Annotated in this window: 50 protein-coding genes (2 of these 50 cut by a window edge); 27 read left to right on the top strand and 23 right to left on the bottom strand. The window is 50.8% G+C overall.

Annotated features, from left to right (window positions below; genetic code table 11):
• The 8 genes from AC1DWB_RS04655 to AC1DWB_RS04620 form a co-directional block, all read right to left on the bottom strand.
• Positions 1-700 carry the beginning of a glycoside hydrolase family 88 protein gene (locus AC1DWB_RS04655; RefSeq protein WP_477539865.1) on the bottom strand. It extends 755 nt beyond the left edge of the window, so 700 of the gene's 1,455 nt are visible here — the first part of the coding sequence; its start codon is at positions 698-700; its stop codon lies beyond the left edge, outside the window.
• A gap of 18 nt (positions 701-718) precedes the next feature.
• Complete coding sequence (locus AC1DWB_RS04650) at positions 719-3,025, bottom strand: helix-turn-helix transcriptional regulator (RefSeq protein ID WP_477539864.1); 2,307 nt, start codon at positions 3,023-3,025, stop codon at positions 719-721.
• A gap of 109 nt (positions 3,026-3,134) precedes the next feature.
• On the bottom strand, positions 3,135-4,619 hold the full coding sequence (locus AC1DWB_RS04645; protein ID WP_477539863.1) for an extracellular solute-binding protein: 1,485 nt from the start codon (positions 4,617-4,619) through the stop codon (positions 3,135-3,137).
• 82 nt (positions 4,620-4,701) lie between these two features.
• The gene (locus AC1DWB_RS04640; protein ID WP_477539862.1) at positions 4,702-5,097 is read right to left on the bottom strand and encodes a Rieske (2Fe-2S) protein; all 396 of its coding nucleotides are present in this window, start codon (positions 5,095-5,097) and stop codon (positions 4,702-4,704) included.
• A 20-nt stretch (positions 5,098-5,117) separates the two neighbouring features.
• Positions 5,118-5,993, bottom strand: a complete 876-nt coding sequence (locus AC1DWB_RS04635; protein WP_477539861.1) for a carbohydrate ABC transporter permease — start codon at positions 5,991-5,993, stop codon at positions 5,118-5,120.
• Entirely contained in the window at positions 5,993-6,877 is an 885-nt protein-coding gene (locus AC1DWB_RS04630; RefSeq protein WP_477539882.1) for an ABC transporter permease, read from the bottom strand. Before AC1DWB_RS04630 ends, AC1DWB_RS04635 begins: the two co-directional genes overlap by 1 nt.
• A 45-nt stretch (positions 6,878-6,922) precedes the next feature.
• Complete coding sequence (locus AC1DWB_RS04625) at positions 6,923-8,023, bottom strand: amidohydrolase family protein (protein ID WP_477539860.1); 1,101 nt, start codon at positions 8,021-8,023, stop codon at positions 6,923-6,925.
• Between the two features lie 385 nt (positions 8,024-8,408).
• Positions 8,409-9,203, bottom strand: a complete 795-nt coding sequence (locus AC1DWB_RS04620; protein WP_477539859.1) for a hypothetical protein — start codon at positions 9,201-9,203, stop codon at positions 8,409-8,411.
• Positions 9,204-9,337: 134 nt separating this feature from the next.
• On the opposite strand from AC1DWB_RS04620, the gene AC1DWB_RS04615 reads away from it, so the two are divergent.
• On the top strand, positions 9,338-10,012 hold the full coding sequence (locus tag AC1DWB_RS04615; protein ID WP_477539858.1) for a response regulator transcription factor: 675 nt from the start codon (positions 9,338-9,340) through the stop codon (positions 10,010-10,012).
• A complete protein-coding gene (locus tag AC1DWB_RS04610; RefSeq protein WP_477539857.1) occupies positions 10,002-11,390 on the top strand; it encodes a sensor histidine kinase in 1,389 nt (462 codons plus the stop codon). Before AC1DWB_RS04615 ends, AC1DWB_RS04610 begins: the two co-directional genes overlap by 11 nt.
• 560 nt (positions 11,391-11,950) lie before the next feature.
• On the opposite strand, the gene AC1DWB_RS04605 is transcribed toward AC1DWB_RS04610, so the two are convergent.
• Positions 11,951-14,032: an ABC transporter transmembrane domain-containing protein gene (locus AC1DWB_RS04605; RefSeq protein WP_477539856.1), complete on the bottom strand. Its 2,082-nt coding sequence runs from the start codon at positions 14,030-14,032 to the stop codon at positions 11,951-11,953.
• A gap of 213 nt (positions 14,033-14,245) precedes the next feature.
• Between AC1DWB_RS04605 and AC1DWB_RS04600 the strand changes: the two genes are divergently transcribed.
• Positions 14,246-14,809 (top strand): beta-class carbonic anhydrase, encoded by a 564-nt coding sequence (locus AC1DWB_RS04600; RefSeq protein WP_477539855.1) that lies wholly within the window; start codon positions 14,246-14,248, stop codon positions 14,807-14,809.
• A gap of 79 nt (positions 14,810-14,888) precedes the next feature.
• Here the strand turns inward: AC1DWB_RS04600 and hflX are convergent, their stop codons facing one another.
• Together hflX and AC1DWB_RS04590 are read right to left on the bottom strand one after the other, a co-directional pair.
• Entirely contained in the window at positions 14,889-16,154 is a 1,266-nt protein-coding gene (gene hflX / locus AC1DWB_RS04595) for a GTPase HflX (RefSeq protein ID WP_477539854.1), read from the bottom strand.
• Positions 16,155-16,601: 447 nt separating this feature from the next.
• Positions 16,602-17,438: a CPBP family glutamic-type intramembrane protease gene (locus tag AC1DWB_RS04590; RefSeq protein ID WP_477539853.1), complete on the bottom strand. Its 837-nt coding sequence runs from the start codon at positions 17,436-17,438 to the stop codon at positions 16,602-16,604.
• A gap of 343 nt (positions 17,439-17,781) precedes the next feature.
• Here AC1DWB_RS04590 and AC1DWB_RS04585 point away from each other — a divergent pair, with 343 nt between their 5' ends.
• From AC1DWB_RS04585 to AC1DWB_RS04560, 6 genes are all read left to right on the top strand, one after another.
• A complete protein-coding gene (locus tag AC1DWB_RS04585) occupies positions 17,782-18,864 on the top strand; it encodes a sensor histidine kinase (protein ID WP_477539852.1) in 1,083 nt (360 codons plus the stop codon).
• A gap of 2 nt (positions 18,865-18,866) precedes the next feature.
• Positions 18,867-19,526, top strand: a complete 660-nt coding sequence (locus tag AC1DWB_RS04580; protein WP_477539851.1) for a response regulator — start codon at positions 18,867-18,869, stop codon at positions 19,524-19,526.
• Between the two features lie 58 nt (positions 19,527-19,584).
• Positions 19,585-21,294 carry an SWIM zinc finger family protein gene (locus AC1DWB_RS04575; RefSeq protein WP_477539850.1) on the top strand — a complete coding sequence of 570 codons (1,710 nt, stop codon included), beginning with the start codon at positions 19,585-19,587 and terminating at the stop codon, positions 21,292-21,294.
• A gap of 257 nt (positions 21,295-21,551) precedes the next feature.
• Positions 21,552-21,977, top strand: coding sequence for a YkvA family protein (locus AC1DWB_RS04570; protein WP_477539849.1), 426 nt, complete (start codon positions 21,552-21,554; stop codon positions 21,975-21,977).
• A 259-nt stretch (positions 21,978-22,236) separates the two neighbouring features.
• On the top strand, positions 22,237-22,674 hold the full coding sequence (locus AC1DWB_RS04565) for a DUF1641 domain-containing protein (protein ID WP_477539848.1): 438 nt from the start codon (positions 22,237-22,239) through the stop codon (positions 22,672-22,674).
• 31 nt (positions 22,675-22,705) lie between these two features.
• Positions 22,706-23,884 carry an NAD(P)/FAD-dependent oxidoreductase gene (locus tag AC1DWB_RS04560; RefSeq protein ID WP_477539847.1) on the top strand — a complete coding sequence of 393 codons (1,179 nt, stop codon included), beginning with the start codon at positions 22,706-22,708 and terminating at the stop codon, positions 23,882-23,884.
• A gap of 357 nt (positions 23,885-24,241) precedes the next feature.
• Here AC1DWB_RS04560 and solA read toward each other — a convergent pair whose 3' ends face one another.
• The 4 genes from solA to AC1DWB_RS04540 all read right to left on the bottom strand — a co-directional run bounded on the left by solA (position 24,242) and on the right by AC1DWB_RS04540 (position 29,580).
• Positions 24,242-25,372 (bottom strand): N-methyl-L-tryptophan oxidase, encoded by a 1,131-nt coding sequence (gene solA, locus AC1DWB_RS04555; RefSeq protein ID WP_477539846.1) that lies wholly within the window; start codon positions 25,370-25,372, stop codon positions 24,242-24,244.
• Positions 25,373-25,406: 34 nt separating this feature from the next.
• On the bottom strand, positions 25,407-26,327 hold the full coding sequence (locus tag AC1DWB_RS04550) for an aldo/keto reductase (RefSeq protein WP_477539845.1): 921 nt from the start codon (positions 26,325-26,327) through the stop codon (positions 25,407-25,409).
• Positions 26,328-27,002: 675 nt separating this feature from the next.
• Positions 27,003-27,143 carry a YjcZ family sporulation protein gene (locus AC1DWB_RS04545; RefSeq protein WP_477539844.1) on the bottom strand — a complete coding sequence of 47 codons (141 nt, stop codon included), beginning with the start codon at positions 27,141-27,143 and terminating at the stop codon, positions 27,003-27,005.
• A 184-nt stretch (positions 27,144-27,327) separates the two neighbouring features.
• A complete protein-coding gene (locus AC1DWB_RS04540; RefSeq protein WP_477539843.1) occupies positions 27,328-29,580 on the bottom strand; it encodes an FAD-dependent oxidoreductase in 2,253 nt (750 codons plus the stop codon).
• A 206-nt stretch (positions 29,581-29,786) separates the two neighbouring features.
• On the opposite strand from AC1DWB_RS04540, the gene AC1DWB_RS04535 reads away from it, so the two are divergent.
• From AC1DWB_RS04535 to AC1DWB_RS04520, 4 genes are read left to right on the top strand one after another with little or no spacing between them, the layout of a single operon-like run.
• A complete protein-coding gene (locus tag AC1DWB_RS04535) occupies positions 29,787-30,737 on the top strand; it encodes an ABC transporter ATP-binding protein (protein WP_477539842.1) in 951 nt (316 codons plus the stop codon).
• Entirely contained in the window at positions 30,734-31,537 is an 804-nt protein-coding gene (locus AC1DWB_RS04530) for an ABC transporter permease (RefSeq protein WP_477539841.1), read from the top strand. The genes AC1DWB_RS04535 and AC1DWB_RS04530 overlap by 4 nt, the downstream gene beginning before the upstream one ends.
• A gap of 49 nt (positions 31,538-31,586) precedes the next feature.
• Positions 31,587-32,267, top strand: coding sequence for a response regulator transcription factor (locus AC1DWB_RS04525; RefSeq protein ID WP_477539840.1), 681 nt, complete (start codon positions 31,587-31,589; stop codon positions 32,265-32,267).
• Positions 32,264-33,370, top strand: coding sequence for a HAMP domain-containing sensor histidine kinase (locus AC1DWB_RS04520; protein WP_477539839.1), 1,107 nt, complete (start codon positions 32,264-32,266; stop codon positions 33,368-33,370). Before AC1DWB_RS04525 ends, AC1DWB_RS04520 begins: the two co-directional genes overlap by 4 nt.
• A gap of 1 nt (position 33,371) precedes the next feature.
• Here the strand turns inward: AC1DWB_RS04520 and AC1DWB_RS04515 are convergent, their stop codons facing one another.
• Positions 33,372-33,728 (bottom strand): DUF1304 domain-containing protein, encoded by a 357-nt coding sequence (locus AC1DWB_RS04515; protein ID WP_477539838.1) that lies wholly within the window; start codon positions 33,726-33,728, stop codon positions 33,372-33,374.
• Between the two features lie 76 nt (positions 33,729-33,804).
• On the opposite strand from AC1DWB_RS04515, the gene AC1DWB_RS04510 reads away from it, so the two are divergent.
• The 7 genes from AC1DWB_RS04510 to AC1DWB_RS04480 all read left to right on the top strand — a co-directional run bounded on the left by AC1DWB_RS04510 (position 33,805) and on the right by AC1DWB_RS04480 (position 39,622).
• Complete coding sequence (locus AC1DWB_RS04510; RefSeq protein WP_477539837.1) at positions 33,805-34,293, top strand: imine reductase family protein; 489 nt, start codon at positions 33,805-33,807, stop codon at positions 34,291-34,293.
• A 146-nt stretch (positions 34,294-34,439) separates the two neighbouring features.
• Entirely contained in the window at positions 34,440-34,655 is a 216-nt protein-coding gene (locus AC1DWB_RS04505) for a hypothetical protein (RefSeq protein WP_477539836.1), read from the top strand.
• Between the two features lie 70 nt (positions 34,656-34,725).
• A complete protein-coding gene (locus tag AC1DWB_RS04500) occupies positions 34,726-34,917 on the top strand; it encodes a hypothetical protein (protein WP_477539835.1) in 192 nt (63 codons plus the stop codon).
• 452 nt (positions 34,918-35,369) lie between these two features.
• Positions 35,370-35,813, top strand: coding sequence for a Fur family transcriptional regulator (locus AC1DWB_RS04495; protein ID WP_477539834.1), 444 nt, complete (start codon positions 35,370-35,372; stop codon positions 35,811-35,813).
• A gap of 227 nt (positions 35,814-36,040) precedes the next feature.
• Positions 36,041-37,135: an aldo/keto reductase gene (locus tag AC1DWB_RS04490; RefSeq protein ID WP_477539833.1), complete on the top strand. Its 1,095-nt coding sequence runs from the start codon at positions 36,041-36,043 to the stop codon at positions 37,133-37,135.
• Positions 37,122-38,519, top strand: coding sequence for an MATE family efflux transporter (locus AC1DWB_RS04485; RefSeq protein ID WP_477539832.1), 1,398 nt, complete (start codon positions 37,122-37,124; stop codon positions 38,517-38,519). The genes AC1DWB_RS04490 and AC1DWB_RS04485 overlap by 14 nt, the downstream gene beginning before the upstream one ends.
• Entirely contained in the window at positions 38,519-39,622 is a 1,104-nt protein-coding gene (locus AC1DWB_RS04480; RefSeq protein ID WP_477539831.1) for an AbrB family transcriptional regulator, read from the top strand. Before AC1DWB_RS04485 ends, AC1DWB_RS04480 begins: the two co-directional genes overlap by 1 nt.
• Before the next feature lie 71 nt (positions 39,623-39,693).
• On the opposite strand, the gene AC1DWB_RS04475 is transcribed toward AC1DWB_RS04480, so the two are convergent.
• On the bottom strand, positions 39,694-40,290 hold the full coding sequence (locus AC1DWB_RS04475; protein ID WP_477539830.1) for a TetR/AcrR family transcriptional regulator: 597 nt from the start codon (positions 40,288-40,290) through the stop codon (positions 39,694-39,696).
• Positions 40,291-40,522: 232 nt separating this feature from the next.
• On the opposite strand from AC1DWB_RS04475, the gene AC1DWB_RS04470 reads away from it, so the two are divergent.
• Positions 40,523-42,019, top strand: a complete 1,497-nt coding sequence (locus tag AC1DWB_RS04470) for a DHA2 family efflux MFS transporter permease subunit (protein WP_477539829.1) — start codon at positions 40,523-40,525, stop codon at positions 42,017-42,019.
• A 120-nt stretch (positions 42,020-42,139) separates the two neighbouring features.
• Positions 42,140-42,778 (top strand): hypothetical protein, encoded by a 639-nt coding sequence (locus AC1DWB_RS04465; protein WP_477539828.1) that lies wholly within the window; start codon positions 42,140-42,142, stop codon positions 42,776-42,778.
• Between the two features lie 163 nt (positions 42,779-42,941).
• Here the strand turns inward: AC1DWB_RS04465 and AC1DWB_RS04460 are convergent, their stop codons facing one another.
• Complete coding sequence (locus AC1DWB_RS04460) at positions 42,942-43,376, bottom strand: hypothetical protein (RefSeq protein ID WP_477539827.1); 435 nt, start codon at positions 43,374-43,376, stop codon at positions 42,942-42,944.
• 158 nt (positions 43,377-43,534) lie between these two features.
• Here AC1DWB_RS04460 and AC1DWB_RS04455 point away from each other — a divergent pair, with 158 nt between their 5' ends.
• Complete coding sequence (locus AC1DWB_RS04455; RefSeq protein WP_477539826.1) at positions 43,535-43,891, top strand: hypothetical protein; 357 nt, start codon at positions 43,535-43,537, stop codon at positions 43,889-43,891.
• Positions 43,892-44,399: 508 nt separating this feature from the next.
• On the opposite strand, the gene AC1DWB_RS04450 is transcribed toward AC1DWB_RS04455, so the two are convergent.
• From AC1DWB_RS04450 to AC1DWB_RS04435, 4 genes are all read right to left on the bottom strand, one after another.
• Entirely contained in the window at positions 44,400-45,560 is a 1,161-nt protein-coding gene (locus AC1DWB_RS04450; RefSeq protein WP_477539825.1) for a response regulator, read from the bottom strand.
• Positions 45,541-48,600: a hybrid sensor histidine kinase/response regulator gene (locus AC1DWB_RS04445; RefSeq protein ID WP_477539824.1), complete on the bottom strand. Its 3,060-nt coding sequence runs from the start codon at positions 48,598-48,600 to the stop codon at positions 45,541-45,543. Before AC1DWB_RS04445 ends, AC1DWB_RS04450 begins: the two co-directional genes overlap by 20 nt.
• Before the next feature lie 104 nt (positions 48,601-48,704).
• Positions 48,705-49,118, bottom strand: coding sequence for an NINE protein (locus AC1DWB_RS04440; protein ID WP_477539823.1), 414 nt, complete (start codon positions 49,116-49,118; stop codon positions 48,705-48,707).
• A gap of 1 nt (position 49,119) precedes the next feature.
• A complete protein-coding gene (locus AC1DWB_RS04435; protein WP_477539822.1) occupies positions 49,120-49,464 on the bottom strand; it encodes a TM2 domain-containing protein in 345 nt (114 codons plus the stop codon).
• A 173-nt stretch (positions 49,465-49,637) separates the two neighbouring features.
• Between AC1DWB_RS04435 and AC1DWB_RS04430 the strand changes: the two genes are divergently transcribed.
• The 3 genes from AC1DWB_RS04430 to AC1DWB_RS04420 all read left to right on the top strand — a co-directional run bounded on the left by AC1DWB_RS04430 (position 49,638) and on the right by AC1DWB_RS04420 (position 52,812).
• Entirely contained in the window at positions 49,638-50,339 is a 702-nt protein-coding gene (locus AC1DWB_RS04430; protein WP_477539821.1) for a class I SAM-dependent methyltransferase, read from the top strand.
• A gap of 128 nt (positions 50,340-50,467) precedes the next feature.
• Complete coding sequence (locus tag AC1DWB_RS04425; protein ID WP_477539820.1) at positions 50,468-51,820, top strand: protoglobin domain-containing protein; 1,353 nt, start codon at positions 50,468-50,470, stop codon at positions 51,818-51,820.
• Between the two features lie 215 nt (positions 51,821-52,035).
• Entirely contained in the window at positions 52,036-52,812 is a 777-nt protein-coding gene (locus AC1DWB_RS04420) for a helix-turn-helix domain-containing protein (protein ID WP_477539819.1), read from the top strand.
• 10 nt (positions 52,813-52,822) lie between these two features.
• On the opposite strand, the gene AC1DWB_RS04415 is transcribed toward AC1DWB_RS04420, so the two are convergent.
• Positions 52,823-54,160 carry an ABC transporter substrate-binding protein gene (locus tag AC1DWB_RS04415; protein ID WP_477539818.1) on the bottom strand — a complete coding sequence of 446 codons (1,338 nt, stop codon included), beginning with the start codon at positions 54,158-54,160 and terminating at the stop codon, positions 52,823-52,825.
• A 605-nt stretch (positions 54,161-54,765) separates the two neighbouring features.
• Here AC1DWB_RS04415 and AC1DWB_RS04410 point away from each other — a divergent pair.
• Positions 54,766-57,671 carry the 5' portion of an Ig-like domain-containing protein gene (locus AC1DWB_RS04410; protein ID WP_477539817.1) on the top strand. It continues 328 nt past the right edge of the window, so the window shows 2,906 of its 3,234 coding nt (coding positions 1-2,906); its start codon is at positions 54,766-54,768; its stop codon lies beyond the right edge, outside the window.

The raw sequence follows: 57,671 nt of genomic DNA, 5'->3' as shown, positions 1-57,671 counted from the left end.
TAGCTTCTATTGTAGTAAACGTACCGTCTGCCTTGTGACCGTGTAGATCCTCATAGAGCAAATCACCCTGATCACTGAAAAACTGACGAAAATGCAAATCCAAGATCGGATCGACACGATCCGCCCCTAGAAGCGAGCGCAAGCTATGCAACCCGTCCAGGACACAGCCCTCCATCCAGCCAAAAGGCTGCAGGGAATGCAGCGAGAGCATCGTATGCAAGGCTTGCTCTGCTCGTGAATCCGGCTCCCCCATAACCAGATGGGGGGTGAACCGCACGCGCTCCATCTCTTCGCCAAGTGTATCAAACACCCAGAGCGGCTGCTTGCCGCCTCTGAGCTCAAGACGAACACCCTCATTCCGTACTGCGGCGGTCTGCTCAGCCGTAAGGTGGAGCTCGAACGGTTGAAAGACATAAGCGTAACGAATGTCTATGGCACCGATAAGTTCATTAGACTGAAGGAGAAACACTTCCACCTGTTGGGCATCTCGGTAGTCTAAGGCAACCGTGATCCGCAAACGACTGGATTGGCCAGCTATCTGCTGGAGATGCTCGACATTCGTCGTCCACTTCAACTCCATCTGGTCCTGGCCTTCTCCTAGGTATACAGCACTCCAGCCTCTGGATATGCTCTTACCTGCAGGCAACGCAGTCGTAGAAGCCTTCACGACTTGGGCGGGCATATACTGGATCGAACTCATCCTAAGTGGCATCTCCTCTTATTTGAATTGCTCCCGATATTGACTCGGTGTAACCTGCACGATCTTTTTGAAGTTTCGATTGAAATTCGAGGCCGTGCTGTATTGAAGGCGTTCCGCGATATCCGAAATCCTCATGTCTGTTTCCACGAGCCAGCGCTTCGCGATTTCGATGCGATAATTCGACAAATATTCGGAGAAATTAACGCCGGTGTCTTTTTTGAACACACGACTGATGTAGCTCGGATGGTAATGAAGCCGTGAGGCAAACATCTCAATACTTAAATCCTGATCGTAATATTGCTCAATCTCCGAAATAATCAACATCGAGATGTTAACCTGCTGCTTGCGCTGACGCTCTTCCATCCAAGTGAGCAGGGGTTGGACGATCATCTTCCACAGCCAAGCTTCGATCTGCTCGGGTGTATGCATACGTACTAAGATGTCCGAAGAGAACGTCTCCTTCTCGAATACCTCCTGTACGGACTCCCCTGCATCCTGAACAAGACCGGTTAAGTTATTAAATAATCGTCCAATAAAATGCTGATAGTCATGATGATTAATGGGATTCTCAAAAAAATAGACGATGCTGGCATGCAGCCGTTCTTGGGCCTGCTCCTGATTTGACTGCTTGATGGCCTCCATAATCTGAAATTCCAGTTCCTTGGGATAACGGAACGTCTGCTCCGAGCTTGGTTCTACCTCATCGATGAACAGAATCGACTCTGAGCCGAGCCTCACGCGATAAGCCAGGGCATCCAAGCTTTCTTGATGGGCGAGTGGGGCATAGATGAAGTTCGAGTAGCTTCTGCTAATGCCAATACTCATTTTGAGGTTCAAATAAGATTTGACGTTCGTTCGGATTTCCTCGGCCTTGTTGAACACCTGCACCTTGAATGGCGTATCCTCATCCAGGCCGCCGCCAAGGATCAGAACGAGTCCTTGATTCTGGATAACGGGACTTAGACGCATGGAGGGAGAGACGAGTTCTTCGATCATATTGTGAATGGCAAAACGCATGAGATCCATGTCCTGGTCTCTGTAGCGCGTCCCCTCCAAAGTATCGATTTGAACCGCCAGCACACACCATTGATCCCAACTCGTGGGGAAGTCATGGTGCGCGAGTTGATCGTCAATCGAATCCAGCCTCACATCGCCCAGCAACAGCTTGAATACAAAAAACTCACGAGTCTGATTGTGCAGAAGCTCAATCTGGTCTTTCAGCCTCGTACTGGACTGTGCCAGCTTGACCAAATGGTCACTTATATAGGCCAACTCATTATTTTGCTTCTGCTTGCTATCCGGCTGGATCGAGTGATAGATCCGATTAATCGGCAAGTAAAGCTGATGAGAAACGATGATGGAGGTTGTAATGACAAGTCCGATCAGAATAGCTGCGAAAACAATCGTATAGAGCTTGATTCCATCGGACTTCCTCATCAAATCTTCTAATGGTGTAATCGAGACATACATCCAGTCGTTGTATAAGGCGTGACTATAATGAACGACAACCTTCTGATGGTGCTGCTCATAGAAAAAAAAGCCTTCTTGCTCGGGGCTGTTCTTGATCTGCTGATAATAGGCCTCAGCCTGCACGTTATTCCCAATATCCCCAGGGTTCAAGCTGGCGAGTACCGCTCCCGAATCGTCCAGTATCAGCGTGTTGACTTGCCCGGCCTCGCCGGTCAGGCGCTTGCCCAGCTCCTGCATGGGGATATTCACCGTAATGATGCCCACCGGATTGATCGCATTCAAGGGAATATGCTTAATCAGCTTCAGGACAAACCCGGACTTCTCATCCTGAGTGAGCTTCCAATACGAGCGCCGGGAATCATCCCGATAATCTTGGAGCATCTTCTGCAGCGTATATAACACCTTATCATGCGTCTCGATGATCGGACGATCCTTCATCGAATATATCGCTCCGCCCTCGAACATCCAATTTTGACGGTAGCTCATCAGGTGGATATTCTGGATGCCCAGCTCGAACACTTGGATTTGAACGAGCTCGTAGATCAGCTTCTCAAAGACATCCTGATACTCGTACACATAAGGAAGATCAAGCGCGGTCTGCATCGAGACTGCATTCGTCGTGACAGGTCGGCTAATCGTTTGGGTTGTTAGGGTATCGATGGTCTTGAGCAAGTATTCTACTTTTTCTTTGTTCTGCTTTAGGATCAGCCGTTGGCTGGATTTGACCTCTTCTTGCACAATGGCAGACGATTTTTGATAAGACAAATAACCTAATAAGATGATAGGCAAGATCCCAATAATGCAGCTGAGCAGAACTAAATTTTTGAAAAAGCTGGACGTCTRTAATCTTCTCATGTTGACCCTCGCTCGTGTCATAATACCGATCACAATCCATCATAGCATACTGTAGAATAGAGGGTAGCAAGGGATTGCATCCATAGATGCAATCCCCGCCGAGTCGAGCTTATTTTTTCTTGTATAGCTCAGACAACTCTTTCGCGACTTGATCGCCGCCGATTTTTTTCCATTGGGCAATCGCCGTGTCATAACCTGCGTCATCGATTTTACCCATGATGTACTGCGCGCGAGCATCCAGCAGAATCGTCTTCAACTGCTCATTTTTCTCCGTTTGGGTAGGAGAGATTAAGCCGTTGGACGGATCGGGAATGCTCACGGCAGCATGCTCCGCCATTCGTTTCTTCAGCATCATGTCCGTTTCTGTCGTGCCTACCGGATAGACTACGGCGTCGGTCGTAATCAAATTCTTGAGATCGTCCACATTGAACTGCTCGGCTGCCGGTTTCTTCTCATTCTCCTGGGCGATGCGGACGAACTCCGCCTTAGCCGCATCACTGTTTACGGCGTTGAAGTAACGAAGCACCTCGCGCAGCTCTTTCTCGGTTTTCACACTTGTTTTTGGAATGATCGCCCCACCGAAATGTCCGGGAGCAGCGTACGATTTCCCATTGATCGGCGGACTTACCGTCATTTTATAATGATTTTTCGTATCTTCCATTTGGAAGTAGTAGAACGGGACCACCGCATCGATCGGTTCAATACTTACGCCGACCTTGTTGTTATATAGATCTTTTCTCGCCTCATTGCGAACGACGATCGCGAAGTTCTTATTGATCAGATCTTCTTGATACAGTTTGCGAACGAAGCGCAGCCCTTCCCGAAATTCCTTGGTTTCTATGTCTTTGACGAAGTTCCCGCTCTTATCGACCATCCAGTTGTTAGGGGCACCGAACCATGCGAATATTTCTGATGGTATGAAGTTCTCATAGATCATAAGGCCGTACGTATCATTGACGCCGTTCTTGTCCGGATCTTTCTCCTTGAACGCCTTCAGCACATTATAGAATTCATCGGTGGTCGTGGGCTCCTTCAGCCCTACATTATCGAGCCAATCCTTGCGTATAATTGTAGCTAGTCGAACAAGCGGACGGGGACGCGGAATCACGTAATTTTTACCGTCAATAGCGAGATTGTTCATGATTTGCTTGTCATAGTTTTTGAGATTGGGGAACTCGTTGAAGTAGGGGGTCAAGTCCCAGAACATCCCGGATCGTACACCGTTCAGAATCGAAGTAATGAATGGATTATCGATCATAATCGCCTGCGGCATGTCGCCGGAGGTCATCGTGACATTAAGTTTCTCATTGTACACGTTAGAGGGTACGTAAGTAATATCCAGCTTGCCATTGGCGATCCGCTCGGTTTCTTTAACGATCGGTCCGTCTAGCTTAGGTGCCGTGTTGGACAAATACACGTTCAGCATCGATACCTTGGCAGGTCCTGTTGGCGCTGCAGGGCTCCCGGAAGGACTTGTTGTACTGGTTGTGGCGGATGTGTTGTTGGATGTTCCGCAGCCCGAGAGCATGGCCGTTGCGGTAAGAACAACAATACCGAGTGGTAACCCCCATGATTTGAACACTTTTCGGTTCATTGTGACTCCTCCTTAGTAGTTGTGCTTTGTATATTTAAAGGCAGCCAGTATGGATTATACTAGCAGCATTGAAGCCAAGCCATTACAACCAAATGTAAATATCATTCGCCTGCATTTCCAATTCCGCTTTCTCGAGACTTTCCTGTTCGGTCCCCGCATAGTCCAGCTTGCCTTGACGAAGCTTGGTTGCTGGGTCTACCAGATGCTCCCCGGTTATCAGATCGAATTCCCACCCATGCCAGGGGCATCGGACAATCTCGTTGTCACGCCCAAGCTTATACTCATACACATCAGAGGGCAGGCGCGTTCCGGTAATGACGCCCTTACATACAGGGGCTCCGAAATGCGGGCAAGCGTTGCGCCAAGCGTAATAGTCGCCCCTAACTTTGTAAATGCCGTACTCGGCATTTTTGACTTTGACGATTTTGCACGTACCTTCTACAATTTCCTCTTTATGAGCTACCCAATATTTCTCCATGGATGTGCTCCTCCTGTCCATTAGCCTTTCACGGAGCCGACCAGGGCACCTTTAGCAAAATATTTTTGTAAAAACGGATAGACAAACAAGATCGGTACGGTCGCAACTGTGATTACAGCCATCTTCACGGTATCTGGTGGGATCGAGGACTCCCCTTCAACAGAGCCCTGCTCGACGAAGCCGGCCTGAGAGACCATCACAATTTGTCGGAGCAACACCTGAATCGGCCATTTCGCGGTATCGTTGATATACAAGATGGCATGCATGTACGTATTCCATTGGAACACGGCATAAAACAAAGTTAAAGTGGCAATCGCTGGCAGGGAAAGGGGGATCATAATGCGGAAAAACATACGCAAGTCCCCGCAACCATCCATCTTAGCCGATTCCTCCAGTTCCTCCGGAATGTTCTTGAAGAAGTTGATCATGATGATGAGATAGAAGGCAATAATCGCCCGTGGTAAGATGAGCGACCAGTACGAATTCAGCAGCCCAAGCTCCTTTACGACCAGATAATCCGGAATCATGCCCCCATGGAAAATCATCGTGAACACAATGAGGAACATCATCGCACGACGGAAGTGAAAGCGTCGACGGGATAACGGATAAGCGAATAAGGTTGTGAATAGCAGGCAAATCAGGGTGCCTACGACGGTGATGAATACGGTAATTCCCAAGCTTTTAGGCAGCGCATTCGTGGTGAAGATGTATTGGTACGCCTTTAAGGAGAACTCCGTTGGAACCAACAGAAAATCTCTGGAATTGTACTCGGCTACCGATGCGAATGAGCTCGATATGACATGAACGAACGGGATGATCGTTATTAGGGCAAACATCAGGAGCAGGGTCACGTTGATGATATCAAACAGGTATTTTCCCAAGCCTTTTTCGACCATTAGTAGAGACCCTCCTCCCCGAATTTTTTGGCAATCCAGTTGGCGAACATAACGAGAAGCAAGCCTATGATACCTTTAAATAGTCCGATTGAGGTGGCATAGCTGAGCTGACCATTGATTAAACCGACCCGATACACATACGTATCGAATACTTCGCCGACATCCCGATTCAGAGAGTTGACGAGATTGAATACATGCTCAAAGCTTGTTTCTAGAATATCGCTTAGTTTCAGCAACAGCAGGATGACGATGGTACTGCGGATTCCCGGCAAGGTGATATGCCAGATTTGACGAAAACGACCGGCTCCATCCATTCGGGCTGCTTCATACAACTCGGGACTGATCGCTGCTAATGCAGCAAGGTAGATAACTGTCCCCCATCCCGTATCCCGCCAGATGACCTGTAAAATGTACATAGGCCTGAACATGCCAGGGTCCATCATAATGGAGAATTTGTCGAAGCCCAGTGATGCAATAACGGATTGGAAAATACTTTGTTCCGACTCGAATACGACAAAGAACATGGACACTACCACAACCCAGGACATAAAATGCGGAATATACACGAGCGTCTGAATCGAGCGCTTGAACCATTCTCGACGCAATTCATTCAGCATGAGGGATAGTAGGATCGGTGCAGGGAAGGCAAACACCAATTGGTACACCGATAGTAGCAACGTATTGCGCAGCAGCATGAAGAAATCAGGATCAGAGAAGAGCCGGTGAAAATGCTTCAGCCCTACCCACTTACTCCCGGTAAATCCGGTAAATGGATGGAAATCCTGAAAGGCGATAATAACGCCGCCCATAGGCCAATATTTGAATAAAATAAAATAGAGAATACCGGGCAAGGCCATAATATAAAGCCAGTGATCACGTCGCATATCCTTGAGTATTCTTAGTCTGGATGCATTCACCGGTGATCCCCCTTATGTTAATTTTGCCTTCTGGTGCAACCCGTACAAAGCGGCTGCATTCCCGCCTTGGATTCGGGCGCGGATGTCTCTCGGGAAGGCCGCAAGCGCCAACTTGGGATGATCGAAATCCCAATGCGGATAATCACTGGAATAGAGGATGCGATTCTCTGCCTTGCACATCTGGATGAGCTGTACGAGATGCTCGGGGACGTCAGGCTCCTCGATTGGCTGTGTCGTCAAGTAGACATGTTCCCGGATGTATTCCGACGGCATCTTCTTGAGCCATGGCGTCGTATCCCGCAGCGCTTTGTAGTTCTTATCCATCCGCCACATAAGATGAGGCAGCCAAGCGATGCCGCCTTCGATCGCGACTACTTTCAGTTCGGGAAACTTCTCGAACACACCCTCGCATACGAGGCTATTGATGTGTGCCATATAATTGGTCGGGAGAATGTTATGCCACTCCATGTATCGAGATGGATAGCCGGAAGGGGTGGGTGCACCTGCCAGGCCTCGGCCTTCTGTCCCCGGATGAATCGCAACCGGCAAGCCCAACTTAACTGCTTCCTCATAGATCGGGTGATAAGAGCGATGTCCGAATAGGCGAGTACTGCCGCTGCACATGATGACCTCTACAATATCGGGATGCCCGCCAATGCGCTTGATTTCCTTCGCCGCCGACTGTGGATCCGCATGATTGATCACCATGGCACCTTTATAACGAGGATCTGCTGACAACCAATGATCGATCAAATAATCGTTATACGCGGACACGACCGCATTGCCGTAATCCATATCTGGGTTCAGCGACAGTTCGAGCACATTTTGCCCCGTTAAGATCACGTAATCGAAGCCGTACCGTTCGATATGATCCTTCACCATGAAGGCCGGGTTGCTGCCCGAGGAGCCGCCTTCATCCGGAATCGCATCTCTTCGGAGTACGCCTACCGGACTGTAGTACGGTTGGCCGACACCGGTGCCGCTGCCGATCCATTGCTTATGCCATGGTTTATCTAGATAAGGGAGTAGATCCCGAGGATCTTGAATTCCATTGTGTACATCGGCATCAATCCACATGGTCTTCTTATCGGATTGTGCATCATTGTTCTCCATCTGCTAACACCTCATATCTTCGTGGTTGTTATGGTCTTGCTCCTTATGTTAGCCGGGTGAACACTTACCCACTATAATCAATTCGTGACAGCGCAAAATCCTTGCTATTATAGGTTTTCTCAGGCGAAAATAATCCTTATACGCACACCATGAATCATTACGTGACATGGGACGGAACTAGTAGATCTGGTTGAAGAGGTAGCGGATAGGAGACGTGGCTCGGAATATTCGACGTAGCCATTGCCGAGGAGTACAGACGGAGGGCGATGGAGTTGGGGACGGGCATAACCTTGGACAGGAGTGTTGCTGAGTAAGGCTGTGATTAAGCAAAAAAGGAGCATGGCCAACGAAAACGGTGGCATAGCTCCTTTTTGTGTGTTACGGCCTAGTCGTTATTAATCGTTATAGCTGTAATGCTGCCATTGGTTTTAAAGTCTTGCGTGTAGGTTACCGTAGCCGTTGCAGTCACTGTACCGTTCGGCCCCTTTATGGTCACTGTGGGAGTGGAAGAGTAGCCGGCACCCGGGTTCGTGATCGTTACACCCGTCACAACGCCGTCCGTAATGATTGCGGTTGCGCTAGCCGGTGTCTTGCGCCAAGTATCGCTATTTCTGCCGTTGTAGCGGTAGTAGTTGGATACCTCGTCCAACCGTTCGTTTGTAATCCCGTAGGGAGCAAGAACTTTAAGAAGGGCCGCTTTGTTACGTTGAGCCAGTTCGGCACTTGGCTCGCTATCCAGCCCCGATGGAGTTACTCCGCGAAATGCTTCTCGGAAAACTTCAGTAGGTACCCCAAGGGCAGCGGCGATAAGGACGACCGGCCTGCCATGATCCTCGGGGTCCGTGATATATCCATTGGATAGGACTACCGAATTATCGGTTTGTTCAGGATTATTGCTGTTAGTTGCTGGAGCAGGAGGTGCAGGKGGGCGCTCACCAGGCCGTTCACCAGTGCTGCAGTTCTCTCCTTTTCCTTCACTGCCGCCGACACTTCCTCGCTTGGGGGCTTCTTCTCTATTAGGCGCGGGCTTGTTCGGCTTATTCTTCACCGTCCCGGCTGGTGCATGGGGTTCAACGGGTTCAGCGAACGCTGGGCTCAGGCTGCTTACCGCCATCAGGGCACTTACGGCAAGAACTGCGGCTAACGTACTGGCGATGATGATTTTCTTTGGTTTGTTCATTGTAATCATCCCTTCTCATTAGGTTGGTGTTTCTTGAACCCTATATTACTTGGACTTGGTGAAATTTCGGTGAAAGGACGAAATGTTTCGATTATACTTATTGGACAAAGCGTAATCAGGAATGGGGCAGGCGCATGAAGATCTTATTGGCGGAAGACGATATCCGGCTGGGTGAGCTGACCGCACATATGCTGAAGAAGAAGACCGGCTGTACCGTGGACTGGGTGATGACGGGCAACGACGCATTCGATTATGCGACAGCTTCCAGCTACGATGTTGTCGTGCTGGATTGGATGATGCCGGAAGGGGATGGCCTCGATACGTGCGCCAAACTCCGCAAAGCAGGGTATCTCGGGGCGGTTCTAATGCTGACGGCGAAGGATGCATTACAGGATCGCGTCGAAGGTCTTGATGCGGGAGCCGACGATTATCTGGTCAAGCCGTTCGAGATGGACGAGTTGCTGGCACGCTTGCGAGCACTGATGCGCAGAAGCTTCGTCCCTCTGCAAGAGGATGTAATCCGAATCCGTGATCTGGAGCTGCAGCGTACGAATCAGATCGTCATACATGGCGACCGAGAAATCCAACTATCCCCGCGTGAGTTTCAAGTTCTGGACCTGCTGTTGCTGAATAAGGGACGTACGCTGACCCGCGAGAACATATTGGACAAAGTATGGGGTCTGGATGCCGACGTGAACTTGAAGACGATAGACGCTATCGTGAAATTAATCCGTAAGAAGCTCGAGCCTTCTGATTCGCGGGAGCTCATTCTGAGCGTGAGAGGCGTGGGCTACAAAATTGAAGCGTAACTGGGTGATGGTAAAGAAGCGGTTTCTAGCGGGTGATCTGTTCGACCGGACGCGCAGTAAGCTCACTTTGCAATACAGCGTCGTGCTCATGGTATTTCTCAGTTTGTTCGTCATCGTCGTGTATGCTCTGCTTTATTGGTTCATCTGGAACGATCAGCGAACACGTCTGAATGAACTTGCCAACAGTGAGATTCGTACCTTGCAAACGTGGGTTAACCAAGAAAGTAATCCGAATAGACTTCCCCCGCGCTCCGTAGAGGACGCCTTCTCGATCAGCGCCGACCAATCGTTCTATTACTTACTCGCCAATAATGGGGACATGCAGCTAGGGGATGAGATTCAGCCCGAACTGCGCGCTCAGGTGATGGAGTCTATCAAGAAGGGCGTATTCAAGGGGAAAGGGATCGACAAGATAACATGGCAAATGTTCGACCGCCCAGCCACGGACATGCAGGAACACCCGCAACAAGGGAAGGATGCCAGATTTCTTGTTACCGACCGCGAATTGCTATGGAATGGGGAGCGGATCGGTATCATATATATAGGTAAAGAAGTTACATTCCAGCACGATTTGTTCCGCTGGCTGCTCATTCTGTTGATCACAATGGCCCTTCTTTTCTTTGTTCTAGCCTTATGGCTCAGTCAGATGATGTCGCGTAAAGCGATTATACCGATTGCCACCGCATATGCACGACAACGCGAATTCGTAGCGGATGCCTCCCATGAGCTGCGTACTCCACTTAGCGTCATCTTAGCGTCAATTGAAGCACTCCAGCTCGAAACAAGCATCGATCGCGACCCTTTCTCGAACAGCGTACTTGCCGGCATGAAGGAGGAGGTTAACTCGATTACTAAGCTGACCGGTGGTCTGCTGCAATTGGCTCGTTCCGATTCAGGCGAATTCGTGCTTGATCGTTCCTTGTTCAACCTGAGGGAAGCGGTCGTAAGTGTGACTCATAAGCTCCAGCCATCCGCCCAGGCCAAGGACATCGATATCAAGCTGCATACTCCCGATGAGCTTATGGTGGAGTGGGACGAGGAGAAATTAACGCAATTGCTCGTATTGTTAATCGATAATGCCGTTAAATATACGCCGGATAAAGGATCGGTACTGGTGTCGATTGCTGTCGAGAAGGAGAAAGGGACCCACACCCTCACAATCGAAGTAGAAGACAGCGGTATCGGCGTCTCGGCCGAAGCGCTGCCCCGCATCTTCGACCGCTTTTACCGTCAGGATAAGTCGCGAACACGTCAAACCGGCGGCCATGGACTTGGCCTGGCGATCGCTAAGAACATCGTGGACGCCGCGCGGGGTACTATTCATGTAGAGAGTACGGTCGGCGAGGGCAGTACGTTTAGGGTGCGTATTCCTATGTAACACAATGAATCAGAGTACCAAATACTTGATGAATATTGTCCAGACTCATGATATTATTGGTTCAGAAGGACCACGATCGGGCGAGGGGATAATATGTCAAAAGAACTACTTGTTGCGCATTGTCCTAGATGTGGAAAAGTTTTTCAAAAGAACCTGCGCAACCTATGTATGTCGTGCTCAACTGAAGAAGATCAACAGATTCGAACCATAGAGAACCAGTTGAAACGCAATCGTCATCTAAGCAATAATCAAATCACCGAGTTGACTACTATTCCTGCTCAGAGAATCCGCGCTTTAATACGTAATGGCAAGATTAGGTTATTCGATTATCCGAATTTGACGGATGCATGCGATCTTTGTTCAGCCGCCATTCGGCAAGGGAAATTATGTGTGGCTTGCTCAATGCGAATTCAAGTAGACATTAAGCATGAGCTTGAGCAGTCGAGGCGGAGCACGGAGCGAACGTTCTTCACGAAACACGATCGTTAAAGCAATTCCATGTACACCCACATCCGCAGGAGGATGTGGGTGTCTGCATTGAGCCTAGTGTCATACAGGAGTCAAATTCGTGTCTTCAATGCATGTTCTAACGTTAGTAGGATTTGAGGGTATTCGACTATCAATCTGTGGAAATCCCCCCGTCTAATGGATAAGAGCACCGAAGGTACCAGGGCTCTTACCGTTGCAGTTCGAGGAATATTCTTAAGCAATGCGATCTCCCCGAAGTAATCACCGTCTTGCAGGATGGCTACCATCTGCTGTCCCTTCTCGGGAACATGCTTCAAGATTTCGAACTTGCCGCGAACAATGATGTAAAACTTGTTGCCTTCCTCTCCCTCGTGAACAATGACATCACCCTCTTTGCACGTTTCGGTGAAGAATAGGGTGGCGATATTCTGAAGCAATGACAGCTCGATCTCCTTGAAGAAGGGCAGCTTCGCTAGCCGTTCAACATCCACCGTAGCTTCCAGCCCGTCTTGAGACAGGTGAAATCCATGCTGTTTCTCCCACAGGCTGCTGTAAAGTCCGTTCTGCTGGAGAAGCTCTAGGTGGGTGCCGGATTCCACAATCTGACCTTCCTGGAACACATGAATCGTGTCGGCACTCACAACCGAAGCTAACCGATGGGTAACGGATATAATCGTTGTGTGTGGACGGATTTGTTGAAGCAATTGATTGATATCCGCCTCTGTAGCAGGATCCAGTGCCGAGGTCACCTCATCGAGCAGCAGCAGCTGTGGCCGTCTAAGGAGTGCTCTGGCAAGCGAGATGCGCTGGCGTTCGCCGCCCGACAATGATCCCCCTTCATGATGGATCCACGTATCATATCCCGCAGGCCAGCTAGCGATAACATCATGTATCTTGGCCTGCCGCGCTGCTTCAATCATGTCATCTTCGGTACGTTCACGGTCATCTAGCAGCAGATTATCACGGATCGTGGTGTTGAATAAGAACGTGTCCTGAGTAACCAGAGTGGACAGCCTTCGTAAGGAAGCTTCACTTACGGTGCGCAGGTCATGATTGTTGATCGCAACATGTCCTTGCTTGGGGTCGTAGAAACGGCTCAGCAGTTGGAGCGCTGTGCTCTTACCAGAGCCGCTAGGTCCGACGAACGCGACGTAGCTTCCAGCTGGAATACGCAGACTGACGTCCCGCAATTGATCAGACTCCCCCGTGTAGCCGAAGGTAACTCGATCCATTTGAATAGATTCAATCGAAGACATCTCTACGGGGTTAATCGCTTCTGGAACGCTTGGCTGCTGATTGAAGATTTCCCCAACCCGGCGGAAACTGACACTCGAGTCAATAAGGCTCGGGATCAAGAACGAGAGATTGGACCCTGCCTGACCCACGCTCATGAACAAAGTGAAGAAGGCCATGAAGCCGCCAACGGTCATCTCATCATGGAATATCAAATACCCGCCGAAGCCGATCATAACCCCGTTCAGAATCAATAATACCGTTAGAGGTAGACGCTCCATCAAGGAGTTGGACATGTGCAAGTTGAAGCCGAAGGAGAATAGATCATGAATTTGCTTGCGGGCGCGCTCTTGGAACCTGGACTGCTGGTGCAGGCCTTTAATCGTCCGGTGTCCCTTAACCATCTCGTCGATCGAATTGGAGAAGCGCTCTTGGGCTTCTTTATAATTCACATTAGCGGTTTCCGCGCGATTCTGTAACAGCCGGGGACCAACGAACATCAGCGCGGAGCCGACTAGTACGGCTAGCGTGAGCTTCCATTCGATAGAGAACAACATGGTGAGCCCAAGCAGAATGCTCAACGTCTCTTTCAGGAAGAAGGGTGACACAAAGCGAACGACTCTCTCCATAGAAGCCATATCCGCTGCGAAGCGAGTGACAAGGTCGCCGACTTTGTATTGTTGATAGAACGGAAGCGATTGCAGCTGCAGGTGGGCGAACAGATCGACTCTCAGCTTCCGAACGACCTCACCGCTCAATTTGCCAAGTGAGTAGTCCCCGCAAGCGCTAGCTACAATGTTGACGAATCCGCCGCCGAGCAGAATACACAATATAATAACGAACACCTGGAAGTCCTTAGGCGTAAAAGCCTCGTCCACCAAGTATTTCAGGCTCAATGGCGCTGCCACCACATAGGCGACTTCTATGAAGATACTGATCAAGAAGACGCTGAACAATAGTTTATGACGAGTAAAATGGCGAAGCAATGTGTGGATGAAATTCAGTGTAATCGCCGCCTTCCAATATTACTAGATTACTGTAGTTTCTTGAGGCTGTAAACGGATTTAGGGTGTAAAAAAGGGAGGCGGCGGATTTTGCTATTCCTACAGATTTGATGATAAACTTGGGTTAAGAATCCAACGAGGGGGTTATCTATGTCTATCGTCCCGAGCTTATTAGAGTTTAATAAACAATTTGTTGAAGAGAAGCGGTATGAAGATTACTTAACGGATAAGTTCCCGGATAAGAAGGTTGCGATCCTCACTTGTATGGATACACGACTGAGTGAACTGCTTCCCAGGGCATTGGGATTTAAAAACGGGGATGCGAAGTTTATAAAAAATGCAGGCGGGATATTGACTCAGCCATTCGGCAGCGCGATGCGCAGTATTCTGGTAGCCGTGTACGAATTGGACGCGCGAGAGATCATTGTGATCGGTCATCACAGCTGCGGTATGATCGGGCTAGATGCGATGGGCATGGTGAGCAAGTTCGCCCAGTATGGGATCGACCCGTTGGTTATAGAGACGCTTGAAAATTCCGGCATCCGCATGGAGAAATTCCTAAAAGGGTTCGACCGCCCGGAGGAAGGCGTCATGCACAGTGTCAGAATGATTCGAAGGCATCCGCTCTTTCCGGAAGCGGTCCCTGTTCATGGATTCGTCATCGACCCGGAGACAGGGGCGCTGGAGGTCATTGTGGTGGATTATAGAGAGTAGTGAAAGAGGACCCGAGAACTCAAACTCGCCAGGGTCCTCTTTTTCACTTTCCACGTGTACCGAGTGATAATGTCCAACCCTAGACGACTTCGAACGCATCCTTGTAACGCTCGAAATCCGCTGTTCGGCATTCCAACCGCATCCGCGTACCCTCAGGCTCGTAACTGGTGGACTGCACATGAGCATGCTCATTGAAGTACGCTACCAGCCGTCCCTGATCGAACGGAATCAGAATTTCACACTCCATGTAGTCTTGGAATATACGGGAGCGGATAAGCTCGATAAGCTCGTTCAAGCCGCTCCTTTGCTTCACGGACATATACACAGTGTTGTCTTCCGTGCGAGGATATGCATGCTCAGTCTGATCGCACTTATTGTAGGCAAATATCGTCGGAATGTCATGGGCGCCCAGCGCTTTCAGCGTCTCGTTCGTGACGGCGATCATGTTCTCGTAATCGGCGTGGGCGTAGTCGACGACATGGACGAGCAAGTCGGCTTCGGCGACTTCTTCCAGCGTGGAACGGAACGCTTTCACCAGATGATGAGGGAGCTGGCTGACGAAGCCGACCGTATCTGTGAGCAGGAATGATTTGTGGTCGGGAAGCTCGATACTTCGAACCGACGTTTCCAATGTAGCGAACAGCATATCCTTGGCGAACACTTGCTTGGTGGTCGTAGGATCGTACGTTTCCATCAGAGCATTCATCAAGCTCGATTTGCCTGTATTCGTGTACCCGACGAGACAGACGACGGGCACCTCATTCTTCCGGCGCTGCTTGCGTTGCACTTGGCGTCGGGCTACGAGCTTCTCCAGCTCCGCCTGCAGCGCTGTAATCCGCTCTTCGATGCGTCGGCGATCGAGCTCGAGCTTCGTCTCGCCGGCACCCCTATTCTTGAGGCCGGATCCGCCGCCCTGTCTGCCGAGCGAAGCGCGCAGCCCGACCAGCCGGGGCAGCATGTACTGCAGCCGGGCGACTTCCACTTGGAGCTGAGCTTCCCGCGTCTGAGCGCGTTCCGCGAATATATCCAGAATGAGCAGTGTGCGGTCCATGACCGTCACTTCCAGCGAGGCTTCCAAATTGCGAATCTGCGATGGCGACAGCTCGTCGTTGAAGATGACGATCGGTGCCTCGTGCCCTTCCAGCAGAGCGCGCAGCTCCTGAATCTTGCCGGTTCCGATATAGTGGGATGGATTGACGCGGGTTGCTTTCTGCGTCAACTCATCGACTACATCGAGGTAACAGGCGGAAGCCAGATTACGCAGCTCCTGCATGGAATAGTCGAAGTCGGACTGCTGTTGCAGGTGAACGCCGACGATAATCGCTTTTTGTTGCGGTTGTTCCATATTTCATCATCCTCCATTGGTCCATCTAATGTAAAACAAAAAAACACAGGCAGATGTGCCTGTGTCACAGTTACGCGTGAGGGGACTCGGAGAAAAAGGCCGCTCCCAGCGAATGAACGACGACAATGCCTCCAATAGAGACACTTCTCTCCAGCTAGCCCGACGTGTCGCGGCTAGGCGCTATTCCATTCGCTATGAGTATTCCGTTCTAAAGGTAAATACGACAAGGGTCGTTCTCAACGAACCTCGACGTATCCAAATATTACTGGGGTACCTTCATATGGACAGACCAAATCTGAGTCCTCTGCACACAGGCAGAGCTTCGGCGCTATTCAATTAGCTGCGCAAAGACTTAACTCGGATAAAGTCTATCACACGTACCCCTCCGTTCCTGAAAATTAGCTCCAGTATATCATGCCCGCAAGTATCGGTGCAAATGGTCTGATCCTAGCATCTGGTAACATCAGCTGACAATCCCTTGCTTGTCCCGCGCTTCTTCCTCCAAGCAGCCCATGTCAACCACATGTAGAATAGTATGATTGTGAGGCTCATATCGCCGGCGATATAGGTGGCTGCCTCGGCATGTTGAATGGTAATAGCGGTGAAGATCAGCACGAATAAATTGTGTGTCGTGTGCAACATCGATGCGGTCCAGACACTGCCGGTACGCAGGCGTAGCTCGCCGATTACAGGAGCAAGAAAGATCGTGCTGGCCAAGGTTAAGGGCAGAAGCAGCCATAGATTCTCACCATCGTGGTAGGTGGTTGTATTCAGGATGATCGGGAAATGCCATACCCCGTGAATGAGTCCATTGAGCAGCATCGCCTTGCGCTTGCTCATGCAGCCGAGCATGAGGGGCAGCAGATAGCCGCGCCAGCCTAGCTCCTCGCCCATGGATTCCATTAGCACGGTTTTCACATAAAGAATGACCATTAGGAGTGGGAAGATGCCCCAGCTATATCCTTCGAAGTCACTTCCGATTACCAAGGAAGACAACCCGGTTATCCAGACCAAGCCAAAACCTGCGGCAAGCGGAAGGATCGGAACAAGTAGCGCGAACCCCCATCCTTTCATTCCGAGCTTGTGAAGGCCAAGCCTCCTCCAACCAGCCCGCGTATATCCGTCCCGGGTTACGATGAGCATCATTATTAACACGGCTAACGCCGGTGTCATCATATACACGAAACCGATGATTCCTGGAATATAACTGAAGGCGACAGCTAAGAACAGAACGAGCAGTGTAAATACGATTGTTTTGTGCGAATCTTTCATTGTAGGAAACATACATGCACGGCACCTTTACTAGTGGAGTTGGACTTACTTCTCTACAGTACCGGAATAAAGTCATACCCACGTAGTGACAAGAAGCGAACTATTATAATTAGCCGAAAGTCACTATGCCCTATGACTTTTGTTCGCTACATTATAGAGACGTATAGACGACAGTCCGACATAGATTTCACAAGGGGGATAGCTTATACTGACTAAAAACGGGAAAAAGGCTGTGACTCGCTTGGTTTCGCTTCAACACCCACGGCATTGGTTCGACTACATTGTGTTCGGTTTTCGTATGGTATGGTGTGTGCTTGGCATCTACAATCTTCAATATAGTGTGGGAGCAAGCAGCATGTGGTTCTGGCTGGGTCTAACCGGATACCTCCTATCCAGCTGTGTACCGGTTATCCTCTATCTCTGGAAGCAAGTTCCTCGCTACATCCCAGTCTTGGCTGAGCTGCTCATTACGGGTGGACTCTATACCTTGCTTCCGGAGGTCGAGGAATCCGTGTTCGCCTTCTTCCAGGTTCCTGTATTGACGTTAGGTTATATGTGCAGGAACTGGCATGCGCTGTGGGCGGTTGTTGCCATCTGTCTATTGCCTGTCTTAGTATCTGGCGGGATACCGGATATGCCGCGCAGAACGTTCATCGACGGGGAAGCCAATCTAGCGATTTTATTCGGCATCGGATTCTGCTTCCAGAAGCTGGTGACGTCCTATCAACAAATCAATGGCATGTATGGCATCATCCAGGAGCAGAATCAGACGTTGGAGGTGTACGCCAAACAAATCGAGCGTCTGACCTTGGCTGAGGAGAGAAACCGCTTGTCACGGGATCTGCATGATACGGTCGGGCATACGTTCACCACAACGATCATGGGTATGGATGCTGTCTATTATTTGATCGATCAATCGCCCCAAGAGGCGAAGAATAACTTGCGCGAGCTGCTGCACGTGACGAGGGACGGATTGGATGAGGTGCGGCAACATATTCACCAAATCGCTTCGGATAAGGACAAACAGTCACTAGCACCAACGCTAGAGCAGATCGGGAGTGAGTTCGCCTTGCACACTGGAACCCAAGTCGATCTCGATACCGTCGGTGCCGAGTACCCGGTTTCGGAGCAGGTCCGTCTGACGTTCATTCGCTGTTTGCAGGAGTCTCTGACGAATGCGAAGAAGCATGGCCGGGCTTCCCGTGTGAAGATTGAACTTGCGTTCGAGCCAGAGATGATTCACTTGCGGATTGCAGATAACGGAACCGGAGCCGCGGCGCTGACCATGGGTTTCGGATTGCAGACGATGACCGAGCGGATGGCGAATCTGAACGGAACGCTCCAGATCAGTTCCAGTCCTAGTGGGGGAACGGTCATCGAGTGCACAGTGCCGATCATGCAGCAAGTCATGATGCAGATGAAACGAGAGGGGGCATGAAGGTGGAGAAGATCAGGGTGTTCATAACCGAGGATCAGGATTTGATCCGCAAAAGCTTAGGCATCGTCCTAGGCATGGCGGACGATCTGGACATCGTCGGTATGGCTGAGAATGGGAAGGTGGCCGTCGAGCAAGTAGAGACGCTGCAGCCTGATGTAGTGCTGATGGATCTCCACATGCCCATTATGGATGGTGTAGAGGCGACCACGATCATGAAGCAACGTTGGCCAGCGGTCAAGGTGATCGTGTTGACCACCTTTCAGGAGGTGCAATGCGTCATATCGGCCTTGAACGCAGGGGCGGAGGGCTACATTCTGAAGGCGATTGATCCGTTGGATCTGGCCGGCGCGATCCGGCTCGTACACCGCGGCGAGACGATGATCACGCAGGAGGTCGCCCGTGCCTTGTTCTCGCGTACGATGACGGAGCGGGAAGGAACGCCGTCTCCGCCGCAGGCGAAGGAGGCTGAATACGGGCTGACCGATCGCGAGCTGCAGGTGCTGCAGTATATTTCCGACGGGCTGGCGAACCGCCACATCGCGGAGCGGATGTTCCTGTCAGAGGGAACAGTGAAGAATTATATTTCGAGCATCTACTCGAAGCTGAATGTACATAATCGTGCTTCCGCCATGCGTAAAGCCTCGGAGGAAGGGTTATTCTAGACGATCCCGCGGGCAGCGGACGAGGATTCCACACTTCTATGATAGGAGCAAAATGTACATGAAGCTTAGCCAATTGGAAAATCACATCTCCGAAATTATGCTCAAGCGAGGCGAAGAGTACCGCAAGAATGGGCATATCCTCGCCCTGGAGGAAATCAAGAGCGGAGTGTACGCAGCAGAAGTAGAGGGCAGTGACCTGTACGAAGTTGAGATTAGTCTCAATTCAGACGGTCTGGTCGTGTATTCGGATTGCGATTGTCCTTACGATATGGAGGCGATATGCAAGCATCAGGCTGCGGTTCTCCTCGAGCTTAGGTCCAGGCTAGCTGCAAGTAAGCCATCATCCCAGTCATCCTCTCAGACGACGGCTAAAGGAAGTCTTGCCGATCAATTAGCCACGCTGGAGAAGCAGCAGCTAGTCGACTTGCTACTGCAATATGCGCAGGATTTCAAGGAAGTTAGACAGCGGTTAGACTTGCATTTTACGGAACCGGACGGGAAAGAGGAACTGAAGCTGTTCGTGAAATTAATCCGGACGTATGTGAAGGAGAACTCAGAACGTGGCGGTTTCGTTCCCTACCGGAATGTCTCTCGTGCGGTAACTGGTGCAGAGATGGTGCTGGAAAAGGCGGTTCAGGCTCAAGAAGAAGGAAGTGCTCTGCGTACGGTTAATATCAGTATTTGTGTCCTGCATGAGATGATAGAGCTGATTAGCGCGTGCGATGATTCGGACGGTATAGTGGGCGGTATGATTGAGGAGTGTCTGGGGCTAATCGATCAGACTGCTCAAGTCGTGGATACGATCCCGGCCGAAGAGAAGCGAGTGCTGTTTCGGATGCTGTTGAAAGAAACTCAATTTGCCGGGTTTGAAGGTTGGGATGAATGGCAACTATCGGTACTGGAGAGCGCCGCTCATCTAGCTGACAATGTGGAAGCTCGTCAGGAATGGGAGCAATGTGCGGCCAAGTTAGAGGCGAACTACGACAGCAAGGATCGGTATGGGTCATATGCTAGAGAGAAGTTAGCCTTGCTGCGCTACCGGCTCATTCAGCTCCACGATGAGGCGGAGAAGGCCGATGACTACTTGTTAGCCAACCTGGACCACACGGAATTTCGCGAGTTGGCAATTAAGCAGGCCATTCAGGAGCAGCGGTATGAGGAAGCGCTTCGATTGGCAGGAGAGGGAGAAGCGCACGACGCCGAGAGAAGATTGCCGGGTCTTGTGATCAAGTGGGAGAAATATCGCTATGAAGTGTATCAGTCAACTAGCCAACATGGGCAGCAACGGGTGTTAGCGGAGAAGTTCGCATTAAGTGGCGAATATGCTTACTATTTGCAACTGAAGGGGTTGTATTCTCCACAAGAATGGCCCGATGTGTTTAGTCGAATTTTGTCGGAATTGGAGAAGAGGGACAGTTGGCACACAGAATCGCTATATACCCGATTGCTGATCGAAGAGAGTGAGACCGAGCGGTTACTGAGATATGTGGGCAAACATCTGTACATCGTCACTCAGCATTACTCGCATTTAATAACCAAGTATCCCAATGAAGTGTATGAATTGTTCCTGCAGCACATTGCTGCAACTTCGCTCCAAGCGTCCGACCGGGGTGGGTACAAGAAAGTATGTCAAATTATCCGTGAATTGATTAAAGCCGGGGGAGATCAGCAAGCGAGAGAAGTTGTCCAGCAATTGAAGATGAAACACCCTAATCGACCTGCTATGTTGGATGAGTTGAGCCAAATCAAATTCAAGCCGACCAAGTGAGGCCGGCCTGAATGGTGATAAGCGACTCTATAGGCTATTTGTCACCGGATTTTTTGCCCTTCTTGTCAGAAGTGCGGGTGTGCGTGTTCTGGGCGGCATGCCCTTGCTGTTTGGCCAATTCGAATCCCTCCTTTATTAGGGGCTTTCCTATATCGTTTGTTGAACCCTGACTCCCTATTCGTACGTATTAATTAGTATTCACCTTGAGCGAATGGGATAGGATGCAGTAACGCATCATAATTAGGAGGGTTGTGCCGATGGAACAGTCGAAATATGAGAAGCATTTTACAGATGAAGGATTCTGGGCCAAGCTCAAGAAATATGCGAAAGTGGCCGGTATGAAAGTGGTGTACAGCGGCTTATTGCTCTATTACGCTTTGGAGAGCCCCAAGACGCCTTTGCGGGCCAAAATACAAATTTATGGAGCGTTAGGGTATTTAATCCTTCCTATCGATTTGGTTCCGGATTTATTGCCAGCCGTTGGTTACGTCGATGATTTGGGTGCATTAGGGTTGGCATTGGGGGCGACGGCTATGAGTATCGACAGCCAAGTGAAGGAGAAGGCCAAGGCCAAGATGAACGATTTTTTCGGAGAAGAAGCACTGGACAATCAGGATATTATTGATATCGATGCACAGATCATGGAAGAGAAGAAGGAGAATGGTGCTGCTTCCTCGGATTGAAACTTGTCGAATGGGCTGATATATAAATTCTTTCAGGCTGATAAAAATGATCGTTGGAGAAAATGTCGGAAATGAATGCGAGATTTGAGATTAAGGTATAGAATGAGAGTATTGTGTCGACGGCAGTTTTGAGACAACATGTGAAGTTTTTCACTTATAGTAGTACAACGAAAAACGCATGGCGATCTTAAATGGATGCTTGACTACGAAGTGTTCGCTGCAACCAGACAACATCTATGCACTAAGGAGGAATGAAGAAATGTCAGTATCAACTGTAGAAAATGTAGCACAAGAAACCTCAGTCGCAGCAATAACTGGTAAGCCTGATGTGCTGGATCAATTGTTAAAGCCAGAGCTGCAAGAAGCGTTAACGGTGCTGGTGGAGCAACTGCCGAAGCTGGCCGAGATGATGACCTTGCTTACGAAGACGTATGACTTGGCGCAAAAAGTGACGGCAGACCGCGTTCTGATTCAAGATATGGTGGGTGGCCTGAAGGAAGTCGTGAAGCCGCTTGAAGAGAAAGTGAAGGGGTATGCATCGGCAGCGATTGAGGCGAGTGATCGCGCTGAGCAAAGCGATGCTACGATTGGCCTGTTCGGCATGCTGAAGCTGCTGAAAGATCCGGAATTGCAAAAAATGTTGCGGTTCAGCCAAGCGTACCTGGATATTCTGGGCGAACGGAAGAAACAAGAGTAGTTTCACTCATATTCAAGAACGGGGGATGAACATGAAAAAGCAAATTATTATATTAGGCGCTGGCTATGGCGGCCTATTAAGCGCTCTTTCCGCACGTGCGAACATTTCGGCGGCGGAAGCAGACATCACCATCGTGAATCGCGTAGGCTCTCATCAGATTATTACCGAACTTCATCGTCTGGCAGCAGGTAACGTGGCTGAGAAGGCTGTTGCCCTGCCGCTTGAGAAATTGTTGAAGGGCAAGCAAATCAACATCAAAGTCGGCACAGTGCAATCGATCGATGTAGAAGCACGCAAAGTCGTCTTGGACGACACCACCTACTATCGCTACGATACACTCGTACTCGCACTGGGTAGTGAGACGAACTACTTCGGTATCCCAGGACTTCAAGAAAACAGCTTGACCCTGAAATCGGTCGTGGACGCGAACCGGGTGTTTAAGCATGTGAAGGAACGCATCAGCGAATACAGCAAGACGAAGAACAAGGCAGATGCGACCTTCATTATCGGCGGAGGCGGCCTCACGGGCGTCGAGCTTGTAGGTGAACTGGCGGACGAGCTTCCAGGCATTTGCCGTGAGAACGGCGTGGATTTCGCTGAAGTCTCGCTGTACTTGGTTGAAGCAATGCCTACCATCCTGCCTATCTTCTCCGCTGATCTGATCGAGCGCGCTGTAACTAGCCTCGAGAATCGCGGGGTGCAGTTCCTCACCGGACTTGCGATTACAGAAGTGAACGGGGCGACTGTCAGCTTGAAGGATGGCCGCACGATTGATACGAACACCTTGGTGTGGACGGGTGGCGTTCAAGGCAACTCCTTGGTCGCGAACTGTGGCATCGAAGTAAACCGTGGACGCGCAACTGTGAACGAAGCGCTGCAATCGGTCTCCCACCCAGACGTATACCTGGCTGGCGACTGTGCCGTCGTATTCGGTCCGGAAGGCCGCCCATATCCGCCAACCGCACAATTGGCTTGGCAGATGGGTGAAGTGGTCGGCGCTAACATCGCGGCTGCTTACAAAGGCTCCCCAAGTGTTGGCTTCAACCCGGTATTCTCCGGTACGCTCGCTAGTCTGGGCCGCAAAGACGGCATCGGCACGATCGGCGAATCCGGTATTAAGCTGAAGGGTACACCAGCCTCGTTGATGAAGAAAGCGAGTAATGCTCGCTATCTGACTCACATTGACGGCTTGTTTTCACTCGCTTATTAAGATTGATTTGATAAAAACCGCCCTGGCTGTAGTTAGCCAGGGCGGTTTTTTTTGGGGTGGAACCGGAGGTTCCCTCTTTTAACTGCTAGGGCAAGGTTCATAAGGTGATTTCACTCTATTGGGCTGAAAAGTGCTGAAATCGAATGGGACAAGAGAAATAAGATGATCAAACAGTGTTAATTTGTGAGTTTCGCTCATTCGAACAAAATAAGGTGATGAAACAACGCTATGGGCCACTAACAGAACTCAACAACCAAGGACCCGGCTACTGGCCGAGGCTTCGGAGAGCGAGCGTCCGTTATGTGGGTTATTAAGTCGAGCAAAGCCGCGGAGAGGGAGCGACATCCCGATATTAGACTAGCGGAACCGTGTAAGTGAGAAGAACGACAAGTCATCATCGAGCGTACCGGTCATGATCCACTCACACAGGGTGCGGCCGATGGCGCTCGCGAACTTGAAGCCGTGACCCGAGAACCCGGCTGCGATGTACACATGCTCATACTCGGGATGACGATCCAGGATGAAATGCTCGTCCGGCGTTCGCTCATAACTACACACAGCGCCTCGGAGCAGCGGTCCGGCTGCACGAGGCATGTGCCTGCTGAGGAACGAGCGGAGCTCTGCCTCGTCGGCATGATGCGTGCCGAACGGCTGCAAGGGTTGGGATGGGGCGATTGCTTCGCCACCGTCGTGGCGCCCCACCTTCACCCCGGCACCGGAGAAGGAGGGGAAGCCGTACAATTCGCCCTCGGGCCCCTCGTAATTGAAGGCCGGGAAGCAGTTGGAGGCGTACAGGAGGTCATCTGCCTCGAACCACGCCACTGACTTGCGAATCTTCGTGACAGGCAGCGTGAGTCCGGGCAGAAGCTGGCTGCAACTTGCTCCAGCTGTCAACAGTAGACGGTCCGCGTAATAGACGCGACCTGCAGCGTGCACAGACACGCGGTCAGAAGCGAGCTCGATCCGACTCACAGGAGCGTTCGTCACGACGGTCGCGCCGCATTGCTCGGCCAGCCTGCGATACGCGTGGACGCAAGCTTCGCTCGCGAGTACGCCGCCATCAGGCTCGAACAGGCCGCCGTAATGGTCGGGCAAGCGAATCCCGGGCCAAGTCCGGCGAATCTCGTCTGTATCCATGGCAGCCACATTCAGCCCGAATCGCTCCGCGTAGGCTAACTTGCCTCGATACGAGGTGGAGTCGATCGGGTACATATTCAGTACACCGATCCGCTGTAACAGGGGAACACCGGACAGCGACTCCAGCTCGCGCCAGCCCGCGTCGGCCAGGAGCGCCAGTCGGACGTAGACGGGATCCGCGCTGTAAGCGTGCCGGAATATGCGGGTGTCGCCGTGATGACTGCCGTGTTCGTGCGGCGGGTCGTAGGCGTCGATCATCAGGACAGATTGTCCAGCCCGCACAAGCTCGAAGCCAGCCGCCCCGCCCATAATGCCGGCGCCAACAAGGATACTATCGAAATGTGGGTTCATGGCCCGTCCTCCTGCTAGTCCAGTTGTGCTAAGCTCAATCCACCCATGCCTGCGGATGAGCATCCGCTACTAGCTTAACCGCAGCCGCATTGGACGCGACTTGCCCTGGGTCCTTGCAGCCCGGGATGACCGTCGTGACGGCAGGATGCGCCAAACACCAGGCGAGCGCCCAGCTCGCCATCTCGACATCCGCAGGCACTTCGTTCGCGCGGATCTCTTCTACCTGGCGCAGCAGCTGCTCGCGCTTCAGCGCGTCATGTCGGTGGCGCACATCGTCACCTGCGAACGCGGCGCCCGGCTTGTACTTACCGCTCAGGTAACCGCTCGCGAGCGGCACTCGTGCCAGGACACCGAGGTCCTGCTCGATGCAGGAAGGGAACACTTCCGCCTCAGGGACGCTGTCCAGACGATTGTAGACGACTTGAATTGCGCTCGCGCCGAATTCAGTGGCCCTTGATGTCTGGTGCACGTTGGCATTACTGCCGATGGAGATGCCGAGGTGACGGATTTTGCCGGCGATTACTTGCTTATCGAGCATCGTCCACAGCTTGTCATTGTCGAATCGCTCATCGGCTCCGGAATGAAATTGATACAAGTCGATGTACTCGGTCTGAAGCGAGCGAAGGGAGGCATCCAGCTGCAGCAGCACTTCATCCGGTGACCAACGGTCGGTCCGATCGAAATTATGGTTGAAGTGATGCCCGAACTTCGTGGCCACGATCCAGTCTCCGCGCCGATGGCGAGCGAGATAATCACCAATAAACCGCTCCGACGTATGGTCGCCGTAGCACTCCGCGGTATCGATCAGATTCACACCCAGCTCGTTCGCCTTATCCAGAATGGCATCTGCCTCACTCTGCACATAAGTTCGACCCCATTCGCCACCGAATTGCCAAGTGCCAATCCCGACCACGGAAACGCGCAAGCCTGTCTTGCCCAATCTTCTGTATTTCATGGTCATCCCCCTCCGTTATTCGAAAAATTCCTATATCGCGATTGTATCCCTCGAACGAAGATCAAGCAAGTTCCACGGGTGGCGTTCTCGCTCCGCTACAGGACGCTGGAAATGAATTTCAAGATGGACAGAGGGATCTTCGAGCCCAATTCCGTCCGGGTGAAGGGGCTTAGCGAAGTGTTGCGCTAGGCCTAAGTTGCACGATAACGACCGGACGCTGGAAGCGCATTCAAATATGTGAAAATCGTGTTATGAACCCCTGATGATTCTGTTACGTGTCTCAGGGATTCCTTTTATATACTGAACATGCAAAGCCCAATAAAGGGATATGGGGATGAGAGAACCATAATGTCCAGCCCCCCGGTCTTTGCTTGCATCCTGGCGAGGAGCGTTCGCTTCATTGCCTTAGAGGCCATTGGGTAGATCTTCAGTTATTGCATCATTACGCCGCATATGGCTTGGGCAACCAAAGAAGCCAGAGGGCGCTTGCTGGATACGGCAGTAAATAATCTGGTTCAATTTATAGAAGGTAAGCCTGTGAACGTGGTGCATGGAAAAATATCCTGAAGGACGCGATGACTTGGGATGAAGTTTACGACCTAGTCCAAAAAACAAAATAAAACGGTCGGTTCAGAGAACCGACCCATTGTAAAAGGAGTACTTATCAGAATTGCATTAGATGAATACACCGCGCAAAATAATGACTAACAGAATAAAGAGCACAAGAATGATCCCGATGCTAGAAAATCCTCCACAAGAAAATCCGACGCCACCTATTCCTCCACAAGATGATCCAACGCCACCTACAAATCCCATATGTTCTCCTCCTTTTGATCAAGATAATGTAATTTATGAAGGAGGAGCCGATCATGCATGGGTGAAAGGTACCCGTTAAATGCACAAATGTGGCAAACATACTCGAATGATACATGTCGTCCCGTTATAAATGGTGGTAGTGTTCAACGTCAGGTGCAACGTCGTGCGCTTCGCTGGCAGCGCACTAAGCGTAGGCGCGTATCTCGATGATCTCAGCATACGCCTCGCCGTTGGTCGCTTCCACGACGACGCGGAGGCGATCCGTCGTCACAGAGGAGGCGAGCAAATGGACGCGCTTGCGCTTATGGTTGTCGCGCAGCTCCGCGACCGTCTGCCAGCCGTTGTCCGATACATAAGCTTCAATCCGGTAGTCCTTCACCAGGTTGGGAATGGCTTCGAACGGCGTCGTATGATGGTGCAGGTTGATTAAGTCCTCGTTCACATCATCGTTGAAGGTCACGTGAATGGAACCGACTGTTACCGGCTGCTCCCAACGCAGCTCCAGCCATTCCTCGCGCCCTGCTGCGACGGCCTCGGACGACCACAGGTGCGGTCCGCCGTATGGGCGGAGGTAGCCGTCGGTCGCCTTATCCGGCGCGAAGGCCGCGGTCGGCGCTGTCAGGCGCAAGCAAGGCGTCTGCCGCACGAAGCGGCGCATGTTCCACTGCGCCACCGGCTGCTCCGGCTGGTGCTCCTCGAGCGAAGCCGACACGAGCGGCTTCGCGCCTTTCCAGAACGCGAGGCAGCCGCTGCGCGGCGTATCGCTCAAATGCAGGGCGAGCGCATCGTTCGCCTTCACGATCAGGAACGCATTCTGCGGCGCATCCGGTGCCCAGGAGAGGTCGAGCTTCACCCACCGCAGCCCGCCGCGCGCGACGGAAGCAAGGGCTGAGCGGACCAGCGTGTGCGGCACGTAGTTCTCCAGCCGTCCGGTGCTCCACAGCTCGACGGTCAGCACGGTGTCGGCGCTAGCATCGACGAGCAGCTCGAGCCCGTCGAGCGCCGGATCGACCGGCACGAGCAGCCCGATGTCGCTCTCGAGCGCGACCGTCGCGGCGGTCTGCTCGACCGCGAGCTGCGCGAGCGTCGACGACGCACTAACTTGCGCGCTGCGGGCCAGGTCAAGCGTATCCTCGCCCCGCAGCCCGATGATCGAGGCATCCTGCCGCAGCATCGTCTGCTGCAGCTCTTGCAGATGCTCCGCGTACAGGGTGCGCGGAGTGACGCCCTTGCGGGCGCACAGCGCCGCGCCCGTGCCGGCGGCTTCGCCGATGACGGCGCAAGTCGCCATGACACGCGTCGTGCCGAAGGCGACGTGCGTAGCGCTGATGTCGCGGCCAGCCATCAGCATGTTGTTCACGTTCACCGAGTAGAGCGACCGGAACGGAATGTGGTAGTTGCCGTCCATGTGCAGATGCTTGGAGCCGGCTTCGGTCGAATAGACGCCTTGCGGCGGATGCAAGTCGATCGACCAGCCCCCGAAGGCGACGCGGTCCTCGAACGGCTCTTGCTTCAAAATATCGTTCTGGTTCAACACGTAATCGCCAATGAAGCGTCGGTATTCACGCTTGCCAGGAATCGAGCCGACCCACTCAAGCGTCATGTTCGCCGCGTCGAACTTACCGGAGTTCTTGATATAGTCCCAGATGCCATATATAACAGACCATAGTTCATCACGAATACGCTCGTTGTCGTGTACCGTGTCGTGTTCGCCACCCCATTCAATCCACCAGTAAGCACACCCATTGTCTCCGCTGCGAATGATGCGCCGTTCGGGAATGGTTGTCTGTGTAATGTCCTTGGCGAAGCTGGGCGGCGTATAGCGAACAGGGTGCCCCACATCCTTGGTGTAGAACAGCAAGGTGCTCCCAAGCGTAATGTTGTCAGCCACCAATGGTGCCCATTCTTCATTATAATCTTCTTGGGCTTCCCGACCGATACGATGCTTCGCCCCGGCGAGGAATCCGACAAGCCCATCACCCGTGCAGTCCAAGTATACCGGACTCTCGAAGCGGATTCGCCGTTCGGAAGCCATCATCCAGCCCGTAACCGAGCGGATCGTCCGGTCGTGCTCATCACCATCAGCCTCCACTTCGTGCACGTCCGTGTTCAGGAACAGGGTAAGATTCGGCTCCGCACGTACCGCTTCATGCACAACCATATCCCAGAAATACGGGTTGCCGTCTATATTGCGGTACTGGTTCTCAATGAACAGCTCGCCCATGATCCCGGTTTCACGCGCGTATCGGTGAATCCCGTGACCAGTCGCCCCGCATACCCACACGCGCACTTCACTGCTTGAATTGCCGCCCAATACCGGGCGATTATTGATCAGCGACACCGTCTGTCCTAGCCGGGCTGCTGCAATAGCCGCACACACGCCGGCTAACCCACCGCCTACTACCGTAATGTCTGCTTGCACAACTTCATTCCGCATCGTACATCTCTCCCTATAATGAGGATTGTATATCTTTAGTTTCATCATAAGGGCTGAACTATTGAAATAACATGCACCCTTTTTCTCAACACCATATACTTAATTTCACTCCGAGGTTCTTTCGCCAATTGCGTTCATATTCAGTTCACACAAGAGCCGTATCCTGTGGAAGCAGCAAACCCCAACAAACAGGAGGCCGAACGAATATGGAACCGATCATAAAGGTCAATCACTTATATAAGCACTACAAGAAAGCGAAGCGCCCGGCCGTAGATGATATTAGCTTCGATGTGCACCCTGGAGAGTTTTTCGCATTACTGGGACCGAACGGAGCAGGCAAAACGACGACGATCTCCATTCTGACGACGACTTTGTCCAAGACGAGCGGATCGATTCGCATCGCAGGGTATGACTTGGAGCAAGAGGCGAAGCTGGTGCGGCGCAACGTCGGAATTATTTTCCAGAACCCGAGTCTGGATCAAGAACTGACTGCCGAAGAGAACATTCGCCTGCATGTGAGCATATACGGCTTATATGGCTATCGCCCGATGTATCGCATGATGCCAGCGGCTTACAAGAATCGGATTAAGGAGCTAGCTGAAGTCGTGGGTATTCGCGAGCACTTATTCAAGCGGGTGAAGACACTCTCTGGCGGGATGAAGCGCAAGCTGGAAATCATTCGCAGCCTGATGCACAATCCGAAGATTCTGTTCCTCGATGAACCTACGCAAGGGCTGGACGCTTCGGCTCGCCGCTCGCTGTGGGCGTATTTGCAGAAGGTGCGTGTGGAAGAGAACATCACGATCTTCTTGACGACACACTATCTGGAGGAAGCGGAAGGGGCGGATCGGGTATGCATGATCCATCATGGGAAGATTGCCATGCTCGGTACACCGGATCAGATCAAGACACGGCTGCTGGGGGAGCGATTCATGCTGCTGGACGCCGACAACCGATCGGAATTGAAGCACCAGTTAACGACGCTGGAGGCGCCCTATGAGGAAGAGGACCACTATGTAAAAGTAACGTATCGCGAGCAGACGCCGCAGCAGTTGCTATCCCGACTGACGATTCCACTGACGCGACTGGATGTGCATCAACCTTCGTTGGAAGAAGCTTACTTGAATCTAGTGGAGAGAGGGGGAACCGTGCAATGAGTGCTACGAGTTCCAGTGTGATTAGAGAAGGTAACGCGGTGCTGGCTATTGCGGCACGGGATATCGTGAGAGGTTTGAAAAGCCCCGTGTTGATTCTGGTGAGCCTTATATTCCCGATTATATTCATCGGTATTATGGGAGGCAGTCTGTCGCAGAACTTGGCTGGTAACATCGGCTTCAACTATTTGCAGTTCGTTATGATTGGCATGATCGTCAACAGTATGTTCACGGGAACGATTACCGGTATGAGTTCCTTGATCGAGGAGCGGGACAACAATTTGACGCAGGAGTTCTATGTCTCGCCCATATCCCGGTATTCGATCATTGTTGGCAAAATGATTGGCTCCAGTTTCTCCAGCCTCGTTGGGCTTGTAGGCATCCTGCTCGTGGCGTTGATTATGCAAATTCCGCTCAATGGCATGCACATCGTATGGCTGTTTCTTATTACGCCCTTGTTCTGCCTGGTCGGGGGTGCGCTCGGGATTTTCTTCATCGGTTTCGTGCAAGACAGCAAGGCGGCGGACGTAGGCTCGATGCTCCTTATTATGCCGCAAATGTTTCTGGCAGGGGCTATCATTCCAATCCAGCATTCTACCGGCATCCTCGGTTTTCTTGCGCACATCATGCCGATGACATATTGCATTGATCTGGCGCGCGCGGTATTCTACTCCGGCCAACCCATGTATGACCAGATCGTCTTGTACAATCCGACACTCGATCTACTAGTCATGGCTGGATTCTTCCTAGTCTTTACGGTGATCGGGACGATAATGTTTACGAAGGCCGAACGAAACCGATAAAATGGATAATATAGAAGTCAATAGAAAGAATCGGAAAGCGGGGATCGTTATGGCCCGAATCTTGATCGTCGACGACGACCCGAACATCCGGGAATTGATCCGTCACGTGCTGCTGCGGGAAGGCTTCCAAGTGACAGAGGCGGCGAACGGCCTGGAGGCACTGAGCACGATGGCAACGGTAAGGGCGGATCTGGTCATCTTGGATATTATGATGCCTGGCATGGACGGCTGGGAGCTGTGCCGCGAGCTTCGTGAGCAGTACGATCTGCCTCTACTCATGCTAACGGCTAAGGGCGAGACGGCGCAGAAGGTCAAAGGCTTCGAGGTAGGCACCGATGATTATTTGGTGAAGCCATTCGTGGCTCCAGAGCTTATCGTCCGTGTGAAAGCTTTGCTCAAGCGGTACCGGATCATGGCTTCGCAACAAATTCAATTCGGCGATGTGATGCTCGACCGCAAGACGTACGAATGTAAGGTAGGGCGTCAGACGCTTGTGCTGCCGCTGAAGGAATTCGAGCTGTTGTTCCTGCTAGCCAGCTATCCGGGCAAGACGCTGCTGCGTGATCAGATTATCGAACAAGTGTGGGGATACGACTACGAAGGCGACGAACGCACCATTGATGTGCATATCAGGCGGCTGCGGGAACGGTTCCCGGAAGATCAGCATGCTTTCCGCATCCGCACCGTAAGAGGATTAGGTTACCGTCTTGAGGTTGAGGTGAAGGAATGAAGCGAGACAACCGTAAGCAACTGTCCGCTGGACTGAAAATACTAGTCTTTCTTATTCTGGTCGTCTTGCTGCTGATGGGGTGCTGGTCGATAGCTTTCTATCTCACGAGATGGGGATTCAGCCAGCTGGATTGGCATCCGAATGCATGGGTTCAACAAATCATGAATTCGGTGCTAGGGTTCCTGTTGTTCGGAGGGGGCATAAGCGTCGTTTCGCCCTTCATGCGAAAAAAACAAGTGGCGTTCTTCCAGTCGATGCTCGATGCGCTGAAGCGTATATCCCAGGGGGATTATCGCATTCAAATCACGATCCCTAATTTAATGAACGACGAACCCTTCCTCGAACTAGCCAAGAGCATCAACGACATGGCGGCTGACTTGGAGAAGCTGGAGAACATGCGGCAGGAATTCATATCCAACGTGTCTCATGAGATCCAGTCCCCGCTTACTTCGATAGGCGGATTCGCGAGAATTCTGAAGAACGACGAACTAGACCGGGAGCAGCGTGCACATTATCTGGACATTATCGAACAAGAGAGCATCCGCCTATCCAATCTGAGCGAGAACATGCTGCGGCTGGCTTCTCTAGATTCAGACAAACATCCCTTCCGTCCACAATCGTTTCGCCTCGACAAGCAACTGCAATCTGTAATTGTAGCCTGCGAGCCGCAATGGCTGGAGAAGGAGCTAGAGATCCTCGTGGATGTGGCCCCCGCCATCATCGAAGCGGATCAGGACTTGCTGAGTCAGGTGTGGGTGAACCTCCTTCACAATGCGATCAAATTTACGACAGAGGGTGGCTCTATTACGGTACGCTTGGAGCAGCACGATGCTCAGGTCGTCGTACAGGTCATCGACACGGGGATCGGAATATCGGAAGACGATCTACAGCATATATTCGAACGTTTCTATAAGGCAGACAAGTCGCGCACCCGAACGACGGGAGGCAGCGGGTTAGGGCTGTCCATTATTCATAAAGTTGTCGAGATGCACCATGGTTCGATCCAAGTCGCGAGCAAGCTGAATAAAGGGACACAAGTCACCGTGACGTTGCCGCTTGGATATACATCGTCTGTTAATTCGACTGACGATGCAGCAACATGATCTACACGAACAGGACAAGCAATAGTGCGATCAGCGCGGGCAAGCCTTGAACCCACAGGATAGACCGCTTGGCCGTAGTCCCGCCGAATAGGGCCGCTATAAGGACGCAGATCAAGAAGAACAGTTCAATTTGCTTACCTACACCAGCATCCGGATGCAACAGGCCCCAGATCAGACCAGCCGCCAGGAAGCCGTTGTACAGCCCTTGGTTCGCGGCGAGCGGCTTGGTAGCCTCAGCTAACTCCTTGGTCTGGCCGAACGTCTTCAGTCCACGGGGCGTCGTCCACAGGAACATTTCCAGAACTAGAATATACAGGTGTTCTACGGCGACAAGTGCGACGAATATAGCAGCGAGCATGGCTTCACCTCATCATTAGAATATGTACCTCCACAGTATACCGAATAGTTTGGAAAAAAAGCACAGGAAATGCAGCTTGGGCAAACCGGACGCTACAATCTTCACATCAGGCTCCATAACCGCTTTTCAACAGAGTGAGCCGTTTCTTAAATGCCTGGCCGGAAATGTGCCTTATCTTGGTAAGCAGGTTAGCGCAGCATCTTCGACAGAATTAGCGTTTCTTTCATACTTATTTGGTTCGTACCTCGGCTTTTTTCATGCGGCACGTATCCTTGAATCGGATGGCCTTCGCGTGGATGCTTTCGGGTCCATGATCGCTCATGTCTCGCAGGTTGTCGGTGATGTCATCAAGTATGAGAGTGAAGTGATTCAAACAGAAACATACGATAATCCACAGAGTTCTGTAAATATGTGTATGACGACAGTGGAGCTCCTCATGGAACAAGCTCGTGAAGCTGGCATTAACAATGCATTTCCGGTATTTGCCCAAGGGCTTTTCAAGAAGGCTTTGGATGCTGGCTACGGACATGAGGAACTCGGTGCCCTTATTAAAGTAATGCGATAGAACACAGATAGGCATCTTAATGTACAATATCTTCTTACCTGGAAGGTGCAACAACCACCATCAACGTTGATTCTAACGCTACCGGTTCTGATTTGGAGGTACGTACGGCGAGACGGAGCTTGAGAGACAAGGAGGAGAACCCGTTCATGCGTCGTATTGTTGTCACACGGTTCCATGAGGAGGCAGCCTATTCCGTGGTGAACCGCAAGCTGTTGGTCAAAACTTCCCATGGGACGGAAGCGCACGAATATACGGATCGAAATGAATGGATGGAGATGATACGAACCACGTTCGGGATCACTTCCGAAACGTTGGTGCAGGCCTTGCGATTCTTGGAAGATCGGGGCATCCGGTTATTTTGAATCTAGCATGTCAGAAGTCCAAGCATTGTACTCTCACGCGCATAAGATAGATTACTAGTGTGAGAGGAGGTTGAACGTATGTTTAGTCGTTGTTGGAACATGCTTGGGAATCAAAACCAAGGCAACCGCAGCCAATGCAATCGCAGCCAAGGCAACCGCAGTCAAGGCAACCGAAGTCAAGGTAATCGCAGCCAAGGCAACCGGAGTCAAGGCAATCGCAGCCAAGGTAACCGCAGCCAAGGCAACAACCAAAGGATCCTGAGTCTTCGTCCGGGTGAGAGAGTGCTTGTAGTTTGTCGCAGCAATAGATGTTTATAGAATGAAGTACAAGCAGTGTAAGCTGCTCTATATTCTAATCGAAGGCCCCACATCACTTTGTGGGGTTCTTTCTTTACGCCAGAAAGTATAGCTTCGCTGATTGTTTATCGTCTCGGCAAACGCATGGCGTCAAAGGACGCTGTTAGGCGTTTATCCATGCGTGTATACAAGTCGGCAGACAACGCGGAAGCTGAGGGGGAACCTCACGAGCGGTGCCAGTTACGATTGTACTGAAGGAGCACGAGGAGTAAAAATACATTGACGCTCCTGACAAATTATATTAAAATTAATACTATATAATAATAATTTTAATTTATTTCACACCAGAACACATCGAATATATGCAGCATAGAAAAGGTTAAGTATTCATCCCCAACGAGAAGGAGGTGCTCCGAAATGGACCGAACTGATTTGAACACAGCTCTCGACAAGCTTGACCATCAAAACATTCGGTTGACCCCCCAACGACTAGCAGTACTGGAATACGTCTATGGCACAAACAGCCATCCGACTGTGGAAGAGATATACACATCCCTCGTTGTGAAGTATCGTCATTTGAGCGTGGCTACAGTATATAACAATCTGAGGGTGTTCAAGAAGCTGGGGCTGATCAACGAATTTACCGTAGGAGATTCTTGTCGGCGCTATGAGGCGGCTACTAATGAACATTATCACGTCATCTGTACGAGCTGCGGCGTACTGGTCGATGTACAGTTATCGGAACAAGCGGCACTGAAAGAGCACATTAGGAAGGCCACCGGGTTTGTGATCAATCAGGCTGAGATGCATGGCGTATGTCCGGCATGCTTGAGCGGGCATTGCTCTCTAACGGCTGGCTGATCGTATCGATGAGGCCGAGACAGGAGGGATACCGATGTGGTATCCCTCTTGTTCTTGTCCACGATTCAGAATGATTAACTTCGCTGATTGTTCATCGTCTCGGTAAACGCACGGCGTCAAAGGACGCCGTTAGGCGTTTATCCTTGGGCATAGCCGGGACTTGTTCACTTGCTCGATCGGCCTATAACTCGTATGATTTAAAGAGATTGTCATAGGGAGGGATCAAGATGGACTATCTTACACCGAATCCGAACATGTACAATACGCCATTTCGAGTTACGGATGGGTTTAACGGCATGCCGTACCGGGCACTAGGCGCTTCAGGACTTCGCGTATCCAATGTGGGTTTAGGAACGTGGAAGATGGGGTACCCTGAGACCGGGGATGGGGCACGAATTGACGGTAAGACAGCTGAACAACTATTCGATCGGGCGGTTGAGTTGGGCGTCACGTTCTGGGACACCGCGAATCGGTATAATAACGGGTCGGGTAATTCAGAGCGTGTGATTGGAACGTGGATGAAGCGTAACCCTGACCAAAGACGCAACATTATTGTCGCCACCAAGCTATTCGGTGGCATGGATGGATCGACGCCGAATCATAGCGGCTTGTCTCGCAGCAACATCCTGGACTCGGTCTATGCCAGTCTCCAGCGTATGCAGCTGGAGTATGTGGACTTGTTATACTTTCATCAATATGATCCGCTTACCCCGATCGAGGAAAGCCTGGAGGCGATTGAAGATTTGGTCCGGCAACGGCTTGTCCGTTATTTCGCCGTATCGAATTTCTCTGTGCAGCAGTTGGAGAGCTACAGGGCGTTCCAGCAAGTCGGGGCATCCACTCGCACTCGAATCGCAGCTGTGCAGAACCAATATGATCTTCTCCACGGGGAGTCCTCTGCGCAGCAAGGAGTACTGGCTTATGCGGCAGAGCGGCACATCTCCTACATTGCCTGGAGCCCGCTTGCCAGAGGGCTGTTGTCGGACCGTTATCTGAAGCGGGAGGGAGCAGGGCCAGGTGACCGATTGTTCGATGAAGGCGCGCTCCATACCCCACTGGATGCTTCGGTTGCGGACAAGCTGCATAGACTGGCGGAACTGGCGGTTGAGTGGGAACTGCCGGTCAGCCAATTGGCGCTTGCTTATATGCTGACGCTTCCGGGCATGGGTCCGGTCATTCCTTCTTCGTCTAATATTGCCCAACTGGAAGCGAATGCAGCAGCAGGCAAGCTTGTGCTGACGGAAGAGCAAATGAGCAGGATCGGGTACGCTCTACGTACAAGCCAATCAGATAAACAGGAGATCACGTATGAATTCATCTAACTCTAAGACCGGGAAGCCTTCTTTAACGGAAGGGCCGATCGGCAAAACATTATTTCTATTCTCGCTGCCTATCTTGTTCGGCAACGTGCTGCAGTCCTTGAATGGTTCGATCAACACGATCTGGATCGGCAAATACTTGGGCGAGCAGGCGTTGGCAGCGACATCAAATGCGAATATCCTCATGTTCCTGCTGATCAGCGCCATATTCGGGATCGCCATGGCGGCGGTCATTCTCATCGGTCAGAATCTGGGCGCGAAGCGCGTAGACGAGGCTAAGAAAGTAGTCGGCACGAGTACGGTGTTTTTCCTTGTACTCTCCCTCCTTGTGGCCTTGATCGGCGTTCTGTTCTCTTCGCATATTCTCAGATGGATGAACACGCCTGCGGATTCATTAGAATTCGCGATCACGTATACGAGAATATTATTCATCGGCGTGCCGTTCATGTTCGGCTTCAACTTGGTTATGGCGGTGTTGCGGGGTTCGGGCGACGCCAAGACGCCATTCTACTTCCTGCTTTTGTCCGCTGCGCTTGATGTCGTCCTGAATCCGTTGCTGATTGAAGGGATGATTGGGCTGCCGAAGATGGGAATCGCGGGATCTGCAGTAGCGACGTTCATCGCACAGCTCATCAGTTTCGTCATGTTGATTCTGTATTTGTATCGGAAAAAATATTTCCTGCGCATCACCCGAACCGACGTTCATATGCTGACGCTCAACTGGACGATTATTCGGGCGTTGATCCAGAAGGGGCTCCCGATGGGGCTGAATATGATCGTAGTATCGCTCAGCAACATATTCCTCATTCATCTGGTCAACTCGTATGGATCGGAATCATCGGCGGCGTTCGGCGTGGCGAATCAAATCTCCAGCTATGTGCAAATGCCGGCCATGGCAATTGGCGGGGCGGTAACCTCGATGGCGGCTCAGAACATTGGAGCGGGCAATTGGAACCGGGTCAACCGCATTACGTGGATGGGCGTTATGTTCAATGTGGTGTTGACCGGGGCCGTGGTCGCTGTGATACATCTGTTCAATCGGCAGGCGCTTGGGCTGTTCCTTCCAGAGGGGGGCCGAGCGATAGAGATCGGCATTCATATTAATAATGTGACCTTATGGTCGTTCATCCTGTTCGGGATCTTCAATGTCGTGGCAGGGGTCGTCCGGTCTTCGGGAGCGGTTCTATTCCCGCTTGCGGTTACATTCTTAGCGTTGCTTATTGTTCGTATTCCGATGGCCTATATACTCGGTCACTATTACGGATTCGATAGCATCTGGTGGAGCTTCCCGATCAGCTTCATGATTGCCGTCTTGTTCAATGTGTGGTATTACAAGTATGGCAAGTGGAGACAGGCGAAGATGCTAGCGCAGACGGCTAGAGCTTGATGAGTATGGAATGGCGTCGATTGAACCGCTTGCCTGTATTCCGTTTCTTGATCACCTTGCTGACCGCGATGATCGGCGGATTCATATTCGCATGGTTACACATTCCGGTGCCATGGCTGCTGGGGCCGATGCTGGCAATTCTAATTGGCTCTAACCTGTGGAAAGGAAGCTATAGCTGGCCAAATCCAGTCCGGAACACAGGATTAATTATCGTCGGGTATACGATCGGCATCTCGATGACTGCCGCGGCCTTAAGGGAAATGGGAAAGCAACTGCCGGTGATGCTGATGATGACGATGCTGCTTTTGCTAATGTGTGCAGGCATCGCCTATGTCGTCGCCAAGCTCTCAGGCAATGGGTACATGACGGTCCTGATGGGGAGCATCCCGGGAGGGCTGACTCAGATGATTGCACTGGCCGAGGAAACCAAGGGCATCAATATAACGGTCGTGACGGTTATTCAGGTCATTCGGGTAATGATGATCGTCATCCTCGTCCCGTTGCTGATCTACAGCCCTTTGCTTGGGCTTAGCAGCGAGGGGACAGCTGCACTTCCTGGGGATTTGCATAAAGTGGCGATCGGGCTGCCGGGGTTGTTCCCGAACGGGATCGCATTCGCGGTCGTTTGCACCGGGTGTGCGCTTGTCGGGAGCCGAGTTAAGCTCCCGACCCCCTATCTGCTCGGTCCAGCGATCGGGGCAGCGGTCTTGCAGCTGTGCGGCATGCACGGACCGGAGCTTCCCGCTTCGCTCCTTAGCGCGGCGCAATTGATGATTGGCACCTTCGTCGGGTTGTTGCTCAAGCCGGATCAACTACCCCGCAAGCTCCGTACGATTACACTCGCGGTGGGCAGCGGCTTCCTGCTCATTCTCGGCGCATGGGGTCTCAGCCTGTTGTTGATTCAAATCTATCCTATGACGATGTCCACCAGCTTGCTTAGCATGGCGCCGGGAGGCATGGACCAGATGGGCATTATCGCGCATGTCATCAATGCAGATCTCTCCACCGTAGCGGGGTACCAGCTATTCCGGCTATTATTTATCTTCTTCGCGGTACCGCCGATGCTCCGTCTTCTCCTGCATTTCTTCCCGGTTAAGAAATAAGTCCGCTGCTCTATGAGAGGCGCATGCACAAGCATCCGCCTCTATTTTTGGTAAATTCATTCCGGTCGGATCTATGATCGGGTCGTATTTTGATGTAAACGGAATAGTAGAGAAAGCTGCTTGGCGAGAAAATGCGGCGTGTAGGGCATATCGTTGCGAAGCCAGCACACAATTGTACCGATGAAGGCCGAGGAGCCGTACCAGATTGCAATATCTTTCGGAAGGCTCACAGCCGACTCAGATAGGGAAGCGTCTCGCTTCTCGGCTATGCTGGTGATGACATCAGCTATCAGCTTCGTAAGGCGATCGGTAAATACTGGTATACGTTTGGAAGCGAGCAGCACCTTGTAAAATTTCGAATGTTCCGCGATATGCTCAAGCATTCTGACCAGTATGGACCAATCAATGTCAACACGGGACTGATTCGGAACTTCCTCCAAGATAACATGAAATTCATTAATCATGTCATCCGCCATCCTATCCAGCATATCCGGAATATCGCGGTAATGAAGATAGAAGGTGACACGATTGATGGTGGCTCGTTCCGCAATACGATTCACAGTTATTTTCTCAAGTTCAATCTCCTGAAGTAAATCGATAAATGCATCTCGAATCAATTGGCGGGTGCGCAGTACACGTGGATCCGTACGTGATGATGTTGTTGACATTGGCCCTCATTCCCTCCCCCCATTAATGCTCTGTACTACAATTTCATCCTGCTTTGTAAATGATGTTGTGAATAGACGACAGATCCTCTTCATCTGTAAACTAATAAACAAATCCCTAAAAGCTGTTGCTTGTGCGATATAAAAGCGATGGTTATAATCTTTTTTACATAAAGTTTATTATACAACAAAATGTTTATTAGCTTTGTGATAAATTTGAGGGGATCTGAGTACGATGAGTAAAAGTTCAACCTTTGACAGCAGTTCCATTAAGAAAGGCCCTCTGTTGTTTGTCATGATTCTGGGGGCCTTCATCGCCGTTTTGAATCAGACGATTATGAGCGTGGCGCTGCCTGAGCTGATGATCGACTTTGATATTGCAGCGTCTACGGCTCAATGGCTGACAACCGGCTATATGCTTGTTAACGGGGTACTTATTCCGATCACCGCATTCCTAATGCAGCGGTTTACGACCCGTGAGCTTTTTCAGACTTCCATGGTTATTTTCCTCGTAGGAACCATTGTCTCGGCCGTAGCGCCTAACTTCGAATCTTTGTTGGCTGGCCGCCTGATTCAAGCAGCTGGTGCTGGTATTATCATGCCGCTGCTAATGAATGTCATTCTGACCGTATTCCCTCCTAACAAGCGAGGAGCCGCTATGGGAATGGTCGGGTTCGCCATTATTTTTGCCCCTGCTATCGGGCCTACACTCGCCGGTTATATCATGGACCATTATTCCTGGCGTACGATGTTTTATGGTATGATTCCGATTGCCGTAATCGTTATTGCGGTCGCCTTTATTTATCTGAAAAATGTGGCTGAACGATCCTATCCTAAAATTGACATTGTGGGTGTTATTCTCTCAACCATCGGATTCGGTGCCGTTCTGTACGGCTTCAGCAGTGCTGGAAGCAAAGGTTGGTCAAGCACGGAAGTGATTCTGTCTATTGTTGCAGGAGTTGTCTCTTTGATTTTGTTTACATGGAAACAGTTGGTCTCCAAGAGCCCGCTTCTCGATCTCAGAGTGTTCAAATATGGCACGTTTTCTCTGACAACCGTAATTAACATTGCGGTTACCATGGTCATGTATGCAGATATGATGCTGCTTCCGCTGTATTTGCAGAATGAACGAGGATATACAGCTATGGAGTCCGGAATGTTGATGCTCCCTGGCGCGCTTCTGATGGGAATCATGATGCCGGTGACAGGAAGGTTGTTCGATCGGTTCGGAGCGAAGTGGCTGTCCATTATCGGTATGGCAATTACGATCGTGACCACAATCGGCTTCGTTAATCTGACCGATTCCACCAGTTATACGTATTTAGTTCTGATGTCCACAGGACGACGCTTCGGGATGGCGATGTTTCTGATGCCAATTACAACGGCGGGACTGAATCAACTGCCAGCAAGACTGAATGCGCATGGGACAGCCATCTCCAACACAATCAAGCAGGTCGCCGGTGCGATAGGCACATCTCTGCTTGTCACGGTTATGACGACCAGTACCAAATCTCATCTTCAGGATATGCTCGCCGCAGGTGGCTCGGGGAATTTATCAAAGGAGCAGTTGATCGTAGAGGCATCTATTCAAGGTATTAATGATGCGTATCTGGTCATTATTGGAATCGGAATTGTCGGTCTGCTGCTTTCTTTCTTCATTAAACGTACGGGGCAAGCCGAGGAAGAAGAAATCGGAAAAGTTCTGGTCCCCAAAACAGTTAGTCAAACATAGGAGTAGATTTCGATCCTTGGCCTGTACGTGCGACTTCTCTCCCGCAGTTGACGCGAAAAGATCGAGCTCATAAAGTAGAGGGAGTTCGTGCCATTTAGCTTGGGGGAGAGGGGGATGCGGATGATAACTCGATGGGTTGGACTAAAGGTTATGGTTGAGGTTGTGCTTGTATGCAGTCTTCTGTGCGGGATGTTCACCCTGTTCCCGGCTCCTAGCTCTGCACTCAGCTGTATGTCGATTCCGGAACCTAAGGAAGCGCTGAAGACACATGAGGCTGTATTCACCGGCGAAGTAATCGCGCTGCGTGAAGAACGAACCTCCACAGGTAGAGCCAAACGTATCATGGAGCTGCAGGTGGTGTCCAAGTGGAAAGGCATTCAGGAGGAGCGAATCAGTCTGGTATACGATACGCTGTCGACCTTCGAGCAGGGGACGCGATACTTGATCTATGCGTACCAAACGACTCCGGATAAGTATTTGTTCGAATATCGGGAAGGGGAGCTAGCGAACGACTGGGTCCTGCCTATGGACCGACAGAACGCATCAGTAGCGGCGTTGGCTTCAGCCAATGGAGCGGGTGGTTGTGGTTGGCAATGGCTGCACTTGTTGCTATCACTGGGGTTCTACTTGGGCGTAGATTATATCGAGCCGCCTCCAAGCGATAATTCACCGCTATATGGCGTAAAAAGCAACAACCTGATCAGGAGACCCGATCAGGTTGTCTTTGCTTCTCTACTTGAGGCTGTCAATTCATCTTGAACACAGGAGTGGAAAGTGAAAAAGAGGACCCCGGCGAGTTTTGGCTTGAACCTCCATACCATGGAATCCCTTATACAATCAAAGGGAGGTTCAAACAAGATGTCTGAGCTTAGGAGGGGTCCTTTTTCACTTGTAACGGCCGTTTTTGCAGTCGACAGCCTCTCTACTTATTCGTTAATTCCCCGTATACGCTCTTCGAGATCATACTAGGCAGTTCCAGCTTATGAGCTTCGTACACATCGCGGGATATACTGCCCGCTGCGAGGCGCTGATCCAGCTGTTCCGTAACTTCGGCTATCTGCAGACGGATGATCTTCTGGACGTCCTGTTGATTGTCAGTCGCTATGTCAGCTAGTGATTGGCCATTATATAAAGCTTCGACAATATGTTCGTTCGAGGACGCCCCAAGCACATGAAGAAACTCGTCAGGGCCAGTCGATTGCACGGCGTGAGCCGCTTCACTCGATTCCCAGGCTCTGCAAGTCGGTTCAGTCGTGGGGAGAGACGTCTCGGCACTGGCTTCTTTATTCCATATTGAGCCGCCGACTGTAATGGCGACAGCCATAGTGCCAATCATAATCATTTGTTTCGGTTTCATAGGAACCTCCTTGGTGGCCCGATGGTCGCTCAATTAGTTATACGGGACAAGAGCCATTCCGTTGCATGATTTTGAACGAGCGAGCTTTTAAGGCTTTGACAGCCTTGACCTTTGTATACCACCACCCCATGGTATTTGGATAAACGGGTCTATGCTAAATGTTTTTTCCTGATGGGCGTAGTGGCTATAATCATCAGCCGAAATTGCCGGGTAAGCATAATGTGATAGCCCAAGCGGAAGACACTGCGGGTCAGGTGAGCAGCGCATCTGCCGAGTACACGGTCAAGGTTACGCTGCAGAGCCTGATCAACCTGATCCAACAGTGGATCACAGGTCCGGGGGCAGATGGTCTTGTGAATTCTCTGTTGACCAAGCTGATGCTTGGTCAACACGAAGCATTTAACAACGAGGTGCTGGCACACAAAGGAGTGAAGCTGGGGAAGGAGCAAGCAGACTCATTTCAATTTGTTCGCATATTAGAATTTATAAGTTTTTGGGGTGGAGGGGAAGACTGAAGGCTGCCCCTTAATTGCTTGCCTTGAAGGATGCAGTAAAGCTCGAATGAGTTAACTCAATGGGGTTCAGTCGTAATTACTACTATGTAGAATGCGATTGTTGTTGTGCATCTCGTTTGAAGAATCCTGCAAAAATACATGATTTTTGATCCGTTTGCATCCGAAAGTACAATATTGTTGCGATAGTGCAGCATTTTAGCTGCGGTTCGGGCGAAATCGAGATTTTGTCGATAAAATCCTGTACATTTGCAGGATTTATTAAATTTGGACAGGGGGGGAGAAAATCCTGCACTTTTGCAGTATTCCGGAATGAGTAGATGCCATTTGGAAAACGAAACTCTTAAATCGAAAGAAGAACAAGAGAGGGCAGGCAGATGGAGTGGAGAAGCATCGGCGCCCACCTTTGAATTGAATTCCAACCTGGCCTCTCTACAATCCAAGGAATCCAATTCAACAGCCGTMGGAACCCATCTGCTTGCCCRCCCGCACGCTAACTGAACTCATCCAACTAAGGACCGTCCGGTGATCTGTGATCTTCCGGACGGGTTTTGTTCTTCCATTCCTTGAACCAGGCTTGAACAACCGGCTGCGGCTCAACGTCGAATTCTTGCTGTAACATGGTGACCAGAAGCTCATACTGCTTCTCGACCATGAATCGATCTTGTACTCTATCGTAGAGTCGCATAAGCTCGAAGTATAGATGCTCTTCATGGGGGAGAAGGGACTGGATTCGCGAATAATGCGAAGCCGCCTTCTCCTCTTGCCGGTTGTCCACGTAGTAGCTGGCAAGCTGCTTGGCGTGAACGAGCATTAAGGACCTCAACCGCGTCTTCTCGGGCTCGGCCCATAGATAGGGGTATTCGCCCAGGTAGTCTCCGACATACACTTGGGAGATTCCTTGGTGAAGCTCAACGGTTGCCTCTGTTATCGGAGGAGCTTCGAGCAGTTGTCGCTCCCATTTCTCCACATCGAGCGTAATGCCGTTCAGGTCTAGCCTGTATCCCTCTTCGGAGTTAACGATTTGAATGTCAAACTGTTCCTCCTGCAGCATTTTTCGAATTTGATAAATGGCCGTGTACAGGAGGGTGATCCCTCGCTTCCACTCTATGTCCGCCCAGAGCTGCTCAATGAGCGTTTCCTTCCGGACGGAATTGCCTCGATGCTGCAGCAATAACGAGAATAGCTCCAACCCCTTCAAGGTTCTCCAGCGGGGGGCGTGGGGCTCTTGACCGAGCCGTTCGAGCTGCAAGGAGCGGAACATGCGGATTTGCACGGAAGGGGCGCCGGCCTGCACCGGGACCGTCTGAAGTTGAAGTCGCTTGAGCAATCGGGTTGTGGTCTTGAGCAGACGATCCACTTGAATCGGCTTGAGGATGTAGTCATGGGCGCTAAGCTCGAATGCCTTGACGGCGTACTCAACGTACGCGGTTGCGAATACGATCATCGTCTGTGGGAACTTCTGTACGATCCGCTCGGCGAGTTCAATCCCGTTCATCCCCGGCATTTCGATATCCAGGAATACGGCCTGCGGACAGTCCCGGTCCATATGTTCCAGCGCAAGTACCGGATTCCGGTATTGCCCGACAATGCGGATCCAGTCCAATCGGCTTAATTCTTCGGCAAGGTGCTGTAAAGCGAGAGGTTCATCGTCAACCAGTATAACGTTCATGGAAACCCACCTTCTCGATCGGCAGCTTGAATTGGATCTCAGTTCCTTGTCCGGGCTCGCTGCGTATAGTCAGCCCGTGTCCGAACAGCTGGTTCAACCGCCCTTCGATATTCGGAATACCGATCCCGCCCGATGACTGGATAGATCGGACACGGGCCAGCGTTTCCGCAGACATCCCGACGCCGTTGTCCTTGACGGCAATCCAGATATGCCGCTCCTCTTGCCACACCCGAAGCTGGACATGCCCACCGTCTGCTCTCGCCATAATACCGTGGCGCACGGCATTCTCCACCAGCGGCTGGATCGTCAGCGGCGGTAGTTGGAACTGCTCGACCGAGATGTCCAGATCGAACGTAAGCCAATCCTCGAAACGTACCTTCTCAATGTGCAGAAATGACTTCACGAGCCGCAATTCCCGTTCGAACGCAATGAGCGGCTCGGAATTATCGAAGCGAAAGCTCTCCTGCAAATAGTGGCCGAATTCGACGAGCAACTCGGTCATTTGCTCCGGCTGCCGCTTGCTAAGCGCTGCAATCGAGTTCAGGGTGTTGAATAAGAAATGCGGCTTAATCTGCGCCTGCAAGAAAGCAAGCTCCATGCGAATGCGTTCAGTCACGGAGCGCTTCATCTGCAGCAGGGTACGAACGCGCACCCGAAGCTCGGATGCTTCGACTGGCTTCGTCAGGAAATCATTCGCTCCCGCCTCGCTTGCAGCAATGGCATGGTCCGGATACCCGGCCGAGGTCAGGAGCAGAATAGGAAGCTCGTACAGGCTGAACTTCTCCCGGATACGTCGGCATACGTCCAGGCCGGACAACTCCGGCAACGTCCGATCGACAATGACTAGATCTACATGCTGCATCTGCTGCGCCATCCGCAACGCTTCCCGGCCATCGCGAACAACGGTTACACGGTAATGATCCAGGGTAAGCAAGGTCAAGATGACCTTCACATTGAGGTCATCGTCATCCACAAGCAGAATGTCCGCTACATAGGGCCCTTTTTCCTGCGTCAAGGCTAGGGAACGCGTATCCCCTTCGTAAGGGTCGCTCGGCTTCGAGACTGGATGAATAGGCCCGACTTGTATATCGAGGGCGACCGGAAAGGCTAGAAGAACGGTTACTCCTCCAGATGAATCGGATCGTACATTCACATGGCCCTTATGCAGGGTCACCAGTGCATGCACGAGATATAAGCCGAACCCCCCACTGGCAAGGATTACAGGGTGTGTGAAGGGATCATTGTTCAAGGAACGCGCCAAGCGAGCTCGGGCATCCTTCGTCATACCGCTGCCCTGCATATGAATGCGTACTTCAACGGATTGTTCGGTAGGAGCGGCCTCGACGACAATCGTTCCGCTTCTGGTGACTTGCAGAGCATAACGCAGCAGACTAGTAAATATTTGATTCAGTCGTTGTTCGTCTGCCAGGATAGAAGGGGTTGTCGGATCTATGCCGTTCACTAGGCGTACTTCACCGTTCAACGACATATAGGCCAATCGTTCGATGACTTCATCCAGGACGGCGTATACATGCACAGGCCGCAGTTGCAGCCTAATCTGCTGTTCACGTATCCGGGAGAAGTCGTGCAGATCAGCGGCCATATTCCCTGTCGTCCACCCTACCGCGGTAATGAGGCGCCAATCGTGCGTTTGCTCGGGAGTCATGCCATCGTCTGCATGCAGACGAGCATTGGCAATGCTGATCATAGAATGCAACGGAGTTCGGATCTGCTCGGAAATCCCGGACATATATTCATTGTTGAACTGATCCATCCGCTTCAATTCGAGCGATAGCGTCTTGGTGTTCTGGTACACCTGGAAGAACTGCAGGAAGATCAGCATCGATATCGATACACTGAACCCAATGACCTGGCTGAAATACCATGTATCAGACTCGCTGAGTCCAAACAAACGCATTAAATTCAGAATAGCGAGAGCGAGGAACAGACAGAACGCCCAGAACTCATAGACGGATTGCCGATCTCTGCGCTGCAGCCCACGGATAAGGACGAAGAGGACATAGCAGTATTCGCAGCAGACAACAACAACCCAAACGGGCAGTAACCGGGTGCTTATGGGAAGAGGAAGCAGCAGAACACAGAGCGCTATAACACCCGAGCTGATCAGCAAGCTGTTCTTCACTTGAGCATAAAAGCGAGTCTCGTATCGGCTGCATACAAACATGAACATGCCTACAATGATTCCGATCGTGCAGATCCAATGGCTCGTTATGAACACTTGCAAGGGGAGCCCCGGCCAAATCTTCAGTATCAACCGGGAGCCTTGCAGCATCATGACCCCAATGGTACAGCAAAAGAATACGGACAAATAGATCCATCCATTGGACTTGTCCTGGAAGTGAATAACCCCGAAGAACAAGGCGAAAAATCCGAACAAGACGATGACACCGAACTCCATAGCAACGGTCAGCTGTCGTTCCTGATTCACCAGATCCGGAGGTCCCAGCTGGATAGCCTGAATCATGCCGCCGCTCGTTGAGTGATCGAAGTTGGCAACCTGGACGAATACCTCGAACGTATCGCTTTGAATATCCTTGTAAGCCACATAAGGCTTGACTTCGCCCCGATAGTGGTCGGCGGTCTCTGCGGTCTCACCGCTTGATCCTATGAGCTCGCCATTCACATACAATCGATGAGCGTTACGAATAAGCTGGACGTGAAAGGCTTGCAGGCCTGCCTCCCGGTCGAGCTTGACTTGAAGCCGGTAAGTTCCGTACCCGATGGCAGTTCCCCGGAAGAAGGTTGAGAGGCTGTGCTGCAATTCGCCAGGGACATAATAGAGCCTAGTATTCGGCACCTGCTCGGCATCGTTCGCTCCCGTCAACAAGACCCCCGGATAATAAGCCCATTCACCGTTTAAGCCAATGACATCATGCCCATATTCGCTCCAGCCCCGGAGGTCGAGAACGCCTTGTTGGGCTCTAGGATGATCGTGTTCATTCCAGGACCCGATGATATTCACGATTGCGAGCAGGGCAAAGATGAGGATCAGGTTCCAGACAAGCGGTTTGTTGTTCAATTCGCTACCTCTTCAGCCATATTCGATCCGGTATATATAAATAGAACCGCTGACGCTTCGGGCAGAGGTTCTAGCTTGCAAAGCACTGGAATGATGCGAAGAGCTTACCGGGAATGTTCAGCATCGTCCAGGCGGTACCGAATAATTTCCTCCAGAATCTCTTGTTCGACACGGGTGTTCCATTCGCGGATCATCCGAGGCAGCAGGAACAGATCGACGAGAATCCAGATGAACAATGCTGCGGCAGACAGACACAGGAAGACGAGGGAGATGATGAATGGAGTGTTAAGGGCTACCCCTAGCATCAAGTAAGTCATGAAATAGCTCACGACAGCAATCAAGAACAGTACTAATTGCACGGTCGCGGTACCTGGACGCTTCAAGTAAAACCGATGGATGCCCAGATGACCTCCGATTAGCATCAAATAGCCAAGTGCAAGGGATTTCTCAGCACTGCGCAACGACGAGTTCAATACCATAAGTTCATTAACGGTTAGATCGTTCTTCGTGATCGGCATATTAGAAGCGACCCTGGTTTCCGGAGATCTTCGCGGCTAGAATCTGATCAATCATCCGGCTCTCTATCGATTCATTGTGTTCCTTGACCCACGTATGCACCAGGAATGCATCAACAATCCACCAGATGGAAGTAACGATCAAGCCAATAACCGTGATAGAGAGAATGAGTTGTACGATTGCCGTCCCTGTCTTCCCCATATAGAACCGATGACCACCTACCACTCCGAGGAAATACCATAGGATGTAAGCGACTACCATGTTCTTGCTTTGAATTTTCACTTCGGAATCCAGCAACAGCAGTTCTCTGGTGTCCAACTGACTTTTTCTCATAATGTTATAACTCAATGTGACAAGCCCTCCTAAAAAATGACAAAATAAGACAATTTAATCATATCAGATTTGTGGGACTGAATCTACAGTTTAGTTAAAGTTTGTTAAGCTTTCTTGTGGTCATAATTGTCTAGAACCCGCCATAAAGTGAAGATAGTCTTGAATAAATCACAACATGGCGCAGGAGGGTGAATTCGATACGGGAGTTAGATATTGAGAAGGGGTTAAGGCTGTCGGAGCAGGCAGGGTGGGGGTTCAACGGAATGACGCTCAGTAGGACGTCGCTTATGCAGCTATGCCGCAGGCTGGATACACAGTCAGGACCAATTCGTCTGCTGGAGCTGGGGGGCGGGCAGTCGACGATTTTCTGGTGGGCACTTCTGCAGCTGGACGTTCTCCAGGCTGAGGTAACGACACTGGAACATCATGAGGAGTGGGCGGAGAAATTGGTGCAGCGTGTGAAGGACGAAGAGCGGATCCGGGTCGTACCGCAGTCGTTGAAGCAGATTACAGACGAGGAATGGGCGCTGTTATTCCATGATCCGCTAGGCGCAGAGCAGCTATGGGCTTCGCTCGGATCGGTCGTTCCGAAGGCGCAGCATGACTGGTACACGATTCACAATACATTTTACGGAGAGGTCGATCAACTTCGCTTGCCTGCGGAATCGGTAGATGTGCTGATCGTAGATGGCCCGCACGGCAATGGCCGCTCGCTTGCGTATCCTCTGTTGTGCCGAGCGATGAAGCGAGGGGCGCTGGTGTTGGTAGACGACTTCGATCATTATCCATTCCTGAACGATTTGGAGCGAGTGTTCTATACCGAGGAGCTGTATCGCGAGGTGATCGGGGAGAAGCGCTCGGTGCTCGTCCGACTGCAAGGGATGCGGTAAGCACAATCCCGGCCTTCTTACCAGGGCCGGGATTTCTTCATTGTCAGATAAGCATGAATATTGTAGTATTCGAATGTATTGTTATCTGCTTTCTACATAAACCTATCATGCAATAAGGAGTGTTCACCTTGCCCAAGAAACCTTTCCGAGCGGTCACCTCTCTATTCAATCGTTCCAACACCTCAACAGTTCAAGAAGAACACCACCAAGAGCAGCATTGGAAGCTGGATGCGAGCGACGTTGGAGGGAGTCTGGTCGGGCTGGACGATGCCAATCTGAGAGGTCAGCTGAAGATGATCGATCTGACCGTAGAAGACTTGCGGATTATTCGATCGATTCAACCGCTAGTGATGGAGCACATCGATGAGATTGTGGCCTCGTTCTATCAGACAGTTGTGGATGTGGACAAGCTCAGAACGATTATAATGGACAACAGTACAGTAGAACGTCTTCGGAATACACTGCGGTTGCATGTCATTGAGATGTTCAACGGGGAAATCAATCCGGAGTTTGTGCAGAAAAGGTTGAAGATCGCCGAGGTGCATCAGCGGATCGGCCTGGAACCGAAATGGTACATGGGGGCTTTTCAAAACTTACAAAACGCTTTCCTGGATATCATTCACCAGCATGTTCACAACAGCGCCGAAAGCCTGGTTATCGGCAAAGCTGTTACGAAATTGTTGAATTTCGAGCAGCAGTTAGTGCTTGAAGCGTACGAGAAGAAGAACACTGAGCAACAAGAGCGGCAATACGAACTTGTGAAGAAAGAACTGAAGAGCAAGATTAGCATTGTGAGTCAAGAGCTGGCCACGCTCACCGAACATACGAATGCATCTACGCAAGAGTTGGTGCTCAGCAGCCATCATGTGAACGTGTCGGTTGCACATAGTACGGAGAAGGCAAGAGAGTCACGGATGTTCGCGGTCACCGGGGCTGCGAGTCTGGTCGAACTGGAGTCGAGAATGGAATCGATCCAGATGAGCTCCCGACAGATGGAGCAATCGGTGCTGCAACTCAAGGATGTATCGAAGCAAATCGTGGGCATTGCTGCGATCGTAGGCGAGATCTCGAGTCAAACGAAGCTGCTGTCACTGAATGCATCCATAGAGGCTGCAAGGGCGGGGGAGCAGGGAGCGGGCTTCTCAGTCGTCGCGAACGAAGTGAAGAAGTTATCGGACGATACGAGTGAAGCGGTGCGTCAGATAGGCGCGTTGATTCAGCAGACGAATCAGTTCACCCAGCAGGTAGTCGATTCCATATCGGAAGTTCAGCGGCAAGTACTGGATGGACAAGCCGAATCGATGCAGACGAAGCAAGTATTCAATCACATTGTCGAATCGCTGGAGAGCGGGTTAAGCGAGATCGGGAAGGTCGAAGTGGAAATGAAAGCTTTGGCGGAAGCGATTGCGGAAGTAGGTGAGGCGGCGACGAAAGTGGCCGGTTCGGCTGTCGAGCTCAACCATGCTACACAAGCCTATTAAGGTGGATTTGGTCCACGTCTTAAGTATACAAAGAATACCCAGAGCCTGAACACCTTTTTTAAAGTGTCCAGTCTATGGGTACCAGTGTATTCCTGCCAGGTAGGTTTTAGCTTTAATCGAACGGCAGAAATCTTAACGATTCTACAAAGTTCAAGTTGTATTTCGCCACCGTACAAATTATGATTGGAATAATTGCAAAATCGGGGAGGAATACGATGGCGCTCCTGCTGAACGATGTTTACTTTGACGATCTAGTACCGAATTGGCACATAACGCGCCGCGAAACCAAAACCTACATTGTTATATTGGCTGCGCAAGGCCAGTTCATTTATACACTTGATTCCACGATCGTGACGATTTCTAAAGGCGAAGTGCTGTTCATTCGCAAGGGGACGGTGCGTACCGGCACTAACGGATCATTTCCGCAACACCAAAAATATGCCGCTCACTTTATGCTCGACAATGCGATAGCCCAAGAAATCGATCTTATCGCGAATAAGCCGATTAAACCGCAACGGTTCGAATATTTCCGGCAGCGCTTTGCGCTGCTTTTCCGCACATGGCGTACGCAAACGCCGTTTCGCGATATGACTTGCGAAGGCATCCTGATGGAGCTGCTCGGAGCTTTGCTTGACGATGTCCAGCAGCAAAGCATCCCGCCGCACAAATGGGTTCTCGCCAAGGAACTGGAGAAATATATACTAAACCACTTTAAAGAAGATATTAAAATTGACCAGTTGGCGCAGCATGTCGATCGGACGCCCAATTACGTGAGTTCGATATTTAAAGAGGTAACCGGGCAATCTCCGATCGAATACGTGCACCAGCTTCGCATCTCGACTGCGCAAGACTTGCTTACGCATACGAACATGAATATCGCCGAAATATCCGACTACCTCGGTTTTTGCGATCCGACTTATTTCAATCGGGTGTTCAAAAAAATATGCGGTCAGCCACCGTCCGCTTTGCTACGAAAAAGGAAGAAGCTGTAGAATTCCGGCTTTATTTGCCGGCCGCTTTTTGTTCCGCTATCCTTTTGTTGATTTCTTCCTCGGCTTCTCGGAGCGCCGTGTTCGTATCTTTCAATCCTTTCAACACTTCATGTACTTTCCCATTCATTACCGATTTGGCGATTGAATCGTATTTGGTCGGTTTCTGGGGCGGTGCGATTTTCGTCAAGTGCAGCGATTTCATATTCTTTTTATCCAAGAAGCTTTCGCCTTTGCCGAACGCTTCCTTGACGTTCACCGCTTTCAGCGTCGGGTATCTCAACAGCTTGCCGCCCTCGATCTGAACTTCCGCAGACGTTAATATGGAAATAATGTGCATAGCCAAGTCATTGTTTCCTCCCTTTGAGGAAATGCCGTATACGGCCCCGCCATATTGAATGGTCGTGTTCGGAGCCTGCTCAAATGTCGGGACGGAGACAATGTCCCAGTTAAAGCCCTCCCCTTTCTTCTCCAGATCGATCAAGCGGGGATAAACAGCGTTTCCGACCCACATCGCCACTGATCGCTCTTCAATAAAAGCTTTCTGTCCATCAAACGTTGCTGTATCCGGTTTACGATTTCCGGAAATATCGTAAAACCCTTTAAACTTATCAACCATCTTCTTCCACTCGTCCGTATTGACTGCCGCTTTATCCGATCCGGCATTTATAAACGGCAGCGATAGCTGGTTCTGGCCGATCAATCCGCCCATGTTGATTTCAAGACCGCGATATTGGACCCCGCTGTCCGTCCGGCTTAATTTTTCGACAATTGTTTTCAATTCAGGCGAATCCCAGGTCATTCCGTCTTTCGGATAGGCGACGCCGAATCGGTCAAACAAGTCTTTATTGTAAAACAGCGCGTACGTTCCGAATGTCCAAGGAAGCGCATAAAGCTCGCCCTTATCTGAATAGCCGCGGAGCGTCTGGATTATATCGTCGCGAAATGCAGACAGATCGATGCCATTCGTTTTGGCAATCGGATCCAAACTTTGCATGACGCCAAGTTCGTTATAATAGATCAGTCTGGCGTCCGTGGTCAATATAATATCGGGCACCGAATTGGTCGCTACGAAGTTGTCCATCGTGTTGTCTTTTACGGAATCGCTAAAGTATTTCAGCGTAACATTCGGAAACTTCTTCTTAACGTGAGGCTCGATATAGTCTTTGAAGTATGAATCCGGAACGCCGATATTATTGAAAAACGATAATGTCGCCGTCTGCTCATAGTTGAACGCTTTACTCGCCGCCTTCTCTCCTCCCGAATCGGCTATCTCTTTTTTGCCGCTACAGCCGACCGACCAAACGATCATAAACAGCAGCGTTACAACTATAGCGGTCTTATTTCTCATTTTCTTCACTCCCGAACACCTTTCCCCTCTATCCAAATATGTTCTGGCCTTTCGGTATTATTATATTGTAAGGGTTTTCAAATGAACATTAACAATCCCTTTTTATCTTAACAATTCTACAACCAATCCGGTGCAGACATGCTTGAGCTCGTATCGGTGTATTTCGATGACATGGTCCCCGATTGGCATAAGGACGAGGCCCTCACGTTGTCGGATATTCTTATCCTGGCAACGGGAAGTCATTTAAAGAGCTCTTTACAGCCTTTGAACCGCTGCGTGGCGGTGCTCGAGCAGAAAAACCGCTCTAGAGCTCGCTTACCGCTGCCCGGCCTTGCGCTAAAGCGGAAAATCCGCTCTAAGTGTTTAACGTTCCAACACTTCAATGAGAAAAATGATTATTTAACGAGTTACCTCAACCACCATCGTGATATCAGAAGCGGTCTGTAACGAATTGACCTGTATATTATTGATATTGACTCACATCCTCAGTTTTGTATTGGTATAATTTATCTTATCTTGAAAACGTTTTCATTAGAAAGGAGAAGAGATCACTTTTTTTGGGTCCATGCTGTGCATGCCTATTAATCAAGAGGAGGATTAGTCCAATGCTCAAGAAAATACTCTGCATTATTTTTTTACTTGTTACCTTTGTACCCCTTCCTCCAGCTCAAGCCGCAGATATGCTCATACCGAACTACAGTTTCGAGTCCGATAAGGCGAATTGGACACAAAATTTCGGTACAGGCGGAATCACTGTCTCTACAGAACAGAGTCATACAGGCAATAAAAGCATCAAGATTGATGACACTACTTCGGGTTCGTTCGGAATTCAAAGCGCTTATTTGCCTGCTACTGCAGGTAAAAGCTATTTTTCTTATTCGTGGGCATATATTGCCAGCGGAAGTGCTGACTTGTATCTTCGCTTTTACAACAGCTCTAAAACACTACTCACTTCTACATTTGTTAGCAAGAGTTCTCCTATTAATAAGTGGTCCTACTTGCAAACCGGAGGGGTTGCACCGGCTGAAACAGCTTATGTAGCTGTCTTGCTCTATAGTAACGCTGGGAATATGGGCACGGTTTACTGGGATGATATCTTGGTCTCGGAGCGTATTACAAATGTGGGACCTGTCGTCTTTAATACGGCAATACGAAGTGCGACTCTAGCGTTGGATGGCAATGGGAAGCCTGCTTTTTACTTAGGGGTAAACGGATCTAGTGGTATTACATCCAAGATGGCGGAAGTGAACGTCAACACGGGGACCGTTCAGAAGCTCATGGATATGCCGGGGGGGACTTATGCGCATTCTGCCACTACGACTATTGATAACAAAGTTTATATGGGTACCTATCCGAAAGGATATTTGTATCAATACACGCCTGGTACAGCAGCGCCCATCAATCTGGGCAGGGCGATATCGGACGCCACTTATATTCTCGGGCTTGCCGCAAGCAATCAAGCGGGTAAAGTATATGGCGGAACTTTTCCGAAGTCCGGCGTGTTCAAATATGAACCCGGTACGGGCTTCTACACATTTGTACCTAAGCCGTTCTTTTCAGGATCCGAATATACATACTCCGTTGCATTCGACGCTCCAAACAACGTACTCTACGCAGGGACCGGCGGTGTAAAAGCTCAAATTACAAGACTTGAAAACGTTGGGGGACAGCGCAACGACAATCTGCTCCCTTCTACAATCGCAGATGCGAACACAGCCGTCGATAAGCTGAACTACGAGGGTGGTAAAGTGTTTGCCCGGGTCGTCCCGCAATATAAAGAAATTGTGTTAGACGTGACAGATAATCCGGACGGTACCGTAACGACCGTTGTGGACGCGGAGCTCCCGATCGCATCATATGGCGTATCCCCGATCCATAACGGCAAGGTTTACTATTCGTACCAAGGCTTAAAGTCTTACGATGTGAATACGAAGACGATTGAAGCTGTGCTTGGAACGGACAATAATCCAGTACCTAGCTCTTCAAATGGCTATGCGTGGGGATTCGCCACCTTGGACGATCAAGTCAATTATCCGGGAGAATCGCTTGTCTTCGTCAGCCACGCTTCAGGCACTATCATGCTGTCTAAATACAATCCAACGACGAAATATTTCAGCAGCATGCTAATATCCGGTCTTCCAGGCGTGCCTACGGACATTAACTCAATGGGGACGGGGCCTAATCAGAATATTTATGCCGGCGGGTTTCTTTCAGGTAATCTGGCCGAATATACAACCATGCGCAGTGATCAAAACAAGATGCTGTACGGCGTTCCCCAAATAGAAGGCATGGTCTCACAAGGCAACTATCTATACATGGGGGGCTACCCTAATGCCGGAATTTATAAGAACGATTTTACCCAGCCGTGGAAACCGACCAAGCTTCTAGACTTGGGTACGACACATTTGCAAGAACGCCCCTACGGAATGGCTCAAGGCGATAACAAGGTATTCATAGGCACAGTACCTGCCTCTGGACAGTCAAAGGGTGCCCTCTCTATTTATGACACTTTGACTGACACCGCTCAGGTTTTTCGAGATATCGTTCCTAATCAAAGCATTATTTCTGTCGCTTACCATAATGGGTATGTGTATGCAGGCTCGTCAATAGCAGGAGGCAAGAATACGACTCCAAAAGAGACGGAAGCGAAGTTAGTCAAACTAAATATAGCAACCGGTGCTTATACGACCTATACGATGCCGGTCTCTTCACAAGCTATTACGGCGCTCATCGTGGGGTCTGATAAAAAAATCTGGGGATTGTCGGAAGGATATTTGTTCATCTTCAATCCGGCTACGAACACGATCGAATATCATGAACAAAAATTTTCAAACGTTAGCTATGGACCGACAGCTGCTGTTGAAAAAGATGGATCCTTAGTTTTAGGAAGAGCCGGAAGCAATGCGATATTCGGTACGATTAAAACCCATCTTTTCAAAATAGATACAACTACGAAAAATGTAACCATACTGTACAATGGCGTTAATGATTTCAGGAACGCTACTGCAGACTCCTATGGAAATATCTACTTCAATATGGGCTATCAACTGTTCCGTTGGGTCGATGATTCCGTCCCCCCTCCGGTAACTGGCATCGAGCTGGATCGCACTGAGCTCCTGCTAACTGGCAGCGAACAGGAGATGAAGCTGACGGCACGGGTGCTTCCGGACACTGCACCGAACCGGGAGGTTCGCTGGATATCTGCCAACCCGGACGTCGCCTCCATCAGCATGGACGGCACGGTTACGGCAGTCAGCGACGGGCGTACAACGGTCACCGCTGTTACTGAGGAAGGCGGTTTTACGGCTACGGCCGCCGTAACGGTGGATATGATATCGCCGCAAATCACGCTTAGCGGTCCAACTCGAGCGTGGCACAGCGATACGGTAACAATGACCGTCTACGCGGATGATATCATTACCGGTGTATCAACTGTAAGCGTCACCTTGGATGGGCTCCCACGCGAAACTGATTTTACAATTTCGCCACTGGAACTTGCAGTAGGCGATCA

The sequence above is a fragment of the Paenibacillus sp. P4_E11 genome (assembly GCF_056401635.1).
This window is presented reverse-complemented; position numbering and strand designations above follow the sequence as displayed.

What these genes read in the sequence shown, in the direction of transcription:
- AC1DWB_RS04645 (WP_477539863.1), bottom strand. Translation starts at nt 4,619, where the DNA reads ATGAACCGAAAAGTGTTCAAATCATGGGGGTTACCACTCGGTATTGTT.
- AC1DWB_RS04640 (WP_477539862.1), bottom strand. Translation starts at nt 5,097, where the DNA reads ATGGAGAAATATTGGGTAGCTCATAAAGAGGAAATTGTAGAAGGTACG.
- AC1DWB_RS04635 (WP_477539861.1), bottom strand. Translation starts at nt 5,993, where the DNA reads ATGGTCGAAAAAGGCTTGGGAAAATACCTGTTTGATATCATCAACGTG.
- AC1DWB_RS04630 (WP_477539882.1), bottom strand. Translation starts at nt 6,877, where the DNA reads ATGCGACGTGATCACTGGCTTTATATTATGGCCTTGCCCGGTATTCTC.
- AC1DWB_RS04625 (WP_477539860.1), bottom strand. Translation starts at nt 8,023, where the DNA reads ATGGAGAACAATGATGCACAATCCGATAAGAAGACCATGTGGATTGAT.
- AC1DWB_RS04615 (WP_477539858.1), top strand. Translation starts at nt 9,338, where the DNA reads ATGAAGATCTTATTGGCGGAAGACGATATCCGGCTGGGTGAGCTGACC.
- AC1DWB_RS04600 (WP_477539855.1), top strand. Translation starts at nt 14,246, where the DNA reads ATGTCTATCGTCCCGAGCTTATTAGAGTTTAATAAACAATTTGTTGAA.
- hflX (WP_477539854.1), bottom strand. Translation starts at nt 16,154, where the DNA reads ATGGAACAACCGCAACAAAAAGCGATTATCGTCGGCGTTCACCTGCAA.
- AC1DWB_RS04590 (WP_477539853.1), bottom strand. Translation starts at nt 17,438, where the DNA reads ATGTTTCCTACAATGAAAGATTCGCACAAAACAATCGTATTTACACTG.
- AC1DWB_RS04585 (WP_477539852.1), top strand. Translation starts at nt 17,782, where the DNA reads ATGTGGTTCTGGCTGGGTCTAACCGGATACCTCCTATCCAGCTGTGTA.
- AC1DWB_RS04575 (WP_477539850.1), top strand. Translation starts at nt 19,585, where the DNA reads ATGAAGCTTAGCCAATTGGAAAATCACATCTCCGAAATTATGCTCAAG.
- AC1DWB_RS04570 (WP_477539849.1), top strand. Translation starts at nt 21,552, where the DNA reads ATGGAACAGTCGAAATATGAGAAGCATTTTACAGATGAAGGATTCTGG.
- AC1DWB_RS04565 (WP_477539848.1), top strand. Translation starts at nt 22,237, where the DNA reads ATGTCAGTATCAACTGTAGAAAATGTAGCACAAGAAACCTCAGTCGCA.
- AC1DWB_RS04560 (WP_477539847.1), top strand. Translation starts at nt 22,706, where the DNA reads ATGAAAAAGCAAATTATTATATTAGGCGCTGGCTATGGCGGCCTATTA.
- solA (WP_477539846.1), bottom strand. Translation starts at nt 25,372, where the DNA reads ATGAACCCACATTTCGATAGTATCCTTGTTGGCGCCGGCATTATGGGC.
- AC1DWB_RS04550 (WP_477539845.1), bottom strand. Translation starts at nt 26,327, where the DNA reads ATGAAATACAGAAGATTGGGCAAGACAGGCTTGCGCGTTTCCGTGGTC.
- AC1DWB_RS04545 (WP_477539844.1), bottom strand. Translation starts at nt 27,143, where the DNA reads ATGGGATTTGTAGGTGGCGTTGGATCATCTTGTGGAGGAATAGGTGGC.
- AC1DWB_RS04540 (WP_477539843.1), bottom strand. Translation starts at nt 29,580, where the DNA reads ATGCGGAATGAAGTTGTGCAAGCAGACATTACGGTAGTAGGCGGTGGG.
- AC1DWB_RS04535 (WP_477539842.1), top strand. Translation starts at nt 29,787, where the DNA reads ATGGAACCGATCATAAAGGTCAATCACTTATATAAGCACTACAAGAAA.
- AC1DWB_RS04530 (WP_477539841.1), top strand. Translation starts at nt 30,734, where the DNA reads ATGAGTGCTACGAGTTCCAGTGTGATTAGAGAAGGTAACGCGGTGCTG.
- AC1DWB_RS04525 (WP_477539840.1), top strand. Translation starts at nt 31,587, where the DNA reads ATGGCCCGAATCTTGATCGTCGACGACGACCCGAACATCCGGGAATTG.
- AC1DWB_RS04520 (WP_477539839.1), top strand. Translation starts at nt 32,264, where the DNA reads ATGAAGCGAGACAACCGTAAGCAACTGTCCGCTGGACTGAAAATACTA.
- AC1DWB_RS04515 (WP_477539838.1), bottom strand. Translation starts at nt 33,728, where the DNA reads ATGCTCGCTGCTATATTCGTCGCACTTGTCGCCGTAGAACACCTGTAT.
- AC1DWB_RS04505 (WP_477539836.1), top strand. Translation starts at nt 34,440, where the DNA reads ATGCGTCGTATTGTTGTCACACGGTTCCATGAGGAGGCAGCCTATTCC.
- AC1DWB_RS04495 (WP_477539834.1), top strand. Translation starts at nt 35,370, where the DNA reads ATGGACCGAACTGATTTGAACACAGCTCTCGACAAGCTTGACCATCAA.
- AC1DWB_RS04490 (WP_477539833.1), top strand. Translation starts at nt 36,041, where the DNA reads ATGGACTATCTTACACCGAATCCGAACATGTACAATACGCCATTTCGA.
- AC1DWB_RS04485 (WP_477539832.1), top strand. Translation starts at nt 37,122, where the DNA reads ATGAATTCATCTAACTCTAAGACCGGGAAGCCTTCTTTAACGGAAGGG.
- AC1DWB_RS04480 (WP_477539831.1), top strand. Translation starts at nt 38,519, where the DNA reads ATGAGTATGGAATGGCGTCGATTGAACCGCTTGCCTGTATTCCGTTTC.
- AC1DWB_RS04475 (WP_477539830.1), bottom strand. Translation starts at nt 40,290, where the DNA reads ATGTCAACAACATCATCACGTACGGATCCACGTGTACTGCGCACCCGC.
- AC1DWB_RS04470 (WP_477539829.1), top strand. Translation starts at nt 40,523, where the DNA reads ATGAGTAAAAGTTCAACCTTTGACAGCAGTTCCATTAAGAAAGGCCCT.
- AC1DWB_RS04465 (WP_477539828.1), top strand. Translation starts at nt 42,140, where the DNA reads ATGATAACTCGATGGGTTGGACTAAAGGTTATGGTTGAGGTTGTGCTT.
- AC1DWB_RS04460 (WP_477539827.1), bottom strand. Translation starts at nt 43,376, where the DNA reads ATGAAACCGAAACAAATGATTATGATTGGCACTATGGCTGTCGCCATT.
- AC1DWB_RS04455 (WP_477539826.1), top strand. Translation starts at nt 43,535, where the DNA reads ATGTTTTTTCCTGATGGGCGTAGTGGCTATAATCATCAGCCGAAATTG.
- AC1DWB_RS04450 (WP_477539825.1), bottom strand. Translation starts at nt 45,560, where the DNA reads ATGAACGTTATACTGGTTGACGATGAACCTCTCGCTTTACAGCACCTT.
- AC1DWB_RS04440 (WP_477539823.1), bottom strand. Translation starts at nt 49,118, where the DNA reads ATGCCGATCACGAAGAACGATCTAACCGTTAATGAACTTATGGTATTG.
- AC1DWB_RS04420 (WP_477539819.1), top strand. Translation starts at nt 52,036, where the DNA reads ATGGCGCTCCTGCTGAACGATGTTTACTTTGACGATCTAGTACCGAAT.
- AC1DWB_RS04415 (WP_477539818.1), bottom strand. Translation starts at nt 54,160, where the DNA reads ATGAGAAATAAGACCGCTATAGTTGTAACGCTGCTGTTTATGATCGTT.